This is a genomic window from Streptomyces sp. NBC_00569, assembly GCF_036345255.1.
Lineage (GTDB): Bacteria > Actinomycetota > Actinomycetes > Streptomycetales > Streptomycetaceae > Streptomyces.
In genome coordinates this window covers 5,551,570-5,606,877 of sequence record NZ_CP107783.1, presented here as the reverse complement: position 1 = coordinate 5,606,877, position 55,308 = coordinate 5,551,570, and the positions used below count along the sequence as shown (strand labels likewise).

At 71.1% G+C, this 55,308-nt stretch carries 55 protein-coding genes, 1 tRNA gene, 2 pseudogenes and 1 riboswitch (2 of these 59 cut by a window edge); of the genes and pseudogenes, 27 read left to right on the top strand and 31 right to left on the bottom strand.

Annotation, left to right across the window (positions count from 1 at the left end; genetic code table 11):
- Positions 1-10 carry the end of a GNAT family N-acetyltransferase gene (locus tag OHO83_RS25340; protein ID WP_266671762.1) on the top strand. 491 nt of this gene lie to the left of the window's left edge, so 10 of the gene's 501 nt are visible here — the last part of the coding sequence; the start codon falls outside the window, past its left edge; it ends in the stop codon at positions 8-10.
- Between the two features lie 85 nt (positions 11-95).
- Positions 96-1,331, top strand: a complete 1,236-nt coding sequence (locus OHO83_RS25335) for a Cmx/CmrA family chloramphenicol efflux MFS transporter (RefSeq protein WP_266676444.1) — start codon at positions 96-98, stop codon at positions 1,329-1,331.
- Here the strand turns inward: OHO83_RS25335 and OHO83_RS25330 are convergent.
- Entirely contained in the window at positions 1,279-1,554 is a 276-nt protein-coding gene (locus OHO83_RS25330) for a DUF4031 domain-containing protein (RefSeq protein ID WP_266671764.1), read from the bottom strand. The two genes, OHO83_RS25335 and OHO83_RS25330, sit on opposite strands and share 53 nt — an antisense overlap.
- Positions 1,551-1,919 carry a hypothetical protein gene (locus OHO83_RS25325; RefSeq protein WP_227295502.1) on the bottom strand — a complete coding sequence of 123 codons (369 nt, stop codon included), beginning with the start codon at positions 1,917-1,919 and terminating at the stop codon, positions 1,551-1,553. The genes OHO83_RS25330 and OHO83_RS25325 overlap by 4 nt, the downstream gene beginning before the upstream one ends.
- Before the next feature lie 122 nt (positions 1,920-2,041).
- Here OHO83_RS25325 and OHO83_RS25320 point away from each other — a divergent pair, with 122 nt between their 5' ends.
- The 5 genes from OHO83_RS25320 to OHO83_RS25300 all read left to right on the top strand — a co-directional run bounded on the left by OHO83_RS25320 (position 2,042) and on the right by OHO83_RS25300 (position 6,674).
- The gene (locus tag OHO83_RS25320) at positions 2,042-2,962 is read left to right on the top strand and encodes a MurR/RpiR family transcriptional regulator (protein ID WP_266671766.1); all 921 of its coding nucleotides are present in this window, start codon (positions 2,042-2,044) and stop codon (positions 2,960-2,962) included.
- A 62-nt stretch (positions 2,963-3,024) separates the two neighbouring features.
- Positions 3,025-3,978 (top strand): N-acetylmuramic acid 6-phosphate etherase, encoded by a 954-nt coding sequence (murQ, locus tag OHO83_RS25315; protein WP_266671768.1) that lies wholly within the window; start codon positions 3,025-3,027, stop codon positions 3,976-3,978.
- A gap of 84 nt (positions 3,979-4,062) precedes the next feature.
- Positions 4,063-5,589, top strand: coding sequence for a PTS transporter subunit EIIC (locus OHO83_RS25310; protein ID WP_266671770.1), 1,527 nt, complete (start codon positions 4,063-4,065; stop codon positions 5,587-5,589).
- A 216-nt stretch (positions 5,590-5,805) separates the two neighbouring features.
- On the top strand, positions 5,806-6,345 hold the full coding sequence (locus OHO83_RS25305; protein ID WP_266671772.1) for a hypothetical protein: 540 nt from the start codon (positions 5,806-5,808) through the stop codon (positions 6,343-6,345).
- Between the two features lie 53 nt (positions 6,346-6,398).
- On the top strand, positions 6,399-6,674 hold the full coding sequence (locus OHO83_RS25300; RefSeq protein ID WP_266671774.1) for a hypothetical protein: 276 nt from the start codon (positions 6,399-6,401) through the stop codon (positions 6,672-6,674).
- Positions 6,675-6,746: 72 nt separating this feature from the next.
- Here the strand turns inward: OHO83_RS25300 and groL are convergent, their stop codons facing one another.
- The 4 genes from groL to thrC form a co-directional block, all read right to left on the bottom strand.
- Positions 6,747-8,372, bottom strand: a complete 1,626-nt coding sequence (groL, locus tag OHO83_RS25295) for a chaperonin GroEL (protein ID WP_116512355.1) — start codon at positions 8,370-8,372, stop codon at positions 6,747-6,749.
- 319 nt (positions 8,373-8,691) lie between these two features.
- Positions 8,692-8,895, bottom strand: a complete 204-nt coding sequence (locus OHO83_RS25290; RefSeq protein WP_005315736.1) for a cold-shock protein — start codon at positions 8,893-8,895, stop codon at positions 8,692-8,694.
- A 425-nt stretch (positions 8,896-9,320) separates the two neighbouring features.
- On the bottom strand, positions 9,321-9,596 hold the full coding sequence (locus OHO83_RS25285; RefSeq protein WP_266671776.1) for a MoaD/ThiS family protein: 276 nt from the start codon (positions 9,594-9,596) through the stop codon (positions 9,321-9,323).
- Positions 9,597-9,643: 47 nt separating this feature from the next.
- A complete protein-coding gene (gene thrC / locus OHO83_RS25280) occupies positions 9,644-10,930 on the bottom strand; it encodes a threonine synthase (protein WP_266671778.1) in 1,287 nt (428 codons plus the stop codon).
- A gap of 17 nt (positions 10,931-10,947) precedes the next feature.
- Positions 10,948-11,079, bottom strand: a riboswitch (SAM riboswitch).
- 180 nt (positions 11,080-11,259) lie between these two features.
- On the opposite strand from thrC, the gene OHO83_RS25275 reads away from it, so the two are divergent.
- The 3 genes from OHO83_RS25275 (at position 11,260) to OHO83_RS25265 (ending at position 14,641) form a co-directional block, all read left to right on the top strand.
- Positions 11,260-12,207, top strand: a complete 948-nt coding sequence (locus OHO83_RS25275) for a glucosyl-3-phosphoglycerate synthase (RefSeq protein WP_266671780.1) — start codon at positions 11,260-11,262, stop codon at positions 12,205-12,207.
- Between the two features lie 36 nt (positions 12,208-12,243).
- On the top strand, positions 12,244-13,122 hold the full coding sequence (locus tag OHO83_RS25270; protein WP_266671782.1) for a hypothetical protein: 879 nt from the start codon (positions 12,244-12,246) through the stop codon (positions 13,120-13,122).
- A gap of 109 nt (positions 13,123-13,231) precedes the next feature.
- Positions 13,232-14,641, top strand: a complete 1,410-nt coding sequence (locus OHO83_RS25265; protein WP_266671784.1) for an alpha,alpha-trehalose-phosphate synthase (UDP-forming) — start codon at positions 13,232-13,234, stop codon at positions 14,639-14,641.
- A gap of 182 nt (positions 14,642-14,823) precedes the next feature.
- Here the strand turns inward: OHO83_RS25265 and otsB are convergent, their stop codons facing one another.
- The 3 genes from otsB to OHO83_RS25250 are packed head-to-tail and all read right to left on the bottom strand — an operon-like array spanning position 14,824 to position 17,325.
- Positions 14,824-15,681, bottom strand: coding sequence for a trehalose-phosphatase (otsB, locus tag OHO83_RS25260; protein ID WP_266671786.1), 858 nt, complete (start codon positions 15,679-15,681; stop codon positions 14,824-14,826).
- A gap of 47 nt (positions 15,682-15,728) precedes the next feature.
- Positions 15,729-16,055: a DUF3263 domain-containing protein gene (locus OHO83_RS25255; protein WP_389562231.1), complete on the bottom strand. Its 327-nt coding sequence runs from the start codon at positions 16,053-16,055 to the stop codon at positions 15,729-15,731.
- 10 nt (positions 16,056-16,065) lie between these two features.
- Positions 16,066-17,325: an ABC transporter substrate-binding protein gene (locus OHO83_RS25250; RefSeq protein WP_443066061.1), complete on the bottom strand. Its 1,260-nt coding sequence runs from the start codon at positions 17,323-17,325 to the stop codon at positions 16,066-16,068.
- 208 nt (positions 17,326-17,533) lie between these two features.
- Here OHO83_RS25250 and OHO83_RS25245 point away from each other — a divergent pair, with 208 nt between their 5' ends.
- The 3 genes from OHO83_RS25245 to OHO83_RS25235 all read left to right on the top strand — a co-directional run bounded on the left by OHO83_RS25245 (position 17,534) and on the right by OHO83_RS25235 (position 20,643).
- Positions 17,534-18,481, top strand: a complete 948-nt coding sequence (locus OHO83_RS25245) for an ROK family protein (protein WP_266671790.1) — start codon at positions 17,534-17,536, stop codon at positions 18,479-18,481.
- Positions 18,481-19,626 carry an N-acetylglucosamine-6-phosphate deacetylase gene (gene nagA, locus OHO83_RS25240; RefSeq protein ID WP_266671792.1) on the top strand — a complete coding sequence of 382 codons (1,146 nt, stop codon included), beginning with the start codon at positions 18,481-18,483 and terminating at the stop codon, positions 19,624-19,626. The genes OHO83_RS25245 and nagA overlap by 1 nt, the downstream gene beginning before the upstream one ends.
- Before the next feature lie 84 nt (positions 19,627-19,710).
- The gene (locus OHO83_RS25235; protein ID WP_266671794.1) at positions 19,711-20,643 is read left to right on the top strand and encodes a 1-phosphofructokinase family hexose kinase; all 933 of its coding nucleotides are present in this window, start codon (positions 19,711-19,713) and stop codon (positions 20,641-20,643) included.
- A 37-nt stretch (positions 20,644-20,680) separates the two neighbouring features.
- Here the strand turns inward: OHO83_RS25235 and OHO83_RS25230 are convergent, their stop codons facing one another.
- Both OHO83_RS25230 and cdgB read right to left on the bottom strand, forming a co-directional pair.
- Positions 20,681-21,634 (bottom strand): carbohydrate-binding protein, encoded by a 954-nt coding sequence (locus OHO83_RS25230; protein WP_266671795.1) that lies wholly within the window; start codon positions 21,632-21,634, stop codon positions 20,681-20,683.
- A 98-nt stretch (positions 21,635-21,732) separates the two neighbouring features.
- Complete coding sequence (cdgB, locus tag OHO83_RS25225) at positions 21,733-23,445, bottom strand: diguanylate cyclase CdgB (protein WP_266671797.1); 1,713 nt, start codon at positions 23,443-23,445, stop codon at positions 21,733-21,735.
- A 464-nt stretch (positions 23,446-23,909) separates the two neighbouring features.
- Here cdgB and OHO83_RS25220 point away from each other — a divergent pair, with 464 nt between their 5' ends.
- On the top strand, positions 23,910-24,428 hold the full coding sequence (locus tag OHO83_RS25220) for a flavin reductase family protein (RefSeq protein WP_266676448.1): 519 nt from the start codon (positions 23,910-23,912) through the stop codon (positions 24,426-24,428).
- A 29-nt stretch (positions 24,429-24,457) separates the two neighbouring features.
- On the opposite strand, the gene arfB is transcribed toward OHO83_RS25220, so the two are convergent.
- Positions 24,458-24,895 carry an alternative ribosome rescue aminoacyl-tRNA hydrolase ArfB gene (gene arfB / locus OHO83_RS25215; protein WP_266671799.1) on the bottom strand — a complete coding sequence of 146 codons (438 nt, stop codon included), beginning with the start codon at positions 24,893-24,895 and terminating at the stop codon, positions 24,458-24,460.
- A 180-nt stretch (positions 24,896-25,075) separates the two neighbouring features.
- Between arfB and OHO83_RS25210 the strand changes: the two genes are divergently transcribed.
- Complete coding sequence (locus tag OHO83_RS25210) at positions 25,076-25,651, top strand: TerD family protein (RefSeq protein WP_100595698.1); 576 nt, start codon at positions 25,076-25,078, stop codon at positions 25,649-25,651.
- Here the strand turns inward: OHO83_RS25210 and OHO83_RS25205 are convergent.
- Positions 25,600-26,184, bottom strand: coding sequence for a DUF262 domain-containing protein (locus OHO83_RS25205; protein WP_330279787.1), 585 nt, complete (start codon positions 26,182-26,184; stop codon positions 25,600-25,602). The two genes, OHO83_RS25210 and OHO83_RS25205, sit on opposite strands and share 52 nt — an antisense overlap.
- A gap of 609 nt (positions 26,185-26,793) precedes the next feature.
- Between OHO83_RS25205 and OHO83_RS25200 the strand changes: the two genes are divergently transcribed.
- Positions 26,794-28,350, top strand: a complete 1,557-nt coding sequence (locus OHO83_RS25200; protein ID WP_266676450.1) for a M4 family metallopeptidase — start codon at positions 26,794-26,796, stop codon at positions 28,348-28,350.
- A 37-nt stretch (positions 28,351-28,387) separates the two neighbouring features.
- Here OHO83_RS25200 and OHO83_RS25195 read toward each other — a convergent pair whose 3' ends face one another.
- Complete coding sequence (locus tag OHO83_RS25195; protein WP_266671803.1) at positions 28,388-29,770, bottom strand: M1 family metallopeptidase; 1,383 nt, start codon at positions 29,768-29,770, stop codon at positions 28,388-28,390.
- 214 nt (positions 29,771-29,984) lie between these two features.
- Positions 29,985-30,539: a GlcG/HbpS family heme-binding protein gene (locus tag OHO83_RS25190; protein WP_266671805.1), complete on the bottom strand. Its 555-nt coding sequence runs from the start codon at positions 30,537-30,539 to the stop codon at positions 29,985-29,987.
- 210 nt (positions 30,540-30,749) lie between these two features.
- Here OHO83_RS25190 and OHO83_RS25185 point away from each other — a divergent pair, with 210 nt between their 5' ends.
- From OHO83_RS25185 to OHO83_RS25175, 3 genes are all read left to right on the top strand, one after another.
- On the top strand, positions 30,750-31,958 hold the full coding sequence (locus OHO83_RS25185) for a sensor histidine kinase (RefSeq protein ID WP_405603676.1): 1,209 nt from the start codon (positions 30,750-30,752) through the stop codon (positions 31,956-31,958).
- The gene (locus OHO83_RS25180) at positions 31,955-32,596 is read left to right on the top strand and encodes a response regulator (RefSeq protein WP_266671807.1); all 642 of its coding nucleotides are present in this window, start codon (positions 31,955-31,957) and stop codon (positions 32,594-32,596) included. Before OHO83_RS25185 ends, OHO83_RS25180 begins: the two co-directional genes overlap by 4 nt.
- A 123-nt stretch (positions 32,597-32,719) precedes the next feature.
- Positions 32,720-33,229, top strand: a complete 510-nt coding sequence (locus OHO83_RS25175; protein WP_227295543.1) for a hypothetical protein — start codon at positions 32,720-32,722, stop codon at positions 33,227-33,229.
- 24 nt (positions 33,230-33,253) lie between these two features.
- Here OHO83_RS25175 and OHO83_RS25170 read toward each other — a convergent pair whose 3' ends face one another.
- Positions 33,254-33,955, bottom strand: coding sequence for a pentapeptide repeat-containing protein (locus OHO83_RS25170; RefSeq protein WP_266671810.1), 702 nt, complete (start codon positions 33,953-33,955; stop codon positions 33,254-33,256).
- 157 nt (positions 33,956-34,112) lie between these two features.
- Between OHO83_RS25170 and OHO83_RS25165 the strand changes: the two genes are divergently transcribed.
- On the top strand, positions 34,113-35,288 hold the full coding sequence (locus tag OHO83_RS25165) for an FAD-dependent oxidoreductase (protein WP_266671812.1): 1,176 nt from the start codon (positions 34,113-34,115) through the stop codon (positions 35,286-35,288).
- Positions 35,289-35,378: 90 nt separating this feature from the next.
- Positions 35,379-36,383 carry a zinc-binding dehydrogenase gene (locus OHO83_RS25160; protein ID WP_266671815.1) on the top strand — a complete coding sequence of 335 codons (1,005 nt, stop codon included), beginning with the start codon at positions 35,379-35,381 and terminating at the stop codon, positions 36,381-36,383.
- A 24-nt stretch (positions 36,384-36,407) separates the two neighbouring features.
- On the opposite strand, the gene OHO83_RS25155 is transcribed toward OHO83_RS25160, so the two are convergent.
- A complete protein-coding gene (locus OHO83_RS25155) occupies positions 36,408-36,881 on the bottom strand; it encodes a GNAT family N-acetyltransferase (RefSeq protein WP_266671817.1) in 474 nt (157 codons plus the stop codon).
- A 154-nt stretch (positions 36,882-37,035) separates the two neighbouring features.
- A complete protein-coding gene (locus OHO83_RS25150) occupies positions 37,036-37,917 on the bottom strand; it encodes an aminoglycoside phosphotransferase family protein (RefSeq protein ID WP_266671819.1) in 882 nt (293 codons plus the stop codon).
- 26 nt (positions 37,918-37,943) lie between these two features.
- On the opposite strand from OHO83_RS25150, the gene OHO83_RS25145 reads away from it, so the two are divergent.
- Together OHO83_RS25145 and OHO83_RS25140 are read left to right on the top strand one after the other, a co-directional pair.
- Positions 37,944-38,675, top strand: coding sequence for a rhomboid-like protein (locus OHO83_RS25145; RefSeq protein ID WP_405600436.1), 732 nt, complete (start codon positions 37,944-37,946; stop codon positions 38,673-38,675).
- Between the two features lie 11 nt (positions 38,676-38,686).
- Complete coding sequence (locus OHO83_RS25140; RefSeq protein ID WP_329434711.1) at positions 38,687-40,108, top strand: NAD(P)/FAD-dependent oxidoreductase; 1,422 nt, start codon at positions 38,687-38,689, stop codon at positions 40,106-40,108.
- A 202-nt stretch (positions 40,109-40,310) separates the two neighbouring features.
- Here the strand turns inward: OHO83_RS25140 and OHO83_RS25135 are convergent, their stop codons facing one another.
- The 5 genes and pseudogenes from OHO83_RS25135 to OHO83_RS25115 all read right to left on the bottom strand — a co-directional run.
- A complete protein-coding gene (locus OHO83_RS25135; RefSeq protein WP_266671825.1) occupies positions 40,311-40,925 on the bottom strand; it encodes a hypothetical protein in 615 nt (204 codons plus the stop codon).
- Positions 40,926-41,449: 524 nt separating this feature from the next.
- Positions 41,450-41,599, bottom strand: a complete 150-nt coding sequence (locus OHO83_RS25130; protein WP_266671827.1) for a hypothetical protein — start codon at positions 41,597-41,599, stop codon at positions 41,450-41,452.
- 578 nt (positions 41,600-42,177) lie between these two features.
- Positions 42,178-42,594, bottom strand: a complete 417-nt coding sequence (locus OHO83_RS25125; protein WP_266671829.1) for a YeeE/YedE thiosulfate transporter family protein — start codon at positions 42,592-42,594, stop codon at positions 42,178-42,180.
- Positions 42,594-43,244, bottom strand: coding sequence for a YeeE/YedE family protein (locus OHO83_RS25120; RefSeq protein WP_266671831.1), 651 nt, complete (start codon positions 43,242-43,244; stop codon positions 42,594-42,596). Before OHO83_RS25120 ends, OHO83_RS25125 begins: the two co-directional genes overlap by 1 nt.
- Positions 43,245-45,083: 1,839 nt before the next feature.
- Positions 45,084-45,341, bottom strand: a pseudogene (locus tag OHO83_RS25115) (calcium-binding protein); the annotation flags it as partial.
- A 10-nt stretch (positions 45,342-45,351) separates the two neighbouring features.
- On the opposite strand from OHO83_RS25115, the pseudogene OHO83_RS25110 reads away from it, so the two are divergent.
- A pseudogene (locus OHO83_RS25110) lies at positions 45,352-45,729 on the top strand (tyrosine-type recombinase/integrase); the annotation flags it as partial.
- Between the two features lie 44 nt (positions 45,730-45,773).
- On the opposite strand, the gene OHO83_RS25105 reads toward OHO83_RS25110, so the two are convergent.
- Positions 45,774-45,851, bottom strand: a tRNA-Thr gene (locus tag OHO83_RS25105).
- 219 nt (positions 45,852-46,070) lie between these two features.
- On the opposite strand from OHO83_RS25105, the gene OHO83_RS25100 reads away from it, so the two are divergent.
- The 3 genes from OHO83_RS25100 (at position 46,071) to OHO83_RS25090 (ending at position 48,686) form a co-directional block, all read left to right on the top strand.
- On the top strand, positions 46,071-47,210 hold the full coding sequence (locus OHO83_RS25100) for an ABC transporter ATP-binding protein (RefSeq protein WP_266671835.1): 1,140 nt from the start codon (positions 46,071-46,073) through the stop codon (positions 47,208-47,210).
- A 224-nt stretch (positions 47,211-47,434) separates the two neighbouring features.
- A complete protein-coding gene (locus tag OHO83_RS25095; protein ID WP_116512325.1) occupies positions 47,435-47,890 on the top strand; it encodes a hypothetical protein in 456 nt (151 codons plus the stop codon).
- A gap of 43 nt (positions 47,891-47,933) precedes the next feature.
- On the top strand, positions 47,934-48,686 hold the full coding sequence (locus tag OHO83_RS25090) for a nucleotidyltransferase family protein (protein WP_266671837.1): 753 nt from the start codon (positions 47,934-47,936) through the stop codon (positions 48,684-48,686).
- Between the two features lie 74 nt (positions 48,687-48,760).
- Here the strand turns inward: OHO83_RS25090 and OHO83_RS25085 are convergent, their stop codons facing one another.
- From OHO83_RS25085 to OHO83_RS25055, 7 genes are all read right to left on the bottom strand, one after another.
- Positions 48,761-50,419 carry a DoxX family protein gene (locus tag OHO83_RS25085; protein WP_266676454.1) on the bottom strand — a complete coding sequence of 553 codons (1,659 nt, stop codon included), beginning with the start codon at positions 50,417-50,419 and terminating at the stop codon, positions 48,761-48,763.
- Positions 50,420-50,511: 92 nt separating this feature from the next.
- Positions 50,512-51,456: a 23S rRNA (guanosine(2251)-2'-O)-methyltransferase RlmB gene (rlmB, locus tag OHO83_RS25080; RefSeq protein ID WP_266671839.1), complete on the bottom strand. Its 945-nt coding sequence runs from the start codon at positions 51,454-51,456 to the stop codon at positions 50,512-50,514.
- An 85-nt stretch (positions 51,457-51,541) separates the two neighbouring features.
- Positions 51,542-52,942, bottom strand: a complete 1,401-nt coding sequence (cysS, locus tag OHO83_RS25075; protein WP_266671841.1) for a cysteine--tRNA ligase — start codon at positions 52,940-52,942, stop codon at positions 51,542-51,544.
- Between the two features lie 92 nt (positions 52,943-53,034).
- Positions 53,035-53,439, bottom strand: coding sequence for a PPOX class F420-dependent oxidoreductase (locus tag OHO83_RS25070; protein WP_266671843.1), 405 nt, complete (start codon positions 53,437-53,439; stop codon positions 53,035-53,037).
- A gap of 74 nt (positions 53,440-53,513) precedes the next feature.
- Complete coding sequence (ispF, locus tag OHO83_RS25065) at positions 53,514-54,008, bottom strand: 2-C-methyl-D-erythritol 2,4-cyclodiphosphate synthase (RefSeq protein WP_266671845.1); 495 nt, start codon at positions 54,006-54,008, stop codon at positions 53,514-53,516.
- Entirely contained in the window at positions 53,998-54,741 is a 744-nt protein-coding gene (gene ispD / locus OHO83_RS25060; protein WP_266671847.1) for a 2-C-methyl-D-erythritol 4-phosphate cytidylyltransferase, read from the bottom strand. Before ispD ends, ispF begins: the two co-directional genes overlap by 11 nt.
- Before the next feature lie 292 nt (positions 54,742-55,033).
- A protein-coding gene (locus OHO83_RS25055; RefSeq protein WP_003953493.1) for a CarD family transcriptional regulator crosses the window boundary here: on the bottom strand, positions 55,034-55,308 show its 3' portion. The gene runs 208 nt beyond the window's last position; 275 of the gene's 483 nt are visible here — the last part of the coding sequence; the start codon falls outside the window, past its right edge; it ends in the stop codon at positions 55,034-55,036.

The following is a 55,308-nucleotide window of genomic DNA, read 5'->3' as shown; positions in this document are numbered from 1 at the left end:
GGGAATTTAGGCGACGGCGCGTCGCGTTGTGTCACGTCATGCCTGACTCTGCTCCACAAGCTCCCGAAGACACCCCCGCGGGCGCCCCCACCCGCATGCCGCCGGCCGTCTACATCCTGGGCCTCGCGGTGTTCGCGCTGGGCACGTCCGAGTTCATGCTGTCCGGCATCCTGCCCGCGATCGCCGACGACATGGACGTCACGATCCCGCAGGCGGGCCTGCTGATATCGGCGTTCGCGATCGGCATGGTGGTGGGCGCGCCGCTGCTCGCCGTGGCGACGCTGCGCCTGCCGCGCCGCACCACACTCATCGCGCTGATCTCGGTGTTCGGCCTGGGCCAGGTCGCGGGCGCGCTGGCGCCGACCTACGCGGTCCTGTTCGCGTCGCGGATCGTGAGCGCGCTGGCCTGCGCCGGATTCTGGGCCGTGGGCGCGGCGGTGGCCATCGCGATGGTGCCGGTGACACAGCGGGCGCGGGCCATGGCGGTGATGATCGGCGGTCTGTCGATCGCGAACGTGCTGGGCGTCCCGGCGGGGGCGTTCCTCGGTGACGGTCTGGGCTGGCGGGCGGCGTTCTGGGCGGTGGGCGTGGCATCGGCGATCGCGTTGGTGGGGGTGGTGACGCTGATCCCGCGGATCCCGCTCCCGGCACAGAGGCCGCGGCCGCGGCGCGAGCTGGCGATCTACCGGGACCGCCAGGTCTGGCTGTCGATCACGGTGACGGCGCTGGCGGCGGGCGGCGTGTTCTGCGCGTTCAGCTATCTGTCGCCGCTGCTCACCGATGTGGCGGGCCTGGACGAGGGCTGGGTCCCGACGGTCCTCGCGCTCTTCGGTGTCGGCGCGCTGGTCGGCACGACGGTCGGAGGCCGGGTCGCCGACGCGCATCTCTTCGGGGTGCTGCTGAGCGGGATCGCGGCGTCCACGGTGTTCCTGGCGGCACTGGCGCTGCTCGGCGGGTTCGCGGTGGCGGCGGTGGTGCTGTCGTTCCTGCTGGGCTTCTCGGCGTTCTACACGGCGCCGGCGCTGAACGCCCGCATGTTCAACGTGGCGGGCGCGGCCCCCACGCTCGCCGGAGCGACGACGACGGCGGCGTTCAACCTGGGCAACACGGGCGGGCCGTGGCTCGGCGGCACGGTGATCGACGCGGGGCTCGGCTACCCGGCGACGGCGTGGGCGGGCGCGGCGATGACGGTGACGGCGATCGGCGCGACGGCGGTGTCACTGCGCCTGCACCGCGGATCGGCCACGAAGCTCGTGGCGTCGTCCGGCCCCAAGGACCTCAACTCCCCGCCGCAGGACGCCCCTTCGGCCTCCGTAGCCCCGCCTCGGTGAGCCTGCGCACCAGCTCCTTCGAGCCGACCTTCACGGCCCCTTCCCGCACCGCGTCCTCATAGCGGTGCGACGGCAGGTCGTAGTGGTCGCGCTCGAAGGCGCGGGGCGGGACGCCGAGCCGCTCGGCGAAGAGATGGAGCTCGTCGAAGGAGACGTCGCTGACCACGTGGGACCACATGCGCCCGTGGCCGGGCCAGGTCGGCGGATCGATGTAGACGGTCATCGCGCGACGGTACCGAGGGACCCCACGGGCGCCACGACCACGCCCGCCTCGCTGCACACCCAGTGCGGGTCGGGGCCCAACTCCGGTTCCACGTCGAGGGCGTGGGGTTCGCCGGAGCCGCACACCGGGCACAGGGGCCAGCGGCCGGAGCGTTCGAGGAGTCCGTCCTGCACGTCCTGTGCGACGAGCCCGGCGACGTAGTCGACCCCCTCCGGCCACTGCTCGACCCACCACCGGCGGTGCACTATGGAGTCCTCGACCAGGGAGACGACGTCGGCGTGGGCGACCTCGCCGGAGCCGAGGTCGGCGAGTACGAGGGCGCGGGCCGCGTGCAGTGCCTGTTCGAGGGGGCTGATGTGGTCCATGCAGCCATTGTGCTCCCTCGGTGTACGGGCTCCCGGAACGTCCGAAAGACCCGGAGTGACGTGCCGTACGGCACAGTCGAAGGACTCTTGACGTCTCACCGCCCTGAAAATATCTTTCAAATGTGACCAGCAACGTGAAGGAAATTTTCGCAGGCGACGCGCCGCCCGCCCCGGCCGCCCTCGCGGCCAAGGTGCGGACCCTCGCGCCGTCGATGACCCGCTCCATGCAGCGGGTCGCCGAAGCCGTCGCCGGGGACCCGGCCGGCTGCGCGGCCCTCACGGTCACCGGCCTGGCCGAGCTCACCGGCACCAGCGAGGCGACGGTGGTCCGTACCGCCCGCCTCCTCGGCTACCCCGGATACCGGGACCTGCGCCTCGCCCTCGCCGGGCTCGCCGCCCAGCAGCAGTCGGGCCGCGCCCCCGCCGTCACCGCGGACATAGCGGTCGACGACCCCATCGCCGACGTCGTCGCGAAGCTCGCGTACGACGAGCAGCAGACCCTCGCCGACACCGCGGCCGGCCTCGACACCGTGCAGCTCGGCGCCGCCGTGAACGCGCTGGCGGGCGCCCGCCGCATCGACATCTACGGCATCGGCGCGTCCAGCCTCGTCGGCCAGGACCTCGCCCAGAAGCTCCTGCGCATCGGGCTGATCGCCCACGCCCACGGCGACCCGCACCTGGCGATCACCAACGCCGTGCAGCTGCGCGCCAAGGACGTCGCCATCGCCATCACGCACTCCGGATCGACCCACGACGTGATCGAACCGCTGCGCGTCGCCTTCGAGCACGGGGCCGCCACGATCGCGATCACCGGCCGCCCCGACGGCCCGGTCTCGCAGTACGCCGACCACATATTGACCACGTCCACGGCGCGCGAGAGCGAGCTGCGGCCGGCCGCGATGTCGTCCCGCACGAGCCAGCTGCTCGTCGTGGACTGCCTGTTCGTGGGCGTCGCGCAGCGTACGTACGAGACGGCGGCCCCCGCCCTGTCGGCGTCGTACGAGGCGCTCGCGCACCGTCACACGCCGCGCGGCTCCCGCTAGGCGACGCCCGCCCGCCCTCCTTCTCCGCCCCCACCGCCGCACCGGAAAGAGCCGCACACGTCATGACCTCCACGACCGACGCCGCCGACAACTACAGCGAACTGCGCGCCCAGCTCGCCACGCTCACCACCGAGGCGTTCCGCCCGGAGCTCTCCGAGATCGACCAGCTGTCGACGCTGGAGATCGCGCAGATCATGAACGGCGAGGACGCGAGCGTCCCCACCGCCATCGCCGAGCAGCTCCCGCGGATCGCCGCCGCGATCGACGGCACGGCCGAGCGGATGGCCCGCGGCGGCCGCCTCGTCTACGCGGGCGCGGGCACGGCCGGCCGGCTCGGCGTCCTGGACGCGTCCGAGTGCCCGCCCACGTTCAACACCGACCCGAGCGAGGTCGTCGGTCTGATCGCGGGCGGCCCGAGCGCCATGATCAAGGCGGTCGAGGGCGCCGAGGACTCCAAGGATCTCGCGGCCGAGGACTTGGACGCGCTGGGTCTGACGGTGGACGACGTCGTCGTCGGCATCTCGGCCTCGGGCCGCACCCCGTACGCGATCGGCGCCGTCGAGCACGCGCGCGACCGGGGCGCCCTCACGATCGGCCTGTCCTGCAACGCGGACAGCGCGCTCGCGGCGGCCGCGGACCACGGCATCGAGGTCGTCGTCGGTCCCGAGCTCCTCACCGGCTCGACCCGGCTGAAGGCGGGCACGGCCCAGAAGCTCGTCCTCAACATGCTGTCGACGATCACCATGATCCGGCTCGGCAAGACGTACGGGAACCTGATGGTGGACGTACGCGCCTCGAACGAGAAGCTGCGCGCCCGCTCCCGCCGGATCGTCGCCCTGGCCACCGGCGCGGACGACGCCGACATCGAGGCCGCTCTCGCCGCGACGGACGGGGAGGTGAAGAACGCCATCCTCGTGATCCTCGGCTCGGTCGACGGCCCGACGGCCGCCCGCCTCCTGGCCGACAGCAAGGGTCATCTGCGCGCCGCGCTCCAGGCCTCGGCCACGACCGCGTAGTCCCGCAGTCCCGCAGTCCCGCAGTCCCGCAGTCCCGTAACGCTCCACCCCCCACGCACCACGCACAGCAAGGCACCACGACCCATGGCTGACTCAAAGAACCGCGCCACGGCCGCCGCGATCCTTCCTCTCGTCGGCGGCGCATCGAACATCACGTCCGTAGCCCACTGCATGACCCGGCTCCGTCTCGGCCTGGCCGACCGCGCGCTCGTCGACGAGGACGCGCTCAAGGCGCTCCCCGACGTCATGGGCGTGGTCGACGACGAGACGTACCAGATCGTCCTCGGACCGGGAAAGGTCGCCCGGGTCACCCCGGAGTTCGAGACCCTGGTCGAGGAGGGGAAGGCCGCCGCACCCGCGGCCCCCGCCGCCACCCCCGAGCCGCACGCGGTCACCGCGGACGAACTCGCCGCCCAGGGCGCCGAGCTGAGGGCCGCCCGCAAGGCGAAGAACGCGACGCCGTTCAAGCTGTTCCTGCGCCGGATCGCGAACATCTTCGTGCCGCTGATCCCGGCGCTGATCGGCTGCGGCATCATCGCCGGCATCAACGGCCTGCTGATCAACCTGCACTGGCTGCCGGGCGTCACCCCCGCCCTCGCCGCCATCGCCTCCGGCTTCATGGCGCTGATCGCGGTGTTCGTCGGCCACAACACGGCGAAGGAGTTCGGCGGTACGCCGATCCTGGGCGGCGCGGTCGCGGCGATCATCGTGTACGCGGGCGTCGCGAACATCGAGGCGTTCGGCCAGAAGCTGTCGCCCGGCCAGGGCGGCGTGCTGGGCGCGCTGGGCGCCGCGGTCCTCGCGACGTACATCGAGAAGTGGTGCAGGAAGTGGGTCCCGGAGGCGGTGGACGTGCTGGTCACGCCCACCCTCACGGTCCTGGTCTCCGGCCTGGTCACGATCTTCGGCCTCATGTTCGTGGCGGGTGAGATCTCCACGGGCATCGGCACCGCGGCGAACTGGCTCCTCGACAACACGGGCGCCTTCGCGGGCCTGGTCCTCGGCGGCCTGTTCCTGCCCCTGGTCATGCTGGGCCTGCACCAGGCCCTCATCCCCATCCACACCACGCTCATCGAGCAGCAGGGCTACACCGTCCTGCTTCCCGTCCTGGCGATGGCGGGCGCGGGCCAGGTCGGCTGTGCGATCGCGGTGTTCAAGCGCCTCAAGCACAACAAGTCGATCCGTACGACGATCAAGTCCGCGCTCCCCGCAGGCTTCCTGGGCGTCGGCGAACCCCTGATCTACGGCGTCTCGCTCCCGCTCGGCCGCCCCTTCATCACGGCGTGCGTGGGCGGCGCGGCGGGCGGCGCGTTCGTCGGCTTCTTCTCGATGATCGGCGACAAGGTCGGTTCCACGGCGATCGGTCCTTCGGGCTGGGCCCTGTTTCCCCTCCTCGACGGCAACAAGGGCCTCGGCACGACGGTCGCGATCTACGGCGCGGGCCTGCTGGTCGGGTACATCGTGGGCTTCGTGGCGACGTACTTCTTCGGCTTCAGCAAGCAGATGCTGGTGGACCTGAACGTGGACACCCAGGAAGCGGCCGCGGGCGGCTCGTCCGAGCCTCTCGCCCCGAGCGGGCCGGCACCGGCAAAGGTGACGGCCTCGGCCTGACCCCGACATCCACCGACTGCTGAGGGCCACCCGGTCACGTACCGGCGTGGCCCTCGTCGATTGCCACCGAGCCCGAGGCTGACCGGCCGAGATCTGCCAGTCTCCCCGTCGAGGGCGGGTCCGGCCCCGGGTCGGACCACGTCCATCGGCCCTCCACGGCTGATCCCGGCGACCTCAGGCGGATTCGGGCCACAGGCCGGGGACCAGAATGACCCCATGAGCCACGACCGCGAACACCCGGACGACGACCGCGTCTTCGTCCGGAGCAACTGGGGCACGAACCGCTACGTCTACAACGCGCGCAACCCCGTCGGCCGCGTCCTCATCGTCGGCTCGCTGCTGTTCGCGGCGGGCGGGCTCTACGCGATGTCCCACCCGGACCTCTTCCGGGGCGGCTGGGACGGTGACGACCTGCGGACCGCGGTGACGGGCGCGACGGCGCAGCTGTCGCGGGAGAGAACCGGCCCGGGCACCGACACCGGCCTTTACGCGGACATCCTGACGCAGGACATCGCGCGGCACGGGCAGGGCCCGCAGGACGCCCTCACCGTCACCCTCGCCTCCGACCCGCCCGAATCCACGATCTGGTACGGCGGCACCGAGGACGCCGACTTCTCGGTCAGGGCCCGCGGCACCGATACCGCCTTCTGCCTGCACGTCCACGCGGTGCAGCGGCCGAAGGCGACGGGCTACGACGCCGTGGACTTCACCGTCGACGACGGGAGCTGCCCTGGAGAGACCACCGGGGCGCCCTGACGGCGCCCGGCGCTCCACATGCGCCCGCGCGAGCCGTCCCGCATTCTGAAGTCATGGCTGAGAGCACGTTCTCGAAGATTTCCTGGACCGAGTTCCGCCCCGACCAGAAGCGGCTGACCGTCGGTGCCGCGCTGACCGGCGCCGGGATGCTGGTCGCCACGGCCGGTGTGGGCCTGCTCGTCTTCGAACTGGTCCGCGCGGGCCGGACCTGGACCGGCAGCTGGGAGGTGTCACCCGGCGAGCTCGCCTCCCGGGCGCTCCACCAGGCGCAGACCGCGGCGCAGGCCGGCCGCGACGCATGGCGCACATACGAGGAGCAGGCGGTCTGACAACACGCCGTCGGCCCCCGGGACCAAGTGGTCCCGGGGGCCGACAGAGATGTACTTACCGATCCATCAGGATCAGAAGTCCATGTCACCGCCCGGCATGCCGCCCGGAGCGCCGCCCGCGGCGGCCTTCTCCGGCTTGTCGGCGATGACGGCCTCGGTGGTGAGGAACAGCGCGGCGATGGACGCGGCGTTCTGCAGCGCGGAACGCGTGACCTTCGCCGGGTCGAGGATGCCCTCGGCGATCATGTCGACGTACTCGCCGGTCGCGGCGTTCAGGCCGTGGCCGATGGGAAGGTTGCGGACCTTCTCCACGACGACGCCACCCTCGAGACCACCGTTGACGGCGATCTGCTTGAGCGGGGCCTCGAGGGCGAGCTTCACGGCGTTGGCGCCGGTCGCCTCGTCACCGTCGAGCTCGAGCTTCTCGAAGACCGCGGAGGCCTGGAGCAGGGCCACGCCACCACCGGCGACGATGCCCTCCTCGACGGCCGCCTTCGCGTTGCGAACGGCGTCCTCGATGCGGTGCTTGCGCTCCTTGAGCTCGACCTCGGTCGCGGCACCGGCCTTGATGACCGCAACACCGCCGGCGAGCTTCGCCAGGCGCTCCTGCAGCTTCTCGCGGTCGTAGTCGCTGTCCGAGTTCTCGATCTCGGCACGGATCTGGTTGACGCGGCCCTGGACCTGGTCGCTGTCACCGGCGCCGTCGACGATCGTCGTCTCGTCCTTGGTGATGACGACCTTGCGGGCGCGGCCGAGCAGGTCGAGACCGGCGTTCTCCAGCTTGAGGCCGACCTCCTCGGAGATGACGGTGCCACCGGTGAGGATGGCGATGTCGCCGAGCATGGCCTTGCGGCGGTCACCGAAGCCCGGGGCCTTGACGGCGACGGACTTGAAGGTGCCACGGATCTTGTTGACGACCAGGGTCGACAGGGCCTCGCCCTCGACGTCCTCGGCGATGATCAGCAGCGGCTTGCCGGACTGCATGACCTTCTCGAGCAGCGGAAGGAGGTCCTTCACGTTGCCGATCTTGGAGTTGACGATGAGGATGTACGGGTCGTCGAGCGACGCCTCCATACGCTCCATGTCGGTGGCGAAGTACGCCGAGATGTAGCCCTTGTCGAAGCGCATGCCCTCGGTGAGCTCAAGCTCGAGACCGAAGGTCTGCGACTCCTCGACGGTGATGACGCCTTCCTTGCCGACCTTGTCCATCGCCTCGGCGATGAGCTCGCCGATCTGGGTGTCGGCGGCGGAGATGGAGGCCGTGGAAGCGATCTGCTCCTTGGTCTCGACATCCTTGGCCTGCTCGAGCAGGGCGGCGGAGACGGCCTCGACGGCCTTCTCGATGCCGCGCTTGAGGGCCATCGGGTTGGCGCCGGCCGCGACGTTGCGCAGGCCTTCCTTGACGAGCGCCTGAGCGAGGACGGTCGCGGTCGTCGTGCCGTCACCGGCGACGTCGTCCGTCTTCTTCGCGACCTCCTTGACCAGCTCGGCGCCGATCTTCTCGTACGGGTCCTCGAGCTCGATCTCCTTGGCGATGGACACACCATCGTTGGTGATCGTGGGGGCGCCCCACTTCTTCTCGAGGACGACGTTGCGACCCTTGGGGCCCAGGGTCACCTTGACGGCGTCGGCGAGCTGGTTCATGCCGCGCTCGAGGCCGCGCCGTGCCTCCTCGTCGAACGCGATGATCTTGGCCATGTGAAGTGGTCCTCCCGGACGGGGTGGAAACGCAAACGGACCGTGCTGGTGCCCGCGACGGACGGCCTGCGTGCCGTGTGGTTCCTTGCCCCACCCGGCCTGCGAGCCTCACCGACCCGATCCAAGTTCTGTCACTCTCACCTTCAGAGTGCTAACGCAATGATTAGCACTCGGCCTAGGAGAGTGCAAGCGCCTCCGGCAGACGCGCGGCCCTCCCGGGCGGTGTGCGCGGGTCGCGCGCAGACGCACGAGAGGCCCGCACCCCTCGCGGGGTGCGGGCCTCTCGGCGTGAGTGTGTCGGTGGCCGATCGCGCCGAGATCAGACGGCGAGCTTGACCATGTCCGCCTGCGGACCCTTCTGGCCCTGCGAGATCTCGAATTCGACTCGCTGACCCTCTTCAAGGGTGCGGTATCCGTCCATCTGGATGGCGCTGTAGTGGACGAATACATCCGCACCACCGTCGACCGCGATGAAGCCGTACCCCTTCTCCGCGTTGAACCACTTGACGGTGCCCTGAGCCATGACTAACTCCCCTATTACTGGCCCTTGCACAGGCCCGCACTTCGCGGACCCGGGTCAGACCTCACGCCCCATTGGTTGGAGGTGTGCGCCGGAACGCGTCGACCGCGGCTGAATGTATCTGCCCAACTGCCCTCTGCAACAGGTCAATCGGACGAGAATTCTGGGCACGGCAGAGCGGTAATAAGCGGCGGAGTCATTGGATTCCGGGGCAACTCGGGCCCGACAAATGCCACGAACACCCGATAAGGGCGGGGCACTTTGGCTGCTTCTTGTCGGACGGCGGCCGACTTCATATATGCGCTCGGCACAGGCGCGAAGCTCGCTTCCCAACTCTACCGCGCTCAACCATGCAGAATTGCCCCCTCCGCTTCTCTCGCGGAGGGGGCAATTCAGGTGACTCTGTGTGGCCTTGCAAGGCCGGGCGATCAGCCGCCGGCGACGGCCGGGATGATCGAGACGCCCGCGCCTTCCGGCGTCGCCGTCTCCAGGCCCTGCTCGAAGCGCACGTCGTCGTCGTTGACGTACACGTTCACGAAGCGGCGCAGCTTGCCCTGGTCGTCCAGGACGCGGGCCGCGATGCCCGTGTGGTTCTTCTCCAGGTCGGCGATGACCTCGGAGAGGGTCCCGCCCTCGGCGGCGACCTCGGCCTTGCCGCCGGTGTAGGTGCGCAGGATGGTGGGGATGCGGACGTTGACGCTCATGGGGGCTGCAGCCTTTCCGTGCGGGTGTCGCGGGAGTGCGCGGGTCTTCAGTGGGCGAGGCCCGCGTCCCGGAACGCGTCCAGGCTCGGGCGGATGGTCGCGGTCGCCTGGGACGTCTCGGCGACCGCGTCGAGGGTCTTGAGGCCGTCGCCGGTGTTGAGGACGACGGTGGTGAGCGTCGGGTCGATCAGGCCGGCCTCGATCAGCTTCTTCGTCACGCCGACCGTCACACCGCCCGCGGTCTCCGCGAAGATGCCCTCGGTCTGCGCGAGGAGCTTGATCGCCTCGACGACCTGCTCGTCGTCGACGTCCTCCACGGCGCCGCCGGTGCGGCGGGCGATGTCGAGGACGTACGGGCCGTCGGCCGGGTTGCCGATGGCCAGGGACTTGGCGATCGTGTTCGGCTTCTGCGGCCGCACGACGTCGTGGCCGCCCTTGTAGGCGACGGACACCGGCGAGCAGCCCTCGGCCTGGGCGCCGAAGAGCTTGTACGGCTTGTCCTCGACGAGGCCGAGCTTGATCAGCTCCTGGAGGCCCTTGTCGATCTTCGTGAACTGGGAGCCGGACGCGATCGGGATGACCAGCTGGTCCGGGAGCCGCCAGCCGAGCTGCTCGCAGATCTCGTACGCGAGCGTCTTGGAGCCCTCGCCGTAGTACGGGCGCAGGTTGACGTTGACGAAGCCCCAGCCCTCGCCGAGCGGGTCGCCGATGAGCTCGGAGCAGAAGCGGTTGACGTCGTCGTAGTTGCCCTCGATACCGACGAGTTCGCCGCCGTAGACCGCGGCCATGACGACCTTGCCCTGCTCCAGGTCGTGCGGGATGAACACGCAGGAGCGGAAGCCGGCACGGGCCGCGGCGGCGCCGACGGCGCCGGCGAGGTTGCCGGTGGAGGAGCAGGACAGGGTGGTGAAGCCGAAGGCGCGGGCGGCCTCGATGGCCTGGGCGACGACGCGGTCCTTGAAGGAGTGCGTGGGGTTGCCGGAGTCGTCCTTGACGAACAGCTTGCCCTGCTCGACGCCGAGTTCACGGGCAAGGTTGTCGGCCTTGACGAGCTTGGTCCAGCCGGGGTTCAGGTTCGGCTTCTCGGCGACGTCGGCCGGGACGGGCAGGAGAGGGGCGTAGCGCCAGATGTTGGCGGGTCCGGCCTCGATCTCCTTGCGCAGCGACTCGGGGTCGCCGACCGGCAGGTCGTAGGAGACTTCGAGCGGCCCGAAACACTCGGCACAGGCGAAGATCGGTCCGAGCGGGAAGCTGGTGCCGCACTCGCGGCAGGAAAGCGCCGAGGCGGGTCCGAGATCAACGGACGTGGTGGTGGCGACAGTCTGCGCAGCCATGATGGCGAGGCCCTTTCTCCTCATCTTCCTCGCGGCGCATCTCGCCACGAGACGGAATTGGCACCTTCCCCACCTGGACCTCGACAAGGTCGGCGGGAGGGTTGCCGGGACTTCAACGGGCCGTATCCCTCTGTCCCTCTGGATGAGCGCTATTCGGTTGTTGAGCTGGCACTTGATCACTCAAGCGCGGCGGCGACCCCGACATGCGATGGTCACCGGCGTTGTTCAAGACTGTAACCGAAGGCCTGGACGCTTGAGATAGTCGTCCGAACCGCGAGATGGATCACAGTTCGTGATCAGACAGTTCAGACAGTGAGGAGCCGCGCACCGTGCTGGAAGAAGTTGAGCGCTGGCTGAGCAGGCGTTCCTGGTCGGTGTCGGACCGCCCGCTCCCTCAGTTGATCGCCGCGAAGCGTGCCTCGGGCACCTCGGTGAGCGTGGTACTGCCCGCGCTGAACGAGGAGGAGACGGTCGGCGAGATCGTCGCCGAGATCCGGCGCGCCCTGATGACGGAGCGGGTGCCGCTGGTCGACGAGCTGGTGGTGATCGACTCGGGCTCGACGGACCGTACGGCCGAGGTCGCGCGGGCCGCCGGGGCGCGCGTCGTGCACCGGGACACGATCCTGCCGAGGATCCCGGCCCTGCCCGGCAAGGGCGAGGTGCTGTGGCGCTCGCTGCTCGTGACGGGCGGCGACATCGTCTGCTTCGTCGACGCGGACCTGAAGGAGTTCTCCGCGGACTTCGTCTCGGGGATCGTGGGCCCGCTGCTCACGGATCCCGGCGTGGACTTCGTGAAGGCGATGTACGACCGCCCGCTCGGGTCCGCCGCGGGCCAGGGGGGCCGGGTCACGGAGCTGGTCGCGCGCCCCGTCCTCAATCTGCACTGGCCGCTGCTCGCGGGGTTCGTGCAGCCGCTCGGCGGCGAGTACGCGGCCCGCAGGTCGCTCCTGGAGCGCCTGCCGTTCCCCGTCGGTTACGGAGTCGAGCTCGGTCTTCTCGTCGACGCGCTGCACACGGTGGGCCTGGACGCGCTCGGGCAGGTCGACGTGGGCGTGCGCAAGCACCGGCACCAGGACGGGCAGGCGCTCGGGCGGATGGCCGCGGCGATCTACCGCACCGCGCAACTGCGGCTCGCGCGCGGGCACCTCGTACGTCCGGTGCTCACCCAGTTCGAGCGCGGGGAACAGGGATTCGAGCCGCGCACGCATGATGTGGACACCGAGGAACGCCCCCCGATGACCGAAATCACCGAGTACGCGGAGCGCCGCGTGGCGTAGCCGGGGCAATCGTATGTTTTGCCTACATTGCCCTTTATGTGGCTCAGACAAGTTTCGGGTGAGCGACGGCTGCGCGCAGCCGCCACCCGCACCGCCGGGGCGCTCGTCGCCACGGCCACCGCACTGACGGCGCTCGGCGCCGCGGCCCCCGCCTCGGCGGACGCGGTCGCGCCGTTCACCAAGCGCTACATCGGCAACACGGTCATGGGCTGCCGGGCCGCGCCGGCCGGCCTGACGGCGCGCTGCGCGGCGGCCGGCGGCGGCCGGGGCGGCCGCAACGACACGTTCGTGACGCAGCGCGTCAACACGGCCGGTACGACGGCCGGTTACGGCTCCAGCACCGGCCGGGTGACGATCCCGCCCGGCGCGAAGGTGACGTACGCGCCGGCGCCGCCCGCCCTGCGCATCACGAGCGTGCCGGAGCGGCCCGCCGCGCCGCCGTGCGCGGAGACCGGGAACACCGTCACGATCGCCGACTTCTCCGCCAGGAAGCGCACCGGCGTCGCCGTCGAGTGGCCCGTGACGGCGGGCTCGGCCCCGGTCGCCTCCGCCGGGAGCGTCACGAAGCGGGGGGCCGTGTACGTCTGGAAGGGTGACGTCGCGGCCCACGGCGAGGTCGTCATCACACAGCGCGTGAAGGCGTCCTGCACGGCGGGCCGGGCCACCGTGATCACCGTGACGGCCGACGTGCCCCGCACCAACTGCCCGAAGGCCCGGCCCGGCGAGGGCGACCCGTGCACCTCGGTCATCACCGCCAGGCGGGAGCAGGCCCGCCCGGCCCCGGCTCAGGAGGCGCACGGCAGCGCGCTGGCCGACACCGGTGACTCGGACCGTTTTCTGTACGGCGGTCTCGCGGCGGCCCTGTGCACGCTCGGTGTCCTCGCGGTGGCGGCGGCGCGCAGCCGCCGGTACTGACCCGCGCGGGTAACCGCCGCGGCAGGCGGACGGCGGATCGTATACGGCCGGACTCCCACGGAGTCCGGCCGTACGTTTGAGCGTTTACGGGCCGGGCTACTTTGCCCGTATGGCTTCCACGCAGGGTGCACAGATCCTCGTCGCGTCCAACCGCGGTCCGGTCTCGTACGAGCTCGGGGCCGACGGGACGCTCGACGCGCGGCGCGGCGGGGGCGGGCTCGTCTCCGGGCTCTCCGCGATCGGACAGGACCCGGACGGGGCGAGCGCGGTGTGGGTGTGCGCGGCCCTCGGCGAAGGCGACCGCGAGGCGGTGCGGCGCGGCGTCGGCGAGCCCGGCGTGCGGATGCTCGACATCGACCCCGAGGTGTACGCCGACGCGTACAACGGCATCGCGAACTCGGTCCTCTGGTTCGTCCACCACATGCTCTACCAGACGCCCCTGGAGCCGGTCTTCGGGCCACGGTTCCGTGCGCAGTGGGCGTCGTACGAGGCCTACAACCGGGCGTTCGCGGAGGCGCTGGCCGCGGAGGCCGGGCCGGGCGCCGCGGTCGTCGTGCAGGACTACCACCTGGCGCTCGTGCCGGGGATGCTGCGGGAGCTGCGCGGCGACCTGCGCATCGGGCACTTCTCGCACACCCCGTGGGCGCCGGTCGACTACTTCCGGATGCTGCCGGACGACATCGCCGGGCAGCTGCTGCGCGGGATGCTGGGCGCGGACCGGCTCGGCTTCCTGACGCGGCGCTGGGCGGACACGTTCACGGCGTGCTGCGAGGCCGTGGTGGGCGGCACGTTCGGTACCGAGATCGGGGTGCACGGCCTGGGCGCGGACGCGGACTTCCTGCGGGAGCGCTCGCGCCGCCCCGATGTCGAGGAGCGGCTCGCCGCGCTGCGGGAGCAGATCGGCGGCCCGGACCGCAAGGTGATCGTCCGCGTGGACCGCACGGAGCTGTCGAAGAACATCGTGCGCGGCCTGCACGCGTACGGCCTCCTCCTCGATGAGCACCCCGAGTGGCGCGAGCGGGTGGTGCATGTCGCCTTCGCGTACCCGTCACGGCAGGACCTCGCGGTCTACCGGGAGTACACCGACGAGGTGTCCCGGGTCGCCGGGGAGATCAACTCCCGCTTCGGTACGGAGAGTTGGATCCCGGTCGTACTCCATGTGAAGGACGACTTCGCCCGCTCCCTGGCCGCGTACCGGCTGGCCGACGTGGCGCTGGTCAACCCGATCAGGGACGGCATGAACCTCGTCGCCAAGGAGGTCCCGGTCGTCTCCGACGAGGGCTGCGCGCTGGTCCTGTCGCGAGAGGCGGGGGCGTACGAGGAGCTGGGCGACGACGCGCTCGTGGTGAACCCGTACGACGTGTCGGCGACGGCCGGAGCCCTGCACACCGCACTGCTCATGGGCGACGGGGAGCGCGCCGAACGCACGAAGCGGCTCGCGGCCGCGGCGACCGCGCTGCCGCCCGCCCAGTGGTTCCTGGACCAGCTCGACGCGCTGCGGGCCCAGGCGCGGGGCTAGGGTCTGTCCGGCGGATCAGGTCGCACTCGGGGGCCTGCGCTGATCTGTGCTGGTGAGCGGGGTCTGGTGCGTCGAGATGCAAGGCGGAGGAGGGCGACAACGCGGAGCGTTGGCAACCGACGACAACGCCGCAGGTCGGCGTGCCAGACCCCGCGCCCGCGACAAGATCCGCCGGACAGGCCCTAGGCCCGGGAGCTGATCGCGCCGGCCAGACCCGACAGCAGCCCCACCACTCCCTCCGGTCCGTCCACCACCACGTCAGCGCGTTCCGCCAGCTCCGTGACCTCCGAGCTGCCGCTGCACACCAGCAGCCCCGGCACCCCGTCCTTGCGGAGCTCGTCGACGGCGGCGAACGCGGACAGGTCGCCGAGGTCGTCGCCCCCGTACAGGACCGACGTCGCGCCCACTTCCCGTACATAGGCGCTGAGCGCGGCGCCCTTGTCCATGCCGGGCGGCCGCAGTTCCAGGACGAGCCGGCCGGGCTCGACGATCAGGCCGTGCCGGGCCGCGAGGTCGGACAGGGGCGCGCGCAGCGCCTCGAACGCCGCCTGCGGGTCGGCCGCGCGGCGCGTGTGGACGGCGACGGCCCGGCCCTTCTCCTCGATCCAGGTGCCGCGCCAGGCGCCCACGGACTCCAGGACCCCGGGCAGTTCGGCCCGGACGGCCGCGACGCCGGGGTGCGGGGCGGGGGCGTGGACCGTGCCGGTGACGGCGTCCCAGCGCTCGGCGCCGTAGTGGCCGAGGACCACGAGGTGTTCGAGGCCCGGGATGCCCGCGAAGCCGCCGTGGCGTACGGCGACGCCGGCGGGGCGACCGGTGATCACGGCGACGGACGCGACCTGCGGTGCCAGCGCGGCGAGCGCGCGGACGGCGCCCGGGTGGGCGCGGGCCTGTTCGGGGTCGGGCACGATCGGCGCGAGCGTGCCGTCGAAGTCGAGCGCGATCACGGCCCGCGCGGGGTCCGAGAGGAGTACGTCGAGGCCGTCACGCCCGGCGGAGGTCACAGGCGACGGCAGGTCGTGCTGCTGAGGGCTGCCCATGCGCCGAGCCTATCCGCGGGAGGCGGACCGCACTCCTGGCGTGCGGGTCAGCGTTCCTCGCGGCGCGCGTCCCGTACCCGGCGCAGCCGGTTGACGGTGACCGGGTCGTGGGCGAGGGCCCTCGGGTCGTCGAGGAGCGCGTTGAGCAGCTGGTAGTAGCGCACCGGGGCGAGCCCCAGCTCCTCGCGCACGGCGCGCTCCTTGGCCCCGGCCGACGCCCACCCGCGCCGCTCCAGGGCGAGGACGCCCTGCTCACGGGGGGACAGGGCGCCGGACGTCTCCCGGGCGGACTCGGGCTCGGGCGCCGGCCCCGACTCGGGCGCCGGCTCTGTCCCCGGCTCTGTCTCTGTCTCTGCGTACGGCGGTTCGCTCACGGCAGCGACGCTACTCCGCGTTCTCCGCCGCGTCGGCCGAGCGCTGAAGGCGGCCGAGGGTGGCGCCCGGGTTGCCGTTGGGGCCGACGGCCGAGCCGATCTCGCGCTTGACGCCGGCGCTGACCTGGGCCCAGGACATCTTGCCGACGGGGTAGAGCTGCGAGTTCGGCAGCTCTCCGAGGAACTGCGAGAGCTTCTGGTCACGCCTGTCGGCCATCGTGTCCGACGCGGAGTTGGTGACCGGCAGGAGGTCGTACTCGCGCGAGAAGTCGAGGACGTTCTTCTCGCTGTAGACGAAGTCGAGGAACTTGCCGACCTGGTCCTTGTGGCCGTTCTGCCGGAACGCCATCATCCAGTCGGCGACGCCCATGGTCGAACGGGCCCTGCCGTGGATGCCGGGCATCGGCACCGTGCCGAACCTGACGCCCTTCTTGGCGGCCATCTGCATCAGCGTCGGGTGCCCGTTGAGCATGCCGACGTCACCGCGCGTGAAGGCCGCGAAGGCCTGTGCGCGGTCGAGCTTGGCGGGCGGGGTCGGGCCGGTGAGGCCCTGGCCGACCAGGTCGTCCTTCAGCCACTCGAAGGTCCTGACGTTCTGCGGGGAGTCGATGCTGTAGGTGCCGACGTCGTCGGTGTACCCGGAGCCGCCGCTCAGCATCCACATCATCGTCTCGGCCTGCGCCTCCTCGCGGCCCAGCGGGAGCGCGTAGGGGATCTTCACGCCGCGCGCCTTGAGGGCCTTGGCGTCGGCCTGGAGCTGGGCCCAGGTCTGCGGCGGGGTCAGGCCGGCCTTGTCGAAGAGGGTCTTGTTATAGAACAGCAGCCGCGTGGAGGACGCGAAGGGCATGCCGTACTGGACGCGGGAGACCTCACCGGCGGCGGCGAGCTGCGGCAGGAAGTCGGACTGCACGGGGATGGAGAGCAGGTCGTTCGCGCTGTAGAGCTTGCCGCTCGCGGCATAGTCGGAGTACGCGCCGATCTGCGCCATGTCGGGCGCGTGGCCGTCCGCGACCATCTTCTTGACCTTGGCGTCGACGTCGTTCCAGGAGTAGACGCTGACGTCGACCTTGATGCCGGGGTTCTTCTTCTCGAAGGCGGCGGACAGCTTGTCCCAGTACTTCTGGGAGCTGTTCGCCGGGGAGTCGCCGTAGTCGGCGGCCACCAGCTTCAGGGTCACGTCGTCGGAGCCCGGGCCCCCGCAGGCGGCCAGCGTCGCCGCCATGCCGAGCGCGGCCACCGCCGCCGTCAGACCTGTCATGCGCCGCTGCACAGCCGGTTTCCCACCCTCTTGATGTCGCTCGTCAGGATTTCGGGCCCGGAATGCTCACGAGGCCCGGCCATAAGGTCTACACCACACGGGTTTCGCACCCGCAACGGGCCTTCGCCGGGGAAGCGGAAACGCATCATCCGTACACATCGACGCAAGATCCGTGCAAGTGGACTAGACCTCTCGCGGGTTGAGGCGCGAGACTGTCCCCGTGAGACATGTCATCGCCCTCGATGTGGGCGGCACCGGAATGAAGGCCGCGCTGGTCGGGGCCGACGGCACCCTGCTCCACCAGACGCGGCGCGCCACCGGCCGCGAGCGTGGGCCCGACGCGGTCGTCGAGACGATACTCGGCTTCGCCGCCGACCTGCGGGCGTACGGCGAGGAACACCTCGGGGAGCCGGCCTCCGCGGCCGGCGTCGCGGTGCCGGGCATCGTCGACGACGAGCACGGCATCGCCCTGTACGCGTCGAACCTCGGCTGGCGCGACGTGCCGATGCGCAGACTGCTGAGCGATCGGCTCGACGGCATCCCCGTCGCCCTCGGCCACGACGTGCGCACCGGCGGCCTCGGCGAGGGACGGCTCGGCGCGGGCAAGGGCGCCGACCGCTTCCTGTTCGTGCCGCTCGGCACGGGCATCGCCGGCGCCATCGGCATCGCCGGCCGCATCGAACCCGGCGCGCACGGCTCGGCCGGCGAGATCGGCCACATCGTCGTACGCCCCGGCGGCACGGACTGCAGCTGCGGCCAGCGCGGCTGCCTGGAGCGCTACGCGTCCGCCTCGGCGGTCTCGCTCGCCTGGGCCGAGGCCACCGGCGATCCGGAGGCGGACGCCGCGGACTGCGCCAAGGCCGTCGAGTCCGGTGACCCCCGGGCGCGGCAGGTCTGGCGGGAGGCCGTGGAGGCGCTCGCCGACGGGCTCGTCACGGCGCTCACTCTGCTGGACCCGCGCACCCTGATCATCGGTGGCGGTCTGGCCGAGGCGGGGGAAACCTTGTTCACACCACTGCGGGCCGCCGTCGAGGAACGCGTGACGTTCCAGAAGCTGCCCACGATCGTCCCGGCGGCCCTCGGGGACACCGCCGGCTGCCTGGGCGCGGGCCTGCTCGCCTGGGACCTGCTCGCCCGGTCCACCGATTCCACGGAGGTAGTCGCCTGATGGCCGCTCTGAATGTTCTCTCCGGCGCCCGCGTCGTCCTGCCGGCCGGCGTCGTCGAGAACGGACGCGTGATCGTGGACGGCGCGAGGATCGCCGGCAGCGCGCCGGCCGGCGCCCCCTCCACCGATCTCACCGGCCACTGGGTCGTGCCCGGCTTCGTCGACATGCACAACCACGGCGGCGGCGGGGCCTCCTTCACCTCGGGATCGATCGACGACATCCTCAAGGGCGTCCGCACGCACCGCCTGCACGGCACCACGACGGTCGTCGCGTCCTTCGTCACCGGCGAGACGGACTTCCTCACCCAGCGCGCGGGCCTGCTGTCCGAACTGGCCGAGCAGGGCGAGATCGCGGGCATCCACTTCGAGGGCCCGTTCATCTCCCCGTGCCGCAAGGGCGCCCATGACGAAACGCTCCTGCGCGACCCCGACCCGGCCGAGGTCCGCAAGCTGCTCGACGCGTCGCGCGGCCAGGCCAAGATGGTCACCCTCGCCCCCGAACTCCCCGGCGGCATCGACTCCGTACGCCTCCTCGCCGAGCACGGCGTGATCGCCGCGATCGGCCACACCGACGCCACGTACGAGCAGACCGTCGAGGCGATCGACGCGGGCGCCACCGTCGCCACGCACCTCTACAACGCCATGCCGGCCATCGGCCACCGCGCCCCGGGCCCCATCGCGGCGCTCCTGGAGGACGAGCGGATCACCGTCGAACTCATCAACGACGGCACGCATCTGCACCCGGCCGCCCTGGAGCTGGCGTTCCGTCATGTGGGCAGCGGGCGCGTCGCGTTCATCACCGACGCCATGGACGCCGCGGGCTTCGGCGACGGCCGCTACATGCTCGGCACCCTGGAGGTCGAGGTGAAGGACAGCGTCGCGCGGCTCGTCGAGGGCAATTCCATCGCCGGCTCGACGCTCACGCTGGACCGCGCGTTCAAGCGCGCCGCCACCATCGACAAGCTGCCCGTCGAGGACATCGTCCGCGCGATCTCCGCCAACCCGGCCCGCCTCCTCGGCGTGGACGACAGGGTGGGCTCGCTGGAGCCCGGCAAGGACGCCGACCTCGTGGTCCTCGACGAGGACTTCGAGGTCAAGGGCGTGATGCGCAAGGGCCGGTGGATCGTGGAACCCCGGCTCACGTGAGGTCTGGGCCTACCGCCCGGTCTTTGGCATGATCAGGCCGCGTTACTGAAGGTAGTTCCGAACTGAGGGGTGGGCTGGGGTCTCGTGATCCTCACGGTCACACTGAACGCCGCGCTCGACATCACCTACGACGTGCCGGCGCTGCACCCGCACGCGTCGCACCGCGTCACCAAGGTCACCGAACGCCCCGGCGGCAAGGGCCTCAACGTCGCGCGCGTGCTCGCCGCGCTCGGCCACGACGTGACCGTCACCGGCTTCGCCGGCGGCGGCACGGGCCGAGCCCTCAGGGAACAGCTCGTGGAATCCCCCGGCATCCGGGACGCGCTCGTCCCGGTCTCGGGCGCCACCCGCCGCACCATCGCGGTCGTCGACGCCACGACCGGCGACACGACCCAGCTCAACGAGCCGGGCCCGCTCGTCGCCCCCACCGAGTGGTCCGCGTTCACCGAGGCCTACGAGGAGCTCCTCACGTCCGCGTCCGCGGTGGCCCTGTGCGGCAGCCTCCCGCCGGGCGTCCCCGTCGGCGCGTACGCCCAGCTGGTCCGCGCGGCCCGCGCCGCGTCCGTGCCCGTACTGCTCGACTCGTCCGGGGAACCGCTGCGCCGGGGCCTCGCGGCCCGCCCCGACATCATCAAGCCGAACTCCGACGAGCTCGCCGAGCTCACCGGCTCCCACGAGCCGCTGCGCGCCACCCGTGACGCCCGCCGCCGCGGCGCGCACTCCGTGGTCGCCTCACTGGGCCCCGAGGGCCTCCTCGCGGTCACCCCGGACGGCAGCTGGCGCGCCCCCGCCCCGGACCGCGTGAAGGGCAACCCGACGGGCGCCGGCGACTCGGCGGTCGCCGGCCTGCTCTCGGGCTGCGTGGAGGACCTGCCGTGGCCGGACCGCCTGGCCCGCGCGGTGGCCCTGTCCGCGGCGACGGTGCTGGCCCCGGTGGCCGGGGAGTTCGACCGCGCGGCCTACGAGGAACTGCTCGGCCGGGTCGCGGTGACGCAACAGACGACGACAGCGGCCTAGGGCACGCCCCAGGCCGCTGCCGGCAAGCCTCTGTCGGTCAGCCCTTGCTGCCCTTGACCAGCCACATCTGGTCGAAGTTGGCGTCGCACTGGTTGCCCTGCTCGCACGAGATCGTGATCGCGTTCGTGCCCTTGCTGAGCTGGACGACGGACCAGGTGTTGGTCCACCCCTTCTCCCAGTCGCCTTCCTTGGCGCGGGAGAAGTTCTCCATGTTGAGCGGGCGGGTCTGCACCTTGCCGTTGACCGTGATGGTCGCGTCGGCGTTCTTGCCCGGCACGCCGTAGTTGACGCGCAGGCTGTACGCGCCGTCCTTCGGGATGCCGTTGACCGTCCAGGTGAGCCTGGCGCCCACCTGGTTGAAGCCGGCCACATAGGTGCCGCCGTCGGCCTTGGCGCCCTGGACGTCCGACGCGGTGGCGGTGCCGCCCTCGAGCTTCAGCGCCTTGGCGTCCGTCTTCGGGAGGTCGACCGGCTTGTCGGCCCTCTTGGACGCGGTCTGGCTCGGCTCGACCGACTGGGAGCCGCCGGACGGCTGACCGCCCGCGTCGCCGCCCTTCGCGTCGTCGTTCGAGTCGCCGCCGAGGACCGCGACACCGATGCCGATGACCACGGCCGCCACGACGGCGAGCGCGCCGATCAGCAGGCCCTTGGTGTTGGGCCCCCGTCCCCGGCCGCCACCGCCGCCGTGCTGCGTGGGCGTCACCGTGGTCGGCGCACCGCCGGGCAGCGTCTCGGGGGCCGAGTAGTGCGCGTTCGGCTGACCGTAGGCCTGGGGCTGCTGCTGGGGCGCCTGACCGTACGCGGCGGTCGGCTGCTGCCCGTACTGCCGCTCACCGACCGGCCTGACCTGGTGGTAGGACCGGGGACCCGGATAGCCGTAGCCGCCGCCCCCGCTGGGCGGTGTCGCCCCGGCCGCCTGTCCGTCGGCGTACAGATAGCCGAACGGATCGTCGTCCTCGGGCGTGCTCGCGCCGTTGTCAGCGGGCGCCATCCCTGATCACTCCCTACGTATCGCTTACCCGGCGAGCGTACCCGCTGGGAGTGGTCCGAAGGGGTGGCGTTGACCTCACCGATACCCGCGGAACGAGATCATCCGGCCCGTCGGTGCTGCTTGGCACGCGACCGTTTCTCGATGTACATCCGCTGGTCAGCGGATTTCAACACCTCGTCGGCCGTCATCCCGCAGTGCGCCCAGCCGATGCCGAAACTTGCGCCCACACGGACCGCCCTTCCGTCGACCCGGATGGGCGGAATGATCGCGTTCCGCAGACGGACGGCGAGGTCCTGTGCGTCGGCCCGGCCGAGCCCGTCGGCGAGCACGACGAACTCGTCGCCGCCGAGCCTCGCGACGGTGTCCCCGTCACGGACTCCGCTGGTCAGACGCCGTGCGACCTCGATCAGAACGGCGTCGCCGGTGTGGTGCCCGAACCGGTCGTTGATCGACTTGAAGCCGTCCAGGTCGCAGAAGAGGACCGCCAGGCCCTTCGTGCCGTCGTCGGTCTCCCCCTCGGGCGCGACGATGTGGACGTGGTGATCGAAGCCATAGTCGTCGTAGATCCCGCCGGAGGGCCCGGACCCGCCGTTCTGCTGTCCGGCCGCGGCGGCAGCGGCGGCCCCCGCGAAGTCGAATCCGTGCCCGTTCGTGTCGTACGAGCTGCCGGAGCGGTCCCCGTACGCCGCGTCCAGGGAGTCCACGGCGCTCGGCTCGGGCAGCTGGGGGCGGCGGCACAGGCGGGCCGAGAGGCGGGAGCGCAGCTCCGCCGAGTTCGGCAGGCCGGTGAGGGAGTCGTGGGACGCGCGGTGCGCGAGGTGCAGCTCGCGGCGTTTGCGCTCCTCGATGTCCTCGACGTGGGTGAGCAGGAAGCGCGGGCCGTCGGCGGCGTCGGCCACCACCGAGTTCCGCAGGGACACCCAGACATAGGTGCCGTCGCGCCGTCCGAGGCGCAGCTCGGCGCGGCCGCCCTCGGCGGAGGTGCGCAGCAGCGTGCCGATGTCCTCGGGGTGGACGAGGTCGGAGAAGGAGTAGCGGCGCATGGCGGACGCCGGGCGGCTGAGCAGCCGGCACAGGGCGTCGTTCGTGCGCAGGAGCCGTCCGTGCTGGTCGCCGCCCATCTCGGCGATGGCCATGCCGCTGGGGGCGTACTCGAAGGCCTGGCGGAAGGACTCCTCGCTGGCGCGCAGGGCCTGCTGCTCGCGTTCGAGCCGGACCAGGGCGCGCTGCATGTTGGCGCGCAGCCGTGCGTTGCTGATGGCGATGGCGGCCTGGAAGGCGTACATCTGCAGGGCCTCGCGGCCCCAGGCGCCGGGGCGCCTGCCGTTGCGCGGGCGGTCGGCGGAGATCACGCCGAGGAGTTCGCCGCCGGAGCCACCGGTGGCGTACATCGGGGCGAAGAGGCGGTCCGCGGGGTGCCACTCGTCCTCGAAGCGGGGCGGCGGCCCGTCGGTGAACCACTGCGGTACGTCGTCCTCGTCGAGGACCCAGCCCTCGGTGTGCGGAATGAACCGCAGGTCGCCCCAGGCCTCGCCCATCGACAGGCGGCGGTCCCAGGAGGCGCGGGAGCCGACCCGGCCGGTGATGAGGGCTTCGGCGGAGGAGTCGCCGGAGAAGGCGGCGACGACGAGGTCACCGTCGGGGCGTACGAGATTGACGCAGGCCAGCTCGTATCCGAGGCCGTTCACGACTCCGTCGGAGACCGTCTGCAGGGTGTCGGCCAGGCTGCGGGCGGTGTTCATGTCCGCCATCACCTGGTGAAGCTGCCGCAGGGTCGCAAGACGGACGTACGGCTCCGACTCGGTCTCCATGCTCAGCTCTCCCCGAGACCTCGACAGCACTCCAGAATTCTGATCGCCGATTCCGCACGTGCGTGTGCACGCTCTTCTTGCAGTGTCTCCGCCACTGAATCACAGCGAGCTGTGCACCCGGTACACAGGGTCAACAAAATATGGCTCCTGTGACTCAAGTCACAAGAGAAGATGAAGGGTTGAGGGGTGCTCCGGCGCGCGCCCCCTGCACTTCCTGAACGGAGAACACCGCCCGAAAACCGCCACATCCGGACGAAACCCACCACAGGTCCTAGGACCGTCCTCGGCCCATGGCCCGATGTGGCGGGCACGGCACCGAAGCTAGCGTCGGGACCGTGCTGAAGACTCCCCCGCCGCTGAAGAATCCCCCGCTCTCCCCCACCACCCGCACGACCCCCACGAACCCCACAACCCCCACGGCCGCTTTCGTCCCCGCGCCCTCCTCGGCCGGGCATGCTGAGGGGGTGAGCAACGACGAGTTCCGCGCCGCCATGTCCCGACTGGCCGCGGGCGTGGTCCTGGTGACCGCGCGCGAGATGCCGCTCGACCCGGACGACCCGTCGGCTCCCCTGGGCGAGGACGTCGGCATGACGGCGACGGCGTTCCTGTCGGTCTCCCTCGACCCGCCACTCGTCCTCGTCAGCCTGCGCAACGGCTCCCGCATGGACGACCTGCTCGACGAGCAGCCCCTGTGGGCGGTGTCCGTGCTCTCCGAGAGCCAGCGCCACATCGCGGGCCGCTTCGCGATGAAGGGCCGCATCAGTGACCGTCTGCTCTTCGAGGACATCCCTTACGTACGCGGCGAGGTGTCGGGCGCGCCCCTGGTGGGCGGCGCGCTCGCGACGCTGGAGTGCCGCACGGAGCAGCGGGTGACGGCCGGGGACCACACGCTGGTGATCGGCCGGGTGCTCACGGCCGCGCTGCCCAGCGCCGACGGCGGACCGCTGGCCTACTTCAAGGGGAAGTACCGGCAGTTGGGGTGAGGCCCCCGCCCGGACCCCCGTGGGACCGCTCAGTCCCAGCCCTGCCCCGACCGGCCCCGCTTCGTGTCCGACCGCGCCTTCTTGTTGCGCAGGCGGCGCTCGTTGATCCCCCGGGGGATGCGGGTCGCGCGGCGCGGCTTGGGCGGCGGGGCGGTGGCCTCGGCGAGGAGGGACGTGAGGCGCACGGCGGCGGTCTCGCGGTTGCGCCACTGGGAGCGGTGCTCCGAGGACCGTACGGAGATGACGCCGTCGACGAGGCGGGAGGCGAGCCGCTCCAGGGCCCGCGCCTTCCACACCTCGGGCAGCGCCTCCGTCCCGGCGAGGTCGAAGCGGAGCTCGACCTGGGAGTCGCTGGTGTTCACGTGCTGGCCGCCCGGCCCGGACGACCGGGAGAATCGCCAGAGGAGCTCGGCCTCCGGAAGGACCACCGAGCCGCGGATGATGTAAGGACCGGACATGGGTTCCATGGTCGCGCCTGAACGCGCGCCGCGTCACCCCCTTTTCCCGGCGCCGCACCCATATCGGGGAAAGCGGGTAAAGAAAGTAAAGACACCTGGAACCCTGGATCCCCCCTTGGCGTTCATAGGGGTACGAGTAGCTTCGTCTACGAAGCGCACGCATCGCTAACGAGGGAAGGACTCCCAACAATGGCTGTAAGCCTGTCCAAGGGTGGCAACGTCTCGCTCACCAAGGAGGCTCCGGGCCTGACCGCCGTCACCGTGGGCCTCGGCTGGGACGTCCGCACCACCACCGGCACCGACTTCGACCTCGACGCCTCCGCCATCGCGGTGAACCCGCAGGGCAAGGTCTACTCGGACGGCCACTTCGTCTTCTTCAACAACAAGGCGACACCGGACCAGACCATCGTCCACACCGGTGACAACGTCACGGGCCAGGGCGAGGGCGACGACGAGCAGATCAACGTCAACCTGGCGGGCCTCCCGGCCGACATCGACAAGATCGTCTTCCCGGTCTCGATCTACGACGCGGAGAACCGCTCGCAGAACTTCGGCCAGGTGCGCAACGCGTTCATCCGCATCGTCAACCAGGCCGGCGGCACCGAGATCGCCCGCTACGACCTCTCCGAGGACGCCGCCACCGAGACCGCCATGGTCTTCGGCGAGCTGTACCGCAACGGCGCGGAGTGGAAGTTCCGCGCGGTGGGCCAGGGTTACGCGTCGGGCCTCGTCGGCATCGCGCAGGACTTCGGCGTGAACGTCTGAGTCCCGTAGAGGGAGTCGAGGTCCGATGAAGGTCCCGGCCGCACCGCGGTTCGCGCGTGCGGCCGGGACCTTCGTCGCGTCCCGGTCCCGGTTTCCTGGTCAGCCCGCAAGGCTGCCACCTGACTGAAGAGCAGATCCGGGGAACTGATCGACTTCATGGGGACGATGTGCGCGGGAGGCTGCTCCTCCGCAAGCTCCAGGAAGACATCGGCTTCCAGGTCGTATCCCGTGTTCCACCTGCCGCTTCCACCGTGAAGTGCGCCGATGATGCCGGCGAGCCGCTGCCGGCCATCGATGATGCAGTCCACTGGATAGCCCTCACGCGGCGGCTGGACGTCCAGGTTCGCCACCTTGCTCTCGCCGGCGAGCCGCTCGGTCGACTGCCACAGCGACAGGCCGCCGATGGGGTAGTTGCGGTGTACCGGGTCGAGCAGGTGAAGCGCCTGCTGTACCGACCAGACGAAGCCTCGCCGGTATTCCGGGAGCACGATGTCACCGTCCAGCACCCGGTGTGCGAGCCGGGACACCGCCACGATCGTCCGCTCCGGGGCTCGATCCATTGCCTGCCCGCGTCCCCTGATGCAGTGAACTCGCCCTCGATCACCCTCCGTTGAGTTACCGGCCGTCCCCCGCCGACCGGCACGACAGCACGCTCATTCGATCTGGGGAGCACACTGACAGTCGCGGCCCGCCGGGATCCGATGTAGGGGGTGCCGACGCCCGGTTCCCCACACTCGCCCCGGGATCCTCGAACCTCTCGGCGCGCGGGCGTGACCGTCCGGCTTCCGCAGCACGGCAGTTGAAGGGCTCTGGCCGGAGGACATCCGGCCGGGGCCCTTCCGCGTGCGCGCCGATCCTCTCGCTCCTCGCCTTCCCCGCATCCCGGCACTTCTCTGCCAAGCGGCGGATAACGGACAACCACCACCCGCATTCGGACACGAACCAGCAAAGTTTTGACGGCTACCTGTCAAACGACATGGAGCCGGTGCCACTCTCTCCCCGCGCCCCCCACCCCCGACGGGTCACCACCCAAGGGGTCGTTGGACACAGAAGGAGTCCGAGTGACACACCGCTCCCCCGCTCCCCGTACCACCGGCCGCAGGACCGCCGCACGAGCCACCGCTCTCGCGGCCTCGGCCGCGATGGTCGTCCTGGCTCTGCAGAGCGGCACCGCGGCGACCGCCGCCGACCGCACCGCCGGTGCCACCGCCGTTCCGCTCAGCGCCTCCCAGCGGGCCACGGCCCTCAAGGACGCACAGGCCGACGCCCCGGCCGCCGCCCGCCAACTCGGGCTCGGCAGCGGGGAAAAGCTCATCGTCCGCGACGTCGTCAAGGACGCGAACGGCACGACCCACACCCGCTACGAGCGCACCTACGACGGTCTGCCCGTGCTCGGCGGCGACCTCGTCACGCACACCGCGAAGAACGGCGATCTCAAGGGCGTCTCCAAGGCGCACAAGGGCGCGATATCCGTGGCGTCGACGGACGCCTCCCTGGCCCCCACCGCCGCCAAGAAGTCGGCCCTCGCCGTCTCGGACGCCAAGAGCGCCGCCGCGAAGAACGTCCGCAAGGTCGTCTGGGCCGCCTCCGGCACGCCGGTCCTCGCGTACGAGACGGTCGTGACCGGCACTCAGGCCGACGGGACGCCGAGCGAGCTGCACGTCGTCACCGACGCCGCCACCGGCAAGAAGCTGTACGCGTACGAGGGCATCGAGAACGGCACGGGCACCAGCGAGTACAGCGGCACCGTCACGGTCGGCAGCACCGCAGCGGCCGGCGGCGGGTTCGACCTCACCGACGGCGGGCGCGGCGGCCACAAGACGTACGACCTGAACGGCGGGACGTCCGGCACGGGCACGCTCTTCCATGACGCCGACGACCAGTGGGGCGACGGGACGGTGACGAACCGGCAGACCGCCGCGGTCGACGCCGCGTACGGCGCGGCCGAGACGTGGGACTACTACAAGAGCGCGTTCAACCGGAACGGCATCGCGGGCGACGGCAAGGCCGCGTACTCCCGTGTCCACTACGGCAACGCCTACGTCAACGCCTTCTGGTCGGACGCCTGCTTCTGCATGACGTACGGCGACGGGCAGAGCAACCAGCACCCGCTCACGGCGCTCGACGTGGCCGGCCACGAGATGAGCCATGGCCTGACCGCGTCCACCGCGGGCCTCAACTACAGCCGTGAGTCGGGCGGCCTGAACGAGGCGACGTCCGACATCTTCGGCACGTCGGTGGAGTTCTTCGCGAACAACAGCAGCGACGTCGGCGACTACCTCATCGGCGAGAAGATCAACATCAACGGCAACGGCACCCCGCTGCGTTACATGGACAAGCCCAGCAAGGACGGCGGCTCCGCCGACTACTGGTCCAAGACGGTCGGCCGCCTCGACGTGCACTACTCGTCGGGCGTCGCCAACCACTTCTTCTACCTCCTGAGCGAGGGCAGCGGCGCGAAGACCATCAACGGGGTCTCGTACAACTCCCCGACCTCCGACAACTCCACGCTCACCGGCATCGGCCGGGCCAAGGCCGAGCAGATCTGGTACAAGGCCCTCTCCACGTACATGACGTCGACGACGAACTACGCGGCCGCCCGCACCGCCACGCTTCAGGCGGCGAGCGACCTGTACGGCGCGAACAGCGCCGAGCAGCAGGCCGTCGCGGCGACCTGGACCGCGGTGAACGTGAAGTAGCCCTCACCGCAGGGAAGTCCGGCCGGGCCATCCGGGACTACGGGTGGTCCGGCTTTCCGTTTCCGTACAGCCAGTCGTCCCAGACCGGCCCCAGATCCTTGCCCGGGTTCTGCTTCTCCACGTACGCGGTGAAGTCGGCCGTGTCCGCGTTGCCGTAACGGTGCGCGGCGGGCCAGCTCTTGAGCAGCTCGAAGAACTTGGCGTCCCCGACCGTCTCGCGAATCTTGTGCAGCACCATCGCGCCGCGCTCGTAGACGGGCGGGCCCGAGATGTTCGCGGGCCCGGGCGGCTTGGCGGGCGGGAAGGACCAGATCGCGTTCCCGCCGCCCTTCGCGTAGTAGCGGTCGAACGTGTCCTGCGCGCTGTCGCCGCCGTGCTGCTCCTGCCAGAGCCATTCGGCGTAGGTCGCGAAGCCCTCGTTGAGCCACATGTCCCGCCAGGACTTCGGCGTGACGGAGTCCCCGTACCACTCGTGGGCCATCTCGTGGACGAGCGTGGACAGAGGGGGAGTGCCGGGGAAGACGGGCCGGTTCTGGGTCTCCAGCGCGTACCCGGCGTCGTTCTCCCGGTCGACGACGGCGCCGGTGGAGGAGAAGGGGTAGGGACCGAAGGTCTTCGACTCCCAGGCCATGACGTCCGGGAGCCTGGCCAGGACCTTGGCGCTCGCGGCCGCCTCGACCGGGTCCACGGCGGTGTACACGGGCAGCCCGTCGGGCGTCCTGTAGGCCTTGGTCTCGAACTTCCCGATCGCCAGCATCGCCAGGTAACTGGCCATGGGCTGCGGGACGTGCCAGTCGAACGCCGTCCGCCCGCCGGCCGTCCGCTCCTTCGTCAACTCCCCGTTGGACACGGCCTTCAGGCCCTTGGGGACGGTGACGTGGATGTCGTACGTCGCCTTGTCGGAGGGGTGGTTGTTCCCGGGGAACCAGGCCATGGACCCGGTGGGCTCGCCGAGCGCGAGGGCCCCGTCATCCGTGGGGAGCCAGCCCTCCGCGGAACCGTCCGGGTCGGTGATGGTCACGGGCTTCCCCGAGTACCGCACGACCGTGCGGAACTCGGAGCCCTTCCGCAGCGCCTCGGCCGGACGGATCGTCAGCTCGTGCCCGGCCCGCTCGAACGTGGCCTTCTTCCCGTCGACGGTGACGCCCGCGACGGTCAGGCCCTTGAGGTCGAGGTTGAACGCGCTGAGGTCCTGGGTGGCCTTCGCCGTGATGTCGGCGGTGCCCGACAGCCGGTTCTGGTCGGCGTCGAGGGTGAGCGTGTAGTGCGTGGCGTCGTAACCGCCGTTGCCCAGCTTCGGAAAGTACGGGTCCCGCACCCCCGCGGCACCCGGCGTGCCATGCCCACCGGCGGCGGAACAGGCGCCGAGAGCCAGGACGAGGGCGAGGAGGGCGGAGGCGGACCGTGGGCTGTGGGGCACTGAATGATCGTAGGGGCGAACGCCGTGGAGGCGCCTGCCGGACGGCGGGCGCCTCCACGTCGGTGGGGGGTGTGCGACTAGCGGTTCAGCGCGGCGACACCGGCCTGCGCGAACTTCTCGTCCAGGTCGCCCGAGGGCGCACCCGACGCAGGGCGAACGCCGTGGAGGCGCCTGCCGGACGGCGGGCGCCTCCACGGCGGTGGGTGGTGTGCGACTAGCGGTTCAGCGCGGCGACACCGGCCTGCGCGAACTTCTCGTCCAGGTCGCCCGAGGGCGCACCCGCGACGCCGATGCCCGCGACCGGGGCGCCGTCCGCCGCGACGGGCGCGCCGCCCGCGAGGAACAGGGTGCCCGGGATGTCCTTCAGGTTCGGGGCCTGCTCGAGGCGCTTGGCGAGCTCGGACGTCGGCGCGTTCCAGGACACCGCGGTGTACGCCTTCTTCACGGCGGACTCGTACGACTGCGGGCCGGCGCCGTCGCCGCGCAGGGTGACGATCGTGTTGCCGTTGCGGTCGACGACGGCGACGGAGACGCGCTGGTTCTCCTTCTTCGCGGCGTCGAGGGCGGCCTGCGCGGCCTTCGTGGCGGCGGCCGTGGTCAGGTGCGTGGACCGGGTGAGGTTCTTGGCCGGGGCGTCCGCGGTCACGGCGGCGGGCGCGGCGGCCGGGGCGGAGGCGCTGGCCGAGACCGCGCCGAAGGTACCGGCGACGACGGCGGCGAGGACGGCGCCACCGGTCAGGACACGGGCGCGCTTCGAGATCTTCTTCATGACGGGTGCTCCTTGGAGGCGGTCGGGTCGGTCAGAGGCGGTCGGTGAGTCGCTCCTGTATCGATCCTCGGGCCGGAAACCGGGCCGCACCGTCGACGTACCGGCTGCGACCGGAGCGCGGCTCGGCTGACGTCCGGGTCAGCCGATCGGTTGACCCGCGTACCGCCCGCACAGGCCACAATGGGGGTGTTTGACCAGTTCAGCAGCGCGATGGCGGAAGCGGAGAGGGGTACGGGCGTGGCACCTGAGACGCGGGATCCGGACGCCCGCTGGCTGGCCGCGGTGATGCACACCGCGTTCTTCCTGCTGCTCGGCGGCGCCCTCGCCCGGTTCCTGCTGCGCCACCCCGGCGAGGCCCGCACCCCGTGGATCATCGCGCTGTCCGTGGTCCTGGCCGCGCTGTACGTGCTCGGCCCCGCGCTCGGTCCGGGCCTCGGCGCCCGCGCCACCCCGCGCCGCCTCACCTGGCTGGCCCTGGTCGTCGCCGTGTGGATGGTCCTCGTCGTCCTCGCGCCGAGCTTCGCGTGGTGCGCGGTCCCGCTCTTCTACACGGGCCTGCGCACCCTGCCCGCCCGCGCCGCGCTCGTCCTGATCGGCGTACTCACGGTGTTCGTCGTCGGGGCGCAGCTGCGCCTCGCGGGGGACTTCGACCCGAACCTGCTGCTCGCGCCGCCGGCCGTCGCGGCCCTGGCGACCGCCGTCTTCGTCCACATGGAGCGCCAGGCGGAACGCCAGCGCGCCCTGATCGACGACCTGGTGCGCACCCGCAGGGAACTCGCCGCGACGGAGCGCCGCGAGGGGACGCTCGCCGAGCGCCAGCGCCTGTCGATGGAGATCCACGACACGCTCGCCCAGTCCCTGTCCAGCCAGCAGATGCTGCTCCAGGCGGCGGACCGGCTGTGGGACGCCGACCCCGAGCGGGCCCGCGCCCATGTGCGGACCGCGGAGTCGGTGACCGAGCGGGGCCTCGTGGAGGCGCGCCGGTTCGTGCACGACCTGGCGCCGGCGGATCTCGCGGGCGGCGGCCTGGACGAGGCGCTGCGCACGCTGGCGGCGCGGGAGTCGGAGGCGGGGCTCGCGGTCCGCTTCCACGCGGAGGGCGCCCCGGCCCCGCTGCCCGACCGGGTCGAGTCCGCGCTGCTGAGGATCGCGCAGGGCGCCCTGGCGAACGTACGGGAGCACGCGGACGCGACGGCCGCCGCGATCACGCTGACGCACCTCGGCGACCAGGTCGTCCTCGACATCGCGGACAACGGCCGCGGCTTCACACCCGAGCCCCCGCGGGAGTCGGGCGTGCGCGGGCACGGCCTTCCGGCGATCCGGGCGCGCACGCGGCAGCTGGGTGGCACGCTGACGATCGAGTCGGCGCCGGGCGAGGGCACGGTGCTGTCGGTGGCGATTCCGCTGGAGGCCTCATGAGTGAGCCCGTACGACTGCTGGTGTGCGACGACCACGTGGTGGTGCGCGCGGGACTGCTCGCCCTGCTCGGCAGCGCACCCGGCATCGAGGTCGTGGGCGAGGCCGGCACGGGCGACGAGGCGGTGGCGCTCGCCGCGAAACTGACGCCGGACGTCGTCCTCATGGACCTCCAGCTGGGCGAGGGCATCGACGGCGTGGAAGCGACGCGCCGCATCACGACCGCGCCGCCCGAGGCGGGCCCGCACCCGCATGTCCTGGTCCTGACCACGTACGACACGGACGCCGACATCACCCGGGCCATCGAGGCGGGCGCCACGGGGTACCTCCTCAAGGCGGAGCGTCCCGAGGAGCTGTTCGCCGCGATCCAGGCCGCCGCCGAGGGCCGTACGACGCTGTCCCCGCCGGTCGCGAGCCGCGTCATGGCCCGTATGCGCAGCCCGCGCCCGTCCCTCACGGATCGCGAGCGCGACATCCTCGGCCAGCTCGCCCAGGGCCTGGGCAACCGGGACATCGCCCGCGCCCTGTTCATCAGCGAGGCCACGGTGAAGACCCACCTGGGCCGGATCTACGACAAGCTCGGCGTGGACACCCGGGCGGGCGCGGTGGCGGTGGCGAAGGAACAGCGGCTGTTGGGCTGAGCACGTGCCGGCCGACCGGGGCCGCCCGGTGGGCGTGACGGCTGCGGTGACCGTGCCGGCCGTGCGCGCACCCCGTCCCGACCGTGAGCGGCGCCCCCTCCCGACCGTGACACCATCACTGATGTGCTCGACATCGGCTACGCCCTCTCCCGCCGCTTTCCCGACCCTCCGCAGACGGACTTCCGTCGCGCGGACGTCCACGCGCTGCGGCACGACCTGTTCGCCGGCGACGTCTACCTCGCCGACACCAAGGCCGACCGGGAGCTGTCCACAGCCTGGGGATGGGTTCCGGTGCTGGACTTCGCGTGGGCGCTGTGCGACATCGTCGAGCAGCTGGACCGTGACCCGCGCGGCAGCCGCGCGTCGAGGCCGCAGTACGCCGAGCTCGACTTCACCGAGTCGACGGACCGGATGCTCTTCGAGCGCCGCTTCGGGTGGGTCGACATCGAGGCCGACTGGATGGAGGCCGACGAGCCGCCCCTGACGTTCTCCCACACCGAGCTGCGCCGTGAGGCCCGCGACTTCCTGCACGACGTGATCGCCGACCTCACCGACATGCACGAGGACCTGGCGGACAACCCGGCGATCTGGGACCTGCAGGCCCGCTTCCCCCGCGTCCCGGACGAGCGCTAGCCCCCACCTCCCGACCGGCCGCCCCTACTCCACCCGCACCCCGATCTGCGCCGCGAACGCCGGTGCCAGGTCGAAGAGCTGGGCCGGGCTGATCACGGCCCCGGCCAGCCGGTCCACACCGCGCGCGATCCCCAGCTCGGCCACGCCCCGCAGATCCACGTCCGCCATCACGGCGCCCGTGAAGTCCGCACCCCGCACCACGCAGCCCTGGAACTCCACCCGGTCCAGACGCGCACCCCCGAAGTCCGGCTCCACCAGCACGCATCCGTCGAAGACGACGTCCTTCAGGCGCGCCTTGCGCAGATTCAGGTACTCGATCTTCCCGCCGCGCACCACGACCCGCTCCAGCACGCTCCCGTGCAGCTGGACCCCGCCGAGCCGGGCGTCCGCCACCTCGACGTCCCGCAGGGTCGCCTCCGCGAGGTCCGTGCCCACGCCCCGTATCCCCGTCAGCGTGGAATCGAGGATCCGGGCGCGGGTCAGCCGGGTCTCGTCGAGCCCGCATCCTTCGAGCGCGCAGTCCATGAAGCGGGCGCCCCCGCCGTCCTGCCCGGTGAAGTCGGCCGCGGTGAACTCCACACCGTCGTAGTCCCCGTCCGGCTCGAGCCCCTCGCCGGTCCAGGGCGCGAGCGGGGGCAGCCGCACCTCGGGCCGCCGTGCCTTCTTCACCGCCGCCAGTTTCGCCGACGACGTCTTCGCCGGCCTCACCACTCGTTTCTCCGCCATGCCCCCATGCTGCCCGCCGCCACTGACAATCGGTGACCGCCGCCCTTCCCCCCGCCCGTGTCACATTCCGCCGCGCACAGCCGTCGTAAGTCGTAAGGGCAACAGAGACAGCCACAGGCACAGACACGGCACTGCCAACCCGAAGGGGAACATCGGCATGGCAACGACCACCCCCGACCTCACCGTCATCGGCGGCGGATTCGCCGGCCTCACCGCGGCCGTCACCGCCGCCGAGGCCGGAGCGAGCGTCACGGTCCACGAGTCGCACCACACCCTCGGCGGCCGCGCCCGCACCGCCGAAGGCCCGTACCGCACGCACGACGGACCGCACGCCCTCTACAGCGGCGGCCCGCACTGGACCTGGCTGAAACAGCGCGACCTGCTCGGCCCGCTCGCCCCGGTCCCGCTCGTCGAGGGCTCCCGCCTGCGCTTCCACCACCGCGGAGCCCTGCGCCGCACCCCTCCGCTGGCCCTGCTGCGCCTCCTTCGCCACCGGTCCGAACACGTGCCCGTGGACATGGACTTCATGACGTGGGCGACGCGCCACGTCGGTGAGGAGGGCGCCCGCGCGGCCGCCCACTACACGTCCGTGGCGCTCTTCCACCACGACCCGGGCTCCCTCTCCGCGGCCTTCGTCCAGGAGCGCCTGCGCCGCGCCGCGAAGGTGCCGCCGGAGGCGCACTATCCGCGCGGCGGCTGGGCGTCCGTCATCGACCGGATGGCGGCCCGCGCCTGGAATCTGGGCGTGCGCGTGGAGACGCTGTCCCGCGTCGACTCCGTGCCCACGGGCGGCGGACCGGTGATCGTGGCGACGTCCCTCGACTCGGCGCGCCGCCTCCTCGGCGACTCGTCGCTGACGTGGGACAGCAGTCGTACGACGCTGATCGACCTGGCCGTGCGTACCCGCCGCGGCGACGCCTTCATCGTGTCCGGGCTCGACTTCCCGGCCTGGCTGGAGCGGTTCACGGCTCAGGACCGGAGCCTGGCGCCGCACGGGCAGCAGCTCGTCCAGGGCCACATCCCCGTAGCGCCGCACGAGTCGAAGGCCGACGGCACGGCACGCGCCGAACGCCTGCTCGATCTGGGATTTCCCGGCTGGCGCGACCGCGTGACCTGGCGCAGGGACGCGCTCGCGAACGGGCGTACGGGGGCGGTCGATCTGCCCGGCACGACGTGGCGGGACCGGCCCGCGATCGACCGCGGAGACGGTGTGTATCTGGTGGGCGACCAGGTCGCGGCACCCGGCGTGCTCTCCGAGGTGTCGTTCAACAGCGCCGTCGAGGCGACCACGCTCGCGCTCACCGCGTCCCGCCCGGGGCTCCGCGCGGCCTGACGCCCGCACTTGACCTCAAGTCCGCTCGAGGTTGAAAGGTGGTGGGCGCACCCGAGCCGTCAAGAGGCCGCACGCCCAAGGGAGTCCGCCATGCACGCCGTACGACTGCACGCCTTCGGCCCCGCCGAGAACCTCAACTACGAGAAGACCGGCGACCCCCTGCCAGGCCCCGGCCAGGTCCGGATCGCCGTGGCCGCGGCCGGCGTGCACCTCCTCGACACCGCCCTGCGCGAGGGGATGAAGGGCCCCGCGCCCGAGCCGCCCGCGCTGCCCACCGTCCCCGGCCGTGAGGTGGCCGGCACCGTCGAATCGCTCGGCGAGGGCACCGACGCGTCCTGGCTCGGCAAGCGCGTCGTCGGCCACCTCGGATTCGCCCCCGGAGGCTACGCCGAGCTCGCCGTGACCGACGCGGCCCGCCTGCACGAGCTCCCGCCCGACCTGGACTTCGCCGAGGCCGTCGCCCTGATCGGCACCGGCCGTACGGCGATGGGGATCCTGCAGTTCGCCCCGCTCGGCCCCGCGTCGGTGGCCGTGATCCCGGCCGCGGCGGGAGGCGTCGGCACCCTGCTCGTCCAGTACGCGAAGCACGCGGGCGCCACCGTCGTCGGCCTCGCGGGCGGCCCCGAGAAGGTGGCCCGCGTCCGCGCGAACGGCGCCGACCTGGCCGTCGACTACACCGCCCCCGACTGGCCCGAGCAGGTCCGCCGGTTCCTCGTCGGCCGCCCGGCGACGGTCGTCTTCGACGGGGTGGGCGGCGACGCGGGCCTGGCCGCCGTCGACCTCCTCGGCCCCGGCGGCGTCCACGTCGTCTTCGGCTGGTCAGGCAAGGGCCTGCACGACGGCGAGCCCCTCACCCTCTCCGCGGACGAACTCACCCGGCGCGGCATCACCCAGGAACAGGTGCTCGGCCCGCCGATGATGCGGCGCGCGGGCGGCGACAACCCGGTCCGCACGCTGGAGCTGGCCGCGCTGAGGGAGGCCGAGGCGGGCCGTCTGCGTCCCGCGGTGACCCGCTTCCCGCTCGCCGAGGCAGCCGCGGCGCACCGTGCCCTGGAGAACCGCGGCACGATCGGCAAGGTGGTCCTGATCCCGTGACCCGAGCCCGGGTCCCCGGGCGCGCTACGACCCGAGCCGGGCCAGCGCCTCGTCCGTCAGCCGGTACACCGTCCACTCGTCCTGCGGCGCCGCGCCGAGCGCCTTGTAGAAGTTGATCGACGGCTCGTTCCAGTCGAGGACCGACCACTCCAGGCGCTCGTATCCGCGCTCGACGCAGATCCGCGCCAGCTCGGTCAGCAGCGCCTTGCCGTGGCCGCCGCCGCGCGCCTCGGGCCGTACGTACAGGTCCTCCAGGTAGATCCCGTGCACCCCGCGCCAGGTGGAGAAGTTCAGGAACCACAGGCAGAAGCCGACGGGCTCGAGCGTCGTGTCGTCCTCGGCGATGTGGGCGAACGCGGCGGGCCGCTCCCCGAACAGTGCCTCGCGCAGCTGCTCCTCGGTGGCCCGTGCCTCGTGCAGCGCCTTCTCGTAGTCGGCGAGTTCACGGACCATGGCGTGGATGACGGGGACATCGGCGGGCGTGGCGGTACGAATCATGACGGCAGGCTAACCACTCACCGCGGGGCGGCCCGCACGGGTCGGCCACCCGCCCCCAGGGCGACCCACCCGCATCGGCCGATCACCCACCCCCGCCACCGGACACGCACCCCCAGGCCACCCGCCCATCGCAGCGCGCCCCGCGAGGGCCCGCTCACCGCCCGAGCAGTCTGCGCGCCGTCTCCAGATGGTCCGGCATCAGTGGTCGCCCGTCCTCGATCTCCCACAGGGAGTCCTGAAGCACCCGCCCGAGCGTCCAGGCGCGCGCCCGCTCCCGGTCGAGCCCGAGCACCCCGCTCATCGCGTCGAACCGCCACACCACCTCGTCCGCGTCGAAGCGGTTGTCGATGGCGGGCTTCAGGTCGAAGCCCGGGTCGCCCGCGAGCGGCTTCGGGTCGATGGCGAGCCACGGCTCCCGCTCGGCGGCCAGCACGTTCTCGAAGTGCAGATCCCAGTGCAGCAGCCGGTCACCCGCCTCGTCCGCGACCTCGCGCACGGCCGCCGCACAGTCCGCGAGCAGCGCGCGGTCGGCCGGGCCGGGCACGGCCGCGAGCGCCGACGGCACCTGGGCGAGCATGTCGGCCGCGATGCCGGACAGCCGCCGCATCCCTTCCGGGGCGGGCCCGGACGTGAGCCGGGCCAGCAGTTCGGCGATGACGAGGACGGCCTTCCGGGAGTCCTCCACGGAATCCAGCATCCGCCCGGAGTCGAGCCGTTCGAGGAGCATCGTGCCCGTGGCGTCGTCGTGGTCGAGGAGCCGGACGGCGCCGGCACCGTCCCAGACGCGCAGCGCGACCGGCTCGCCCTCGGTCTCCTCGTCGAGGATCTGGAACTTGACCACGGCGGGCGTCCCGTCGCCCCGCACCACGGGCAGGACCAGGGCGGCCATGCCGTGCATCGCGGGCCCGTCGACGCGCAGATCCCAGCGTTCGACGAACTCCTCCACGCGCGCCGGGAGCCCGGCGATGAAGGCGCGACCGGGCTCACCCGCGTAGGTGTACTGGGACTCGACCAGGCCGTCCGGGATGTCGATCACCCGAACGACCCTATGTGCGTGCCTGAATGCAGTCCATGCGCCGTTTCCCCCTCACCGTGTGGTCGTACGTACGGCACGCCCCCGGCACCTGTCTCTGGCTGGCCGCCCTGTTCTTCACGACGGTCGCCATGCACCACATGGACCCGCACTTCGAGCACGAGTTCCTGCGCCAGCGCTCCACGAACCTGCACGAGCTGTCGACCGACCCGGTCCGCGTCCTCGTCGCCTCGTTGTTCTGGATCGACGGCAGCAGCTGGTGGCCGTACGCCGTCCTCTACACGGTGTTCCACGCGCAGGCCGAGCGCTGGCTCGACACCTGGCGCTGGCTGGCCGTCGTGGGGGCGGCGCACGTCCTCGCGACCCTGATCAGCGAGGGCGCCCTGCTGTGGGCGATCCGCCACGGCCACGCGCCCGCCTCGTCGGTCGACACCCTCGACGTGGGAGTGAGTTACGCGCTCGCGGGCGTCGTCGGCGTCCTCACGTACCGGCTCGCCCCGCCCTGGCGCTACGTCTATCTGGCCGTCGTCCTGATCGTCTACGGCGGCCCGCTCCTCACCGGCCGCACCTTCACCGGCCTGGGGCACGTCGTCTCGGTCCTCATCGGCCTGGCCTGCCACCCCCTCGTACGCGACCGGGGCGAGCCCTGGAACCCGCTGACGCTCCTGCGGCGACGGGACCGGACAGCGCGGCGAAACGATCACCCGCAAAACGAGGAAGGCGGCCGTCCCCCCTGCCCGAACCCCCCTGTGGAGCGCTAACGTCCGAGGCCATGAGCAGCAAGAACGGCACTCACGGCGCCCAGGCCACCGTCAACGGCGGCATATCGTTCTGGTACGCGGACGACGGCATCCCCACCGCCCGCGAGCCCCTCCCGGGTGACGCGTCCGCCGACGTCGTCATCGTCGGCGGCGGCTACACGGGCCTGTGGACCGCCTACTACCTGAAGAAGGCCGCGCCCTTCCTCCGCATCACCGTCCTGGAGCAGAAGTTCTGCGGCTACGGCGCGTCCGGGCGCAACGGCGGCTGGCTCTACAACGGCATCGCCGGCCGCGACCGCTACGCGAAACTGCACGGCCACGACGCGGCCGTCCGCCTCCAGGAAGCCATGAACGACACCGTCTCCGAGGTGATCCGCGCGGCCGCCGAAGAGGAGATCGACGCCGACATCCACCAGGGCGGCGTACTCGAAATCGCCTACACACCAGCCCAGTTGGCCCGCCTCAAGGCCTTCCACGCCGCCGAACTCGCGTACGGCGAGAAGGACCGCACCCTGCACGGCGCCCGCGAGACCGCCGAGCGCGTCCGCGTCTTCGGGGCCGTCGGCTCGACCTGGACCCCGCACGGCGCCCGCCTGCACCCCGTCAAGCTCCTCAAGGGCCTGGCCGCCGCCGTCGAGGCGCTCGGGGTCACGATCCACGAGTCGACGCCCGTCACGGAGATCAAGCCGAAGCACGCCGTCACCCCGTACGGCACGGTCCGCGCGCCTTACATCCTGCGCTGCACCGAGGGCTTCACCGCCTCCCTCAAGGGCCAGCGCCGCACCTGGCTCCCCATGAACTCCTCCATGATCGCCACGGAACCGCTGACCGACGCGCAGTGGGAGTCCATCGGCTGGGAGGGCCGCGAGACCCTCGGCGACATGGCGCACGCCTACATGTACGCCCAGCGCACGGCCGACGGCCGCATCGCGCTCGGCGGCCGGGGCGTCCCGTACCGGTACGGCTCGAGGACCGACAACGACGGCCGCACCCAGCCCGCCACCATCGAGTCCCTCACCGCGCTCCTGACCCGCTTCTTCCCCCAGCTGGCGGGCGTCGCCGTGACCCACGCCTGGTCCGGCGTCCTCGGCGTCCCCCGCGACTGGTGCGCCACGGTCACCCTCGACCGCGCGACAGGCCTCGGCTGGGCGGGCGGCTACGTCGGCTCGGGCGTCGCCACCACCAACCTCGCCGCCCGCACCCTGCGCGACCTGGTCCAGCAGGACTCCGGCCAGTCCGGCCCCACCGACCTCACGACGCTCCCCTGGGTCAACCACAAGGTCCGCAAGTGGGAACCGGAACCCTTCCGCTGGCTGGGCGTGCACGGCATGTACGCCACCTACAACGCGGCCGACCACCGCGAACTCACCACCCACACGACGGGCTCCTCCCGCCTGGCCCGAGCCGCGGACCGCGTGGCGGGCCGCGGCTGACAGGCCCCAGACACGACGAAGGCCCAGGTCACGCCCGTGACCTGGGCCTTCGTCCCGGCGTAGCCCTCTGTCAGATTCGAACCGACGTGAGTCGTCGCCCGGCCTTGTGCTGATGATCAAGTGCGGCGGCAGTGGGACGAGGCCGCCATCACCGGCCCGATTCCGACGGGCCGGCGATCCCACGTGTCCGGGATGGTGGGTGTCACCACTCGCCGTGGTCGCGGATCACCCGGAAACTGCCCACGACCCCGTCCTCGAGGAAGAAGCCTCCCCAGCCGCTCCCGTGGTCGGTCTGGGGCGCGACGCCATACGTGGCGCCGTAGGGTCCGACCGTGGCCACCGGCGCACCGTTGTCGCAGTTGAACCCGCGGTAGACCTCAACCGTCGCGTCGCTGTCGTTGTCGATGCTGAAGCTGGTGGAGCCCAGCCCACTGGCAGCGGGGACACAGCCGTCCTCATGGGCGGAGAACGTCCGTTCGTTGAAGTGGATTCTTCCTTCCTTCCTGCCGCCGTAGCCACGGTCACCGTCCTCGTGGCCACGGCCCCCGTGGTCACGACCCTCGTCCCCCCTGCCGGCAGTGCTGTCGGTACCGGCGGGAGCCGCCTCGGGGGCGGCCTTCTTGACGGGCGGGGCGGCCTTCTTGACCGGCGGTGCGGCCCGCTTGGCCGGCGGTGCGGCGTGTTCGGCCGCCGGGGCGGCTTGTTTGGCCTCCGGGGCGGCCTGGTCCGATTCGGATTGCGCGGCATACGTGATGCCGGTGGCAAGGACCGCTGCGCCTACCACGGCAGCGGACACGGCGAACATTCGCGTCGGCATGTCACTCCTCTCCTGTCTCAGAGACGCCAGCTGTACAGCCGACCTGCAACGAACGTAATAATCGGCTCATCAACTGTCATTTCAGGACAGCTCAAGGTGTGACGTCGGGCTGCTGATCGAGTGGAATTCCCGCGCGTGGTGCATACCTCGGAGCTTTCTGACACAGCGCCAGACATCCGGGTTCGGACGAGGCCGCGGCCCCCGCCCGAGACCGGAACTGAGCCCACCGCTCATCGCGCGGCCCGCACCCGGCGTCGCCGCCCCGTCCACAGAACAGAGAAACCCCAGCTCAGACGGCATCTGAGCTGGGGTTTCCGATGGAGCCCCCTGTCGGATTCGAACCGACGACCTACGCATTACAAGCTGTCCGGGCTTGTTCCACGGCTGTCATGGGGTGTCCAGAGAGGACTCGCCTCGCAGGTCAAGTGCCGTGCCGGACGCTCGTGGACGGGTGCAGACCACGTCGGATTAGGCGGCAATCGAGACTAGAAGTGAGACTGGCCAGCCGTAGAGCCGCACCCTGCTCACGGTGCGTCGATCTGCCAGGCGACCACTCCGGTCGCCCCTTTGGAGCCGTCGACGTCGATGTGGACCAGCTTGTCCGCAGTGATCCGCTGCTGAACCACTGACCCGTCGCAGGGGACCGTCGCCTTCGTACCGGCGTTCGTAGGCACGAAGACCAACTGCGCGCTGCCGGTGCCGGCCGATCCCCCGCCGGAGGCATCATCTTGTGCCCGCGGGTGACTTCCCGACCGTTGCTCTCTTGCACGTTGCGCGCCGCCGGGCGCGGCCAGCCGGGGCGGAGACAGGAGGCAGGCCGCGCCGCAGAGGCGGCGCGCTCCCGCGCCGTGCGCGGGCTTGACGAGAGTAGGGAAAGTTCCACCGCGCTGGCGTCAGTGGCTTGTCGTCGTGGCTTCCGACGTGTGGGCCTGCCCTGTTCAAGGCATCCAAGATCCTCACCCGGTGCTTCAGCTGTCAGGGGCGGGATTTGAACTTACGACCTCTTCGTCCCGAATAAGGTCCGGACGAGATCCGTACCTGACCTCGCTCGCGTTTGTGCAGGTCAGGCAGTTGGTATGGCTTGGTCTCACCCAGTGCATGGGAACCCTTGGGAGAAGATCTTCTCCCAAGGGTTCTCCCCGCGCCCTCGAAGCGGTCAGGGGCCGGGAGGCGGCAAGCGAGGCCACGCCGGCAGGGCCCTTTACCGATGTGGCCATGCGAAGGGCGAGCACGATTCGGTGGGCGGCCTTGGTTACAGGCCGCAGGAGCCGCGGTCCAGATGGAAGTAGCGGGCATTGGCCCAGCGGCACAGTCGGATACCGACGACGACGCCCACGATAGTGACAAGCGCGGGCACGTAACCGCTGGCGACCTGGATGATCGGGATCGCCGGGCACCCGCCCGAGATCGCCCATCCGGTTCCGAACAGCACGGCGCCGGGGATCACGCCCGCGTGGATGCGCCCCGGAGTGCGGCGGATCCGCAGCAGAGCGAACGCGCACACGATGATCCCGACGGCACCCGCGAAGGAGAAGAACATCCGCAGGTCCTGGAAGGTGAACATACGGTTCAGCTCGGTGTAGTCGCCGAAGCCGATACGGGAAACGGTGTAACCGAGAGTCAGTCCCGTGATGATGTTGGCCAGCAGAATCGCGCCTCGGGTACGCATCAGATCACCTTCCACAGAAGGAACGAGACCGCGACGGCGGTGCCGAAGAACACGGCGGTCGCGACCAGGCTGACCGGGCGCAGACGGCCGCAGCCGTTGAGCCCGTGGCCGGAACTGCAGCCACCGGCCAGCCGAGTTCCGAAGCCGACCAGCACGCCTCCGATGAACAGCAGGACGATCATGGTGGTCGGATTCGCGGTGACCACGTCCCGGAATCCCGGGCCCATGTCGAAGCGGAGGTGGAACTGTCCGGAGGTGACCGCAGCGATCAACCCGCCGAGGAAGATCGACACCAGCAGGGCGACCTGGGTGACCAGCGGGGCCGGGGAGAGGGCCGAGGTGTCCTCATTCACCGTTGGTTCGACGTCCGTCTGGACCGGCTGTGACGTGCCGTAGGGAACCGGCGGCGCGGTGGGCGCGGCGTAGTCGGTGCCGAAGTGCTCCGCCGTCGCTACGGCGAGAGCCTCGGCGAGCGCTCGCTCGTCGGTGAACTCCTCGTCCATGCGCTCGAGCCGACGCTCCCTGCGCCAGTGCAGGACGCGATCCCACGCGGACGACACCCCGAACGACCGATCCGTGGTGAGGGCGTAGTTGATGGTGATCAGAGCGAGCCCGGCAGCGCCGGCCCACCAGGGCCAGTAGTCACTCATGCGGGGCCTCCCATCCATTCGGTGAATCGAGCCCAGAGCCCGCGTTTCGGTCTGGAGCTCTGCCCAGCGCGCCTGGACGGACGGTCTGCGGGATGGGGAGCCCGTGCGGACGATGACGGTTTGTAATGCGACGCCGAGATCGTCGGGGACGCCGGCCCGAAGTGAGCCGCAGCATCCGATGCCGCGGTCACAGGTTCTGACGGCTCTGCCGGCCAAGCCGGTGCCGGCTGCGACCAGGACGGGTTCTCCTGCCGCCAAGGATTGGGCTGGGGGGGACGAGCCTGCTCGGCCCCCTGCTCAGGTCCGGCGGCGCTGGACCGGTCCGCGCCCTCGGGCATGTCTTCCAGGTGGCGTGCGCGGGCTCCATTGGGCAGCAGGCTGATCGGCACGCGCTCGCCGGTGAGTGACACCTGGTAGCGCGCACAGCCGAGCCATTGATCCTCGCTGTCGCAGTAATAGTCGCGCCACCCCTGCAAACTCGCCTTGAGCAAGGGGAAAAGGGGGCATCCTGCGGTGTGCGAGCAACCCACGTCGCTCCCTTCTGACCGGCGCACACCACCCGTTTTATGAGGGGCGGCTGCCGTTCTCGGTCTCTTGCCCCGACGCGCCCACGTCGACGATGCCGAAAGCGCGTTGATGGCCTGTCACGGTGCGGAGCAGTGCCTTCCTGCCTCGACCGGGCGTGATGCAACCACCGTTTCGGTATCGCAAGCAATTCCGGACACGGCCGGACCCGCTTGACATCGCCGAGCGCGAAATGTCACGCGATATCGGGTGTGACGCGCCCACATGGTCGGCCTTTCTGCGTGCAGAAGTAATTCTTCCGTGGAGGCTGTGCGCACATAGGCTTCACTTATGGCGAAAGCATGAATTGGGCTGTGACGAAACTGTTGATATTACTGGTCGTTAACGAGGGCGCGAAGGAAGGAGACCCATGTGCCAACGTGCTGTCTGCCAGTCATGCCGGAAGGTGACCTACGAGGGCTGTGGAGGGCACGTGGAGCAAGTACTCGCCGGCGTCCCGACAGCGCAGCGGTGCATGTGTGAGCCAGGGAAGCGCAAACCGGTACGCGCGCGGGAGCTGATGACTCCGCCGGGGCCGAATCCGGGCAGGCCGAAGGATGGCCGGTGGGCCCGGCTCATCGCGTGGATGAAAAGCGCTGCCTAGGGCCGGTCGGACGGCCCTTCGACAAGCTTCGTCGAGCCTCCGCCGATGTTGCGGACCGTACCCACGGTCGGTGCGGGTTGGCCAACAGGAAGCCAAGCGCCTCTGCCGCTCGCGTACGTCGCCCCGTGCTGGCGCTCTTCGACCTCGACAGCACCTTGATCGACCGTAGGGCGGGCCTTGAGGCCTGGCCCCGCGCTTCGACGGCATCTGCGTCTCGGGCGAGTCGGGGCGCAGAGTCCTGGCCCACAGACAGCCCATGTGAGTCTGCGATCAGGCATGACCGCAGTCGCTTGAGGGTCCCGCCGGCGTCCACCCAGCGGCAGATTTACAGTCCCCACAGGCGAGCGGGTCTGACCTCGCCGTTTCCTGAGGGACTAGCGCGTTGCCCACGCCGGCCCCACTAGGGCGTGTCCGGCGCATCGCGGTTCGGCACGCCTGGCACGACTTCGTGGCCGAATCCCCGAGTGCGCCCCGTTCGGGGGCGGCTGCCGGGTTGCGGTACTTCACTGCTGTACGCCTGCCCCTGGACTCGGCTCCGCGTGCGAGCAGGCCTACTCGCCTCGGATGGACAAAGCGTTGAAACGGGCCTCGTGCGTTGGTCGCCGCTGCGACGAGGGATGCGCCGGGGCCCGTTTCTGATGTTCGTCGATCAGGTCGGAGGCGTGTGCGGGTCAGAAGCAGCCGGGTCCGGTGGCGGGGCTGAAGCAGGCGTTGGAGCCGGGGCCGCCGTCGTTGGTGTTGGCGCCGGGGCCACCGAAGAGCGCGTCGTTGCCGGGACCGCCGAAGAGGGCGTCGTTGCCGTTGTTGCCGTTCAGGTTGTCGGTGCCGTTGCCGCCTTCGATGCGGTCGTTGCCGTCGCCGCCGGACAGCACGTCGTTGCCGTCGCCGCCGCAGATGAGGTCGTTGCCACCGCGGCCGTCGACCACGTCGTTGCCGCAGCATCAGGCCGTGTTCACGCGGCCTGATGGCCGCCCCATCGACCCCCGCGACGACTGGGAGGAGTTCAAGGACCTACTTGCGGAGGCGGGCATCGGTGACCGTCGCCTCTACGACGGAAGCCGCCACACGGCGGGCACGATCCTGAACGAGCTGGGAGTGGACATGCCCACGATCATGGAGATCCTTCGGCACACTCAGATCAGCCAGACACGGCGCTACGTGACAGGCAGGTCACACCTCTCGAAGGACGCGATGCGCCGCATGGGAGACGCCTTCCTGCCCGCCCCGCAACTGGCCCCTGAGCCCGCGACTGAGACCAGAACTGAGACTGGGGACCGCCGCGCGGCCCGCTCCCGCGCCCGTCGCCGCATTCGCTAGAGGCAAAAGCCCAGCTCAGACACTGTCTGAGCTGGGCTTTCCGATGGAGCCCCCTGTCGGATTCGAACCGACGACCTACGCATTACAAGTGCGTTGCTCTGGCCGGACTGAGCTAAGGAGGCAGCAGCCTCAGCAGTGTAACCAACGACGGGCGGCCCCCCGTCGAATATTTCGTCGAAGATCACCCCGCTCCGACTACTGACAGACCCGACACTCGACAGGTACCGTCCAGAAACAGTTCACCCGTGTGGACTAAACCACTGCGGCACCAGCCGCGGCGGATCACCACCTTTACTCGGATCGTCCGGCACGTTCCTGCCGGTGAAGGGGGCTTCACAGCCATGGCAACTGTTTCGTTCGACAAGGCGACCCGGATCTACCCGGGCTCCACCAAGCCGGCCGTCGACGGCCTGGAGATCGAGATCGAGGACGGCGAGTTCCTCGTCCTCGTCGGCCCGTCCGGCTGCGGCAAGTCGACCTCCCTGCGCATGCTCGCGGGTCTCGAGGACGTGAACGGCGGAGCGATCCGCATCGGCGACCGCGACGTGACCCACCTGCCGCCCAAGGACCGGGACATCGCCATGGTGTTCCAGAACTACGCGCTCTACCCGCACATGTCGGTCGCCGACAACATGGGCTTCGCCCTCAAGATCGCCGGCGTGAACAAGGCCGAGATCCGCCAGAAGGTCGAAGAGGCCGCGAAGATCCTCGACCTCACGGACTACCTGGACCGCAAGCCGAAGGCCCTCTCCGGCGGTCAGCGCCAGCGCGTCGCGATGGGCCGCGCCATCGTGCGTGAGCCCCAGGTCTTCCTCATGGACGAGCCGCTGTCGAACCTCGACGCCAAGCTCCGCGTCTCGACCCGTACGCAGATCGCCTCGCTCCAGCGCCGCCTCGGCATCACCACGGTGTACGTCACGCACGACCAGGTCGAGGCCATGACCATGGGCGACCGCGTCGCGGTCCTCAAGGACGGTCTGCTCCAGCAGGTCGACTCGCCGCGCAACATGTACGACCGCCCGGCCAACCTCTTCGTCGCCGGCTTCATCGGCTCCCCCGCCATGAACCTGGTCGAGGTCCCGATCACCGACGGCGGCGTGAAGTTCGGCAACTCGGTCGTCCCGGTGAACCGTGAGGCGCTGAAGGCCGCCTCCGACGCCGGCGACCGCACCGTCACGGTCGGCGTCCGCCCCGAGCACTTCGACATCGTCGAGGCGGGCGGCGCCGAGGCCGCGAAGTCCCTCTCCAAGGACTCCGAGGACTCCCCCGCCGGCCTCGCCGTCTCGGTGAACGTCGTCGAGGAACTCGGCGCCGACGGCTACGTCTACGGCACCGCGCAGGTCGGTGGCGAGGCCAAGGACCTCGTCGTCCGGGTCAACGGCCGCCAGGTCCCCGAGAAGGGCACCCAGCTGCACGTCGTCCCGCGTCCGGGCGAGACCCACGTCTTCTCCTCGTCGACCGGTGAGCGCCTCACCGACTGACGCCCCGCCTGTTCCGCTGTGGAGCCCCGCACTTCGGTGCGGGGCTCCACCGCGTTCCGGCCGCTCCCCACCCGCCGCGCACACCGCATTGTCGACAAATACCCCGGCAGACCCGCCATTTCGAACCTTGTACGTCAACACGCGAGAAACAAAACCGGATTGCCCATCCCTCGACCGAGTGACTAAATGTCGCCAAATCATCACCGACCGCTACGCTCACTCGCGTGACGCACTCCGCCAACTACACCCAGAAGCCGCGCCGAGGCCGGGGCCCCGCCCGCCGCGTCGGCCGCACCCTCGCTCTCGTCCTGCCGGTGATGCTGGTGCTCTCCGGCACACTCGCGGTCACCCGAGTGAACTGGTCCGGCAGTTCAGCGGACTCGATCCTCACCGCTTCCTCGCAGAACGTCTCGGCGCGCGCCAAGTCGCGTGCCCCCCAGGACGTCCTGCGCGACAAGCTGCTGCTCGAGCTCCAGGACAAGGACCCCGGTATCGCCCTCACCCACCTCCAGCAGGAGATGCACGAGCGGCCGTCCCTCGCCAAGCACTGCGTCTCCATCGCCCGCGCCCTGGGCCGGGCCGCCGTGCAGGCCTACGGTCCCTCCCGCGCCCAGTCCTTCGCCCGCCCCGTCTGCGACACCGCGTTCGCCACGGGCGTCGCCACGGCAGCGCGCGGCTGAGGCCCTCACGGCCGGCCGGGAAGGGCCGACGTACAGTGCGGGCATGACGAGCGCCCAGGCCCAGGACCCGCACACGCACAGCCAGCACCACCCCACACAGGCCGTCGTCCTGGCCGGCGGCCAGGGCTCGCGCCTGCGGCCCTACACCGACGACCGGCCCAAGCCGATGGTCGAGATCCCCGGCACGGGGACCCCGATCATCGGCCATCAGCTTGCCTGGCTCGCCGAAGAGGGCGTGACGGACGCGGTCGTCTCCTGCGGGCATCTCGCCGAGGTGCTCCAGGAGTGGCTCGACGGCGCCGAACTCCCCCTGCGCGTCACCACGGTGGTCGAGAAGGAACCCCTCGGCCGTGGCGGCGGCCTCAAGTACGCCGCCGCGCACCTGCCGCACCCCGACCGTCCCTGGTACGCGACGAACGGCGACATCTGGACCCGGTTCTCGCTGCGCGAGATGGCGGACTTCCACGCCGAGCGCGACGCCACCGCCACTCTCGCCCTGGCCCGCCCCCGCATCCCGTGGGGCGCTGTGGAGACCGACGCGTTCGGTCACATCACGGACTTCGTCGAGGCCCCGCCGTCCCCGTATCTGATCAACGCGGGCGTCTACGTCTTCTCCCCCGACTTCACGGGCCTGCTCCCGGACCGTGGTGACCACGAGCGCACCACGTTCCCGCACCTGGCCCGGGCCAAGCGTCTGGCCGGGTTCCCGATCCCGCAGGGCGCGTACTGGAGGGCCATCGATACGGCGAAGGACCTCACCGAGGCCGCCAAGGAGCTGACCGCGCCCAGGCGTTGAGCCCGTCGCTCCCCGAACCCGAAGGGGCCCGCACACGCTGTGTGCGGGCCCCTTCGGGTTTCTACGGGGTGCGGTCAGCCGCCGAGTACTCCGCCGAGGAGGCCCCCCGGCTTGTCCCCGCCGCCGGCACCGCCGGAACCGCCGGTGCCCCCACCGGTACCGGCGCCGCCGCCCGTGCCCGTACCGCCGCTGGAGGCGGGCCCGCTGCTGGACGCCGGAGGCTGCTGCTGGGCCGGCGGGGCCGACTGCGGGGGCGCCTGGCCGGTGCCCTGCGTCTGGCTGGGCTGACCCGCGCCGCTGGCGGTGCCCGTCGCCGGGGCCGATCCCGGGGAGCTCGCGGCGCCGGACGGCCTCGCCGAAGTGGCGCCCTGCGTGGGCCTGTTGGACGCCGACGGGCTCTGCGAGCGGTGCTGCTTGCGGCCGGGCTCCGACGGAAGCGGGGAGCCGGGCAGTTCGTTGCGCGGGGCCTCGCCGGGACCGGGGGCGGTGACGCGGCCCGCGTCACGCACGGCGCCGCCGAGCAGCGAACCGATGAGCAGGGTCAGGCCGACGACGACGGTCGTCACGACGGTGCCGCGGCGCAGCACGTACCGCCGCAGCTCCCACAGTTCGGCGCGCGGGCCGAGCCGGCGCCAGGCGCCGCCCGCGAGGCGTCCGTCGATGGAGTAGACGGGCGCGCCCGCGATGATCAGCGGGGACCAGGCGGCCAGGTAGATGATGTCGGGCGCGTCGTAGGCGGGCACCGTCTTCCAGCTGACGGTGACGATGAGGGCGGCCGAGAGCAGTACGCCGAAGACGGCCGCGACGCGCTGCCAGAGGCCGAGCACGGTGAGCACGCCGACGACGACCTGGAGGAAGGCGATGCACAGCCCGGCGCCGACGGGGTGCTGGAGGGCGAAGTCGCGCAGGGGTTCGGCGAGGGCCCACGGGTGCAGCGAGTTGAGCCACTTGACCATGGAGCCGCGGTCGCCGCCGTCGAAGTAGACGGGGTCGCAGAGCTTGCCCATGCCGGCGTACATGGAGATGAAACCGAGGAAGACGCGCAGCGGGAGGAGGACGACACCGAGGTTCATCCGGCGGCCGGGGTAGTACGCGTGCCGCACCGGGTCGGCGCCGTGCCGCCGGGAGGCGTTCCGCTCGTCCCCGTCGTCGTACTCGTCGCCGCCGAACTCTCCCTCGTCGTAAGGGGGTTCCTCGTACGACGGCTCTTCGAAGGCGCTGCCGGACTGGCGCATCTTCGGGAGGAGGCGGGTGCCCTGCGCGGTGACCGTGGGCAGTTCGCCCGTGGCGTCGTCCCTGAGGTCGCTGTCGAGGTCGATGCGCGGGATGACCTGGGTGGCGCCGCCCTCACCGCCCTCGAAGCCGTGCCGGGGCAGCGTGCTCTCGCCGGCTCTGCGGGCCGCCTGGAGGAGACCGGTCGCCCCGGGGTCACCGGGCGCGGACCGGCCGCTCCAGACGACCGGGGCGCGGCGGCGCGCGGCGGCCGCGCCGACGACGGGGATACGGGCGGTCTGGTCCAGCGAGCCCAGGTGCCGGGCGATGCGGGGGGACGGCGTCTGCTGCGTCCTGGGCAGCTGCACGCGGAAACTCGCGTGATTGACGACGACCTGCGCGGGATCGCACGGCACCTTCACCATGCTCAGCGCGGGACCGTCGTCGAATCCGGAATCGAATCCGGGGCCGAATCCGGGCGAGCGGTCCCCCGTAGGTGTGCGGGGTGTTCTGGTGTCCACACTCATCTAACCGAGTGATGTGTGTTTAGGACACTGCCTCGAGCGCGTGCAAATGTCCGGACCGCGTCAAGGTCGCGGCCCGGACAGCCGGCTCAGGACCGGCGGCGCGCGGCCTCGTACAGGACGACGCCCGCGGCGACACCGGCGTTGAGGGATTCGGTGCCGCCCGGCATCGGGATCCGCACGCGGTAGTCGCAGGTCTCGCCGACGAGGCGGGACAGGCCCTTGCCCTCGCTGCCGACCACGATGACGACGGGCCCGCCGAGGGCTTCGAGGTCACCGACGGTGTGCTCGCCGTCGGCCGCGAGACCGACGATGGCGATGCCCGCCTTCTTGTAGCCCTCGAGAGCGCGCGTCAGGTTCGTGGCGCGGGCGACGGGCGTACGGGCCGCGGCGCCCGCGGACGTCTTCCAGGCACCGGCGGTCATGCCGGCCGCGCGCCGCTCGGGCACGACGACGCCGTGGCCGCCGAACGCGGAGACGGAACGCACGACGGCGCCCAGGTTGCGCGGGTCGGTGACGCCGTCCAGGGCGACGATCAGCGGGTCCTGGCCCTGGTCGTACGCGGCGGCGGCGAGGTCCTCCGGGTGCGCGTACTCGTAGGGCGGGACCTGGAGGACGAGGCCCTGGTGGTTGAGGCCGTTCGTCATGCGGTCCAGCTCGGGGCGGGGGGCCTCCATCAGGTGGATGCCGCCGCGCTCACCGGCGAGCTGGAGCGCCTCGCGCACCCGCTCGTCGTTGTCGATGAACTGCTGGACGTAGAGCGTCGAGGCCGGCACACCCTCGCGCAGCGCCTCGACGACCGAGTTACGGCCGACGACCATCTCGGACGTGCCCTTGCCGCCGCGGCTCTTCAGCGTGGCGGGGCGGCGGGCGGCCTGCTTGGCCTTGGCGTTCGCGATGCGGTTCTTCTTGTGCTTCTTGCGCATCTCGGCGGGCGGCGTGGGGCCCTTGCCTTCGAGTCCCCGGCGTCGCTGGCCGCCACTGCCGACCTGCGCGCCCTTCTTGCCGGACATGCGGCGGTTGTTCGCGGCCATGATCTACCTGTCTGTGTGATGCGTATGTGCGTACGTATATGAAGTGTGCCGCCCGGAGGCCCGAGCGGCACATTCGCGCAGGTCGTCAGCGCGGGCCGAGCGTCCAGCGCGGACCGGTCGGGCTGTCCTCGATGACGAGCCCGGACTGGCCGAGCTGGTCGCGGATGGCGTCGGCGGTGGCCCAGTCCTTGCGGGCGCGAGCCGACTCGCGCTGCTCCAGGACGAGCCGTACGAGGGTGTCGACGGCGCCGTGCAGGTCCTCGCCGCGGTCGGTCTCGCCGGCCCAGTGCGGGTCGAGCGGGTCCAGACCGAGGACGCCGAGCATCGCGCGTACCTCGGCGAGGCGGGCGACGGCGGCTTCCTTGTCGTCGGCGGCGAGGGCGCTGTTGCCCTGGCGGACGGTGGTGTGGATGATCGCGAGCGCCTGCGGCACGCCTAGGTCGTCGTCCATGGCCTCGGCGAAGGCGGGCGGCACCTCGTCGGCGGGGGCGACAACGCCCCCGGCCTTCTCCACGACGCGCTGCACGAAGCCCTCGATCCGCGCGAACGCGGACTCGGCATCGCGCAGGGCCTCCTCGCTGTACTCGATGGTCGAGCGGTAGTGCGGGGTGCCGAGGTAGTAGCGCAGCACGATCGGGCGCCAGTCCTTGACCATCTCGGACACGAGGACCGAGTTGCCCAGGGACTTCGACATCTTCTCGCCGCTCATGGTGACCCACGAGTTGTGCACCCAGTACTTGGCGAACTCGTCGCCGAAGGCCTTGGCCTGGGCGATCTCGTTCTCGTGGTGCGGGAAGATCAGGTCGATGCCGCCGCCGTGGATGTCGAAGGCGGTGCCCAGGTACTTGTGGGCCATCGCCGAGCACTCCAGGTGCCAGCCGGGCCGGCCGCGGCCCCACGGGGTCTCCCAGCTGGGCTCCCCGGGCTTGACGGCCTTCCACATGGCGAAGTCGCGCGGGTCGCGCTTGCCGGTCTCGCCGTCGCCGGACGGCTGGCGCAGTTCGTCGAGGTCCTGGTTCGACAGCTCCAGGTAGCCGGGGAAGGAACGCACGTCGAAGTAGACGTTCCCGTCCGCCTCGTAGGCGTGTCCGCGCTCGATGAGGCCGCGCATCATCTCGACCATCTCGGTGACATGACCGGTGGCGCGCGGCTCGTAGGTGGGCGGCAGGCAGCCGAGGGCGGTGTAGCCGTCGTTGAACGCGCGCTCGTTGTCGTACCCGATCGACCACCAGGGCCTGCCCTGTTCGGCGGCCTTCCTGATGATCTTGTCGTCGATGTCGGTGACGTTCCGCACGAACGTCACTTCGTAGCCGCGGTACGTGAACCAGCGCCGCATGATGTCGAAGTTGAGGCCGGACCGGATGTGCCCGATGTGCGGAGCGGCCTGCACGGTCGCGCCACAGAGGTAGATCGAGACACAACCCGGTGTCAGCGGGACGAAGTCACGGATCTTCCGGGCGCTGGTGTCGTGCAGGCGAATAGTCACGCCTCCAGGGTAGTGGGCCCAAGGCAGTGCCCCGCGACCCCTTGGGGACACGGGGCGCAACCGTGACGTTGTGACGTGTGTCAGGCCGCCGTTCAGATCCGGCCGACGACCTTGCGGGGTGTGATGCGCACGACGACACGCGCGGCGTCGTCGGCGGAGCGGGGATTGAAGTCCGCGTACTGCTTGCCCGTGTACTTGAGCGACAGCTCGTCGATGAGCTCCTGGCCGCCCTCGGTGCTGAGGTCGGCGGTGCCGCGGATCTCGGCGTAGGCGTAGGGGTTGTCGGCGGGCTGCACGACGACGGTGACGCGGGGGTCGCGGCGCAGGTTCTTCTCCTTGCGCCGGTCGACGGTCGTGGAGAACAGCACGTCGTCCCCGTCCCGCTTCACCCAGACAGGCGACACCTGCGGGCTCCCGTCGGGCTGGATGGTGGCGACGGTGATGAAGACGGGGGTGTCGAGCAACGCCTTGAGCTCGTCGGACAGCTGGGCGGACATGGAGCCTCACTCCTTGGGGGGATGCCTGTACGAGTACTCGATACTGCGCCAACATCCGCCCCAGGAGCGGTATTTCAGCCCGTCCTGACGACCAGTGCCGTGGCGATCGCCGCGAGGCCGTCGCCGCGACCGGGGAAACCCAGGCCGTCGGTGGTGGCGCCGGAGACGGAGACCGGGGCGCCGGCGGCGTCCGACAGCACCTTCTGCGCCTCCTCGCGCCGCTTCCCGATCTTCGGCCGGGGACCGATGACCTGTACGGCGACGTTGCCGATGGTGAAGCCGGCCTCGCGCACGATGCGGGCGGCCTCGGTCAGCAGGGTGAGCCCGGACGCGCCGGACCACTCGGGGCGACCGGTGCCGAAGTGGGCGCCGAGGTCACCGAGCCCGGCGGCGGAGAACAGCGCGTTGCACGCGGCGTGCGCGACGACGTCGGCGTCGGAGTGCCCGGCGAGACCGGGGCCCTCGCCCTCCCACTTCAGGCCGGCGCACCACAGCTCGCGGCCCTCTTCGAAGGCGTGGATGTCGGTGCCGATGCCGACGAGAGGGATGACCGGCGGCTCAGAACCCATCGTTGGCCCTCCTGCGGGCGAGTACGGCTTCGGCGAGCACGAGGTCGAGGGGGCGGGTCACCTTGAAGGCCTCCTCGTGCCCGGGCACGACGACGACCGGTTCGCCGAGCTGCTCGACCATGCCGGCGTCGTCCGTCACGTTGTCGGTGACGGTCTCGTGGGCGCGCACGAGCGTCGCGCGGTCGAAGCCCTGCGGGGTCTGCACGGCACGCAGCCGGGCCCGCTCGGGCGTCGCGACGACGAGCTCGGGGCCGCCGTCGGTACGGGCCTCGACCTGCTTGATGGTGTCGGCGAGGGGCAGCGCGGGGACGACGGCGGGAGCCCCTTCGCGTACGGCTTCGATGACGCCGTCGACCGTGTCGACGGGCACCAGGGGGCGGGCCGCGTCGTGGACGAGGACGACGTCGATGCCGGGCGGCAGGGCGTCGAGGCCGAGCTTCACGGACTCCTGGCGGGTCTCGCCGCCGGGGACGACGACGAAGTCGGTCCGCTCGGGCAGCGCGTGGTCGGCGAGGAGGGTCTTCACCTCGGCGGCGGACGCCTCGTCGGGCGGGGCGACCACGACGACGAGGGAGACGGACCGCGAGGCGGCCATCGCCCGGACGGCGTGGATGAGCATCGGGGTGCCGTTGAGCGCGCGGAGTGCTTTGGGGGCGCCCGGGCCGAGGCGTACGCCCCGGCCGGCGGCCGGAATCACGGCCGCGGTGCGCGAGGGCCGCGTTTCGTCAGACATCGCTTCCGTTCAGGTTTGTGTGCTCGACCGAGGTGGGTATGGCCAACACCAGTGCCGGGCGCGACGCCTTGACCGGACCCCTTCCGTGACATCCGGTCGAGCCAGCTGCCCGGGCCCGGCACACCAACTGAGTCAAGCGGTAAGGCGCCACGCGTAGGCACAAAGTGCGGGTACGAACATGCCGCAGCGCCCGGCGACACCATCAGGGTCAGCGGGCACCGCGGCATTATTCATGCGCCTGGGCTTTCGCCCGGGACTTCTTGTCGCAGCCGCGTGCCGGTCAGGGCACGCGTCAGGACGCGAGAACCTCGTCGAGCAGGGCCTCGGCCTTGTCCTCGTTCGTGTTCTCAGCGAGCGCGAGCTCGCTCACCAGGATCTGCCGTGCCTTGGCGAGCATGCGCTTCTCACCTGCGGACAGTCCGCGCTCACGCTCCCGACGCCACAGGTCACGGACAACTTCCGCGACCTTGATGACATCGCCGGAGGCGAGCTTCTCGAGATTTGCCTTGTAGCGGCGCGACCAGTTCGTGGGCTCTTCGGCGTACGGCGCGCGAAGCACCTCGAAGA

Excerpts from the sequence above, each read along its gene's own strand:
- nagA (WP_266671792.1), top strand. The coding sequence starts at position 18,481 with ATGGCCGCTCTGAATGTTCTCTCCGGCGCCCGCGTCGTCCTGCCGGCC.
- OHO83_RS25200 (WP_266676450.1), top strand. The coding sequence starts at position 26,794 with ATGGTCGTCCTGGCTCTGCAGAGCGGCACCGCGGCGACCGCCGCCGAC.
- ispD (WP_266671847.1), bottom strand. The coding sequence starts at position 54,741 with ATGTCTGACGAAACGCGGCCCTCGCGCACCGCGGCCGTGATTCCGGCC.
- OHO83_RS25305 (WP_266671772.1), top strand. The coding sequence starts at position 5,806 with ATGAGCCACGACCGCGAACACCCGGACGACGACCGCGTCTTCGTCCGG.
- OHO83_RS25285 (WP_266671776.1), bottom strand. The coding sequence starts at position 9,596 with ATGAGCGTCAACGTCCGCATCCCCACCATCCTGCGCACCTACACCGGC.
- OHO83_RS25325 (WP_227295502.1), bottom strand. The coding sequence starts at position 1,919 with ATGGACCACATCAGCCCCCTCGAACAGGCACTGCACGCGGCCCGCGCC.
- OHO83_RS25210 (WP_100595698.1), top strand. The coding sequence starts at position 25,076 with ATGGCTGTAAGCCTGTCCAAGGGTGGCAACGTCTCGCTCACCAAGGAG.
- murQ (WP_266671768.1), top strand. The coding sequence starts at position 3,025 with ATGACCTCCACGACCGACGCCGCCGACAACTACAGCGAACTGCGCGCC.
- OHO83_RS25190 (WP_266671805.1), bottom strand. The coding sequence starts at position 30,539 with ATGAAGAAGATCTCGAAGCGCGCCCGTGTCCTGACCGGTGGCGCCGTC.
- OHO83_RS25140 (WP_329434711.1), top strand. The coding sequence starts at position 38,687 with ATGAGCAGCAAGAACGGCACTCACGGCGCCCAGGCCACCGTCAACGGC.
- OHO83_RS25265 (WP_266671784.1), top strand. The coding sequence starts at position 13,232 with ATGGCTTCCACGCAGGGTGCACAGATCCTCGTCGCGTCCAACCGCGGT.
- OHO83_RS25145 (WP_405600436.1), top strand. The coding sequence starts at position 37,944 with ATGCAGTCCATGCGCCGTTTCCCCCTCACCGTGTGGTCGTACGTACGG.
- thrC (WP_266671778.1), bottom strand. The coding sequence starts at position 10,930 with ATGGCTGCGCAGACTGTCGCCACCACCACGTCCGTTGATCTCGGACCC.
- OHO83_RS25120 (WP_266671831.1), bottom strand. The coding sequence starts at position 43,244 with ATGAGTGACTACTGGCCCTGGTGGGCCGGCGCTGCCGGGCTCGCTCTG.
- OHO83_RS25290 (WP_005315736.1), bottom strand. The coding sequence starts at position 8,895 with ATGGCTCAGGGCACCGTCAAGTGGTTCAACGCGGAGAAGGGGTACGGC.
- OHO83_RS25165 (WP_266671812.1), top strand. The coding sequence starts at position 34,113 with ATGGCAACGACCACCCCCGACCTCACCGTCATCGGCGGCGGATTCGCC.
- rlmB (WP_266671839.1), bottom strand. The coding sequence starts at position 51,456 with ATGGCCGCGAACAACCGCCGCATGTCCGGCAAGAAGGGCGCGCAGGTC.
- groL (WP_116512355.1), bottom strand. The coding sequence starts at position 8,372 with ATGGCCAAGATCATCGCGTTCGACGAGGAGGCACGGCGCGGCCTCGAG.
- OHO83_RS25230 (WP_266671795.1), bottom strand. The coding sequence starts at position 21,634 with ATGGCGCCCGCTGACAACGGCGCGAGCACGCCCGAGGACGACGATCCG.
- OHO83_RS25185 (WP_405603676.1), top strand. The coding sequence starts at position 30,750 with ATGGCGGAAGCGGAGAGGGGTACGGGCGTGGCACCTGAGACGCGGGAT.
- OHO83_RS25170 (WP_266671810.1), bottom strand. The coding sequence starts at position 33,955 with ATGGCGGAGAAACGAGTGGTGAGGCCGGCGAAGACGTCGTCGGCGAAA.
- ispF (WP_266671845.1), bottom strand. The coding sequence starts at position 54,008 with ATGGGTTCTGAGCCGCCGGTCATCCCTCTCGTCGGCATCGGCACCGAC.
- otsB (WP_266671786.1), bottom strand. The coding sequence starts at position 15,681 with ATGGGCAGCCCTCAGCAGCACGACCTGCCGTCGCCTGTGACCTCCGCC.
- OHO83_RS25155 (WP_266671817.1), bottom strand. The coding sequence starts at position 36,881 with ATGATTCGTACCGCCACGCCCGCCGATGTCCCCGTCATCCACGCCATG.
- OHO83_RS25310 (WP_266671770.1), top strand. The coding sequence starts at position 4,063 with ATGGCTGACTCAAAGAACCGCGCCACGGCCGCCGCGATCCTTCCTCTC.
- OHO83_RS25160 (WP_266671815.1), top strand. The coding sequence starts at position 35,379 with ATGCACGCCGTACGACTGCACGCCTTCGGCCCCGCCGAGAACCTCAAC.
- cdgB (WP_266671797.1), bottom strand. The coding sequence starts at position 23,445 with ATGGAGACCGAGTCGGAGCCGTACGTCCGTCTTGCGACCCTGCGGCAG.
- OHO83_RS25335 (WP_266676444.1), top strand. The coding sequence starts at position 96 with ATGCCGCCGGCCGTCTACATCCTGGGCCTCGCGGTGTTCGCGCTGGGC.
- arfB (WP_266671799.1), bottom strand. The coding sequence starts at position 24,895 with ATGGAACCCATGTCCGGTCCTTACATCATCCGCGGCTCGGTGGTCCTT.
- OHO83_RS25180 (WP_266671807.1), top strand. The coding sequence starts at position 31,955 with ATGAGTGAGCCCGTACGACTGCTGGTGTGCGACGACCACGTGGTGGTG.
- OHO83_RS25270 (WP_266671782.1), top strand. The coding sequence starts at position 12,244 with ATGTGGCTCAGACAAGTTTCGGGTGAGCGACGGCTGCGCGCAGCCGCC.
- OHO83_RS25090 (WP_266671837.1), top strand. The coding sequence starts at position 47,934 with ATGACGAGCGCCCAGGCCCAGGACCCGCACACGCACAGCCAGCACCAC.
- OHO83_RS25300 (WP_266671774.1), top strand. The coding sequence starts at position 6,399 with ATGGCTGAGAGCACGTTCTCGAAGATTTCCTGGACCGAGTTCCGCCCC.
- OHO83_RS25100 (WP_266671835.1), top strand. The coding sequence starts at position 46,071 with ATGGCAACTGTTTCGTTCGACAAGGCGACCCGGATCTACCCGGGCTCC.
- OHO83_RS25070 (WP_266671843.1), bottom strand. The coding sequence starts at position 53,439 with ATGTCCGCCCAGCTGTCCGACGAGCTCAAGGCGTTGCTCGACACCCCC.
- OHO83_RS25330 (WP_266671764.1), bottom strand. The coding sequence starts at position 1,554 with ATGACCGTCTACATCGATCCGCCGACCTGGCCCGGCCACGGGCGCATG.
- OHO83_RS25125 (WP_266671829.1), bottom strand. The coding sequence starts at position 42,594 with ATGCGTACCCGAGGCGCGATTCTGCTGGCCAACATCATCACGGGACTG.
- OHO83_RS25135 (WP_266671825.1), bottom strand. The coding sequence starts at position 40,925 with ATGCCGACGCGAATGTTCGCCGTGTCCGCTGCCGTGGTAGGCGCAGCG.